Genomic DNA, 56,379 nt, shown 5'->3' with positions numbered 1-56,379 from the left:
CGACGTTTCCGGTGGCCGAGTTGGTGATGGTCACGTTCGACAGCGTGGCGCTGCCCCGCGCCCCGTTCATCGCCAGGATCCCGGCCCCGTTGTTCGACCGGTCGATCCGGACGTTGCTGACCACCACCTGCGGCATGTTGCCACCGCCGGACTTGAACTGGATGCCGTCGTACGTCGAGTCGACGATCTCGGTGTCCCGGATGGTGACCCCGACGATGTCCCGGGTGGCCGGGAAGAGCGTGATCGCCCCGAACCTCTGCTGCTCACCCCAGAAGGCGCCGCCGGTACGGTAGAGGCCGTTGTTCGCGATGAGCGTCTGCCCGGAGAACGGCAACGGGTCGTGGTCGGTGGCCAGCATGATCCCCGGGTAGTTCATCGTGTCGTAGACCAGGTTGTTCTCGATCCGGTTGCCGTGACCGCCGTAGACGGCGATGCCGTTGGCCCGCCACGGAAGCTGGATCGTGTTGTTGACGAAGGCGTTGGAGTGGCCGATGTCGACCGAGGGGTCCCGGACGTAGCGGCTCGCCCAGACCGCCAGCGCGTCGTCACCGGTGTTCCGGAACGAGGAGTTGAAGACCCGCGAGTTCCGGGTGCCGTTGGCGAAGTTGATCCCGTCGGCGTACGTGTTGCGGATCCGCATCCCGGTGAAGTCCAGCCCGTCCCCCGGACCCCAGAGCGCCGGGATGTTGTCGTAGTCCCGGCCGACCCAGACGCCGACGTTTGCGTGTTCGATCCAGACGTTGCTGATCCGGGTGCCCTGGCCGAACCGGCCGTTGAGCCCCACGCCGCCCTCGGCACCGCCCGGCCCGCCCCGGATCCGGCCCGAACCGAAGATGGCGAGGTCGGAGATCTGGGTGTTGTCGTCGATGTCGAAGCCGAAGTTGCCCTCGTGCGGATGGTTGATCCCACCGACCCGCAGATGCGGCTCGGTGAGCGTGTAGAGCTGCGAGTGCCACATCCCGGCACCCCGGATCGTCACGTCGCTGATCCCGACCTGGTTCCACTGCCCCCGGTCCAGCGGGTCGTCGGTGAGGATCTTCTGTTCCTGCCGCCACTGCCCCGGCGGAATCCAGACGCAGCCGATCACCCCGTTCTGGTCGTCGGTCACCGCCCGCTGGATCGCGGCGGTGTCGTCGAGCCCGTCGTTCGGCACCGCGCCGTACTGCGTGATCGAGGTGCAGCCGGCCGGTTGGCTCGCGGCCGGGTCGACCTGCTCCAGGTCGACCAGGTCGATGACGTAGAAGGCTGCCGTGTCGCCGCTGTCCCGCTGGAGCCGGAACCGGGTGCCGGCCGGGTACGACTGGCTCAGCAGCGCGTTCGACTCGTCGAAGAGCCGCCGGGCGTCGCCACCGGGGGTGTTCGACAGCCCCTCCGGGTCGTCGGTGTTGCCGTACAGCCAGCTGTGCCGGGAGGAGAGGGTCAGCTTGCGCAGGAAGGTGTCGTTGACGTACAGGCTGATGGTGGCCTCGATGCCACCGCCGCCCGGCGCGTCCGGGATCGAGTTGCGCACCACGATCGAGTTGGCCGCGTTGGTCGAGGTGAACTCGACGTACTGGCCGGTGCTGTTCAGCCGCACCGACCGGCGACCGGAGGACTCGGTGCCGAAGTTGGTGTGCCCGAAGGTGCGCAGCGGATCGGTTTCCAGCAGGGTGCCCTGGTAGCGGCCGGCTTCCGCCTCGTACGACACGTACGGCACCGCCGCGCCGCGCCCGACGACGATCGACTGGGTGCGTACGTTGTTCCCCTCGTTCGTCTCCGCGACGGTGCCGGTGGCGTCCGCGGTGGCGGTGACGGTGGCACCGCCGCTGGTGGCCGTCCAGCTGCCGCCGATCGCCACGTTGCTTGTCGCACCGGCCGCGATCGACGGGGTGTCGGCGTTCAGCGTGGTGCCGCCGACCGTCACCCGGGTGACAGTGGTCGCGCCGGTCGCGGCGGTACCCCGGTTCCGCACCGCCACCGTGAAGCTGACCGCCGCGCCGACCGCCGGGTTCGGCGGGCTGGTGGTGATGCCGACGACCTGTAGGTCCGGGCCGGGAGCCTGGGCGACGACCAGCGGCGACGCTGTGCTGAAGCTGTTGTTGGCGTCGTTCTGCTCGACGATCGTGTTGGTCGGGTCGACCACCGAGGTGACCGGATAGCTGCCCTGCGGCCGGGTGCCGGCGTTCACCGTCACCGTGGCCGAGGCACCCGCGGCGAGCGCCGGCACCGGGGCGCTGCCAACGACCGTACCGCCGAGGCTGACGTCGACGGTGGTCGCGGCGGACGACGCCGACCCGGTGTTGCGGACGGTCGCCGACAGGGTGACCGGGGTGGTCTCGGTCGGCGCGGCCGGCGTCCAGGTGGTCGCGCCGACCACCAGGTCCGGGTTGGGCGCGGGTGTTCCGCAGACCTCCAGCTCGGCGACCTGGCCGGACGGGGCGCCGGTGTTGGCGGTGAACCGGAGCTGCACGTCCGCCGTGGTCGCGGCGACCGGGATCGTCACCGCGTTGTCGCCCTGCACGAACTGGTGGTTCGCCGCCGGCACCAGGCCGGTGTACGCCGTCGCCGCCTGGTCCCGGCCGAGCACCTGGATCTGCTGGGTACGGGTGCCCCAGCTCGGGTCCGGGTTCAGTTTCACCCGTACCGCCGTGATCGCGTGGTTGGCGCCGAGCGCCACGGTCAGGGTCTGCGGATAGCCCGGCGCACCCTCCCAGTACGTGCCGAGCGACCCGTCCACGGCGTTGGCGGGTACGAAGGTGAAGGTCGAGCCGCTCGCGGTGGCCGGCCTGCCCCGGGCGACGTTCGTGCAGCCGGGCGGCTGGCTACCGGTCCGGGTTACGGTGTTGCTGTTGCCGGAGAGGTTGCCCGCCACGTCCCGGGCCCGGACGTGGTACGACACGGTGGTGTCGGTCGGCTGGGTGTCGGTGTAGCTGGTGACGGTGCCGAGCGAGGCCACCTGGGCACCGTTGCGGTAGACGTGGTAGCCGGCCAGGCCGCTGCCGCCGGCGTTGTCGGTCGAGGCGCCCCAGTTCAGCGTGATCGTCGTACCGGACTGGGTGTAGCGGAGCGTGCCGGGCGTGCTCGGCGGGGTGGTGTCGGTGCCGCCGCCGGCCGGGCCGTAGACCTCCAGTTCGGCGAGTTGCCCGGCCGGCCAGCCGCTGTTCGCGGTGACGGTGACCCGGAGGTAGCGGATGCTGGCTTCGGTGAAGGTGATCGTCACCGCGTTGCCGTCGACCGCCGGGTCGAAGGTGTACGTCCGGGACGCCGCCAGGTCGGTGAAGGACGACCCGTCGGTGCTGCCCCGCACGCTCAGCGTCTGGGTCCGGGTGCCCCAGCCGCCGGTCGGCAGCTTCAGGACGACCCGGTGGACCGGTACGGCCGGGCCGAGGTCGACCTGGAGCCAGCCCGGAAAGGCGTGGTTGACGCTCTCCCAGTAGCTGCCCTGGTTGCCGTCGACCGCCCGGGACGGGTCGTAGACGTCGGCGTGGCCACTCGCCCGGGTGGGGCGGCCACGGGCGAGGTTGACCTCGGCCAGGGCGGTCGGCAGGTCGGGCCGGGTCGCCGGTTGGGCCGCGACCGCCTGCTGCTGGGCGAACGGCGGTGCGCCGGCCGCGTGTGCGGCGGGCGTCGACAGGCCCAGGGTGGCGATCATGACGGCGGCGACCGTCGCCGCCGTCGCAGGGACCAGATGGGAGCGTCTCATCACTGTCCTTCTTGGTGCGGGACGGTTGCGCGGGTGGCCGGGCCATCCGCGCGGCGGCGGGGGCGGGGCGGGGGTGTGGGTGTGGGCCGGTTCCCTGGAGGTGAGCGCCGATCGGTTCACCAGCTGGCGGGATCGAGTCGCTCCGCCCAGCGGAGCTGAGTCGGACCGCCGTACGGAAGTTCCGTCTGCTAGTAACAAATAGAGCAGTAGACTGTTCTGTTCTTTCAGGAGGTTGGCCAAAGGTTACCGGCGCGCTTCCGGGCCGTCAACGCTTCCACCCCGATCGATGCAACTGCCCGTACACAAGTTCTGGGAGGCGGGGAGCACACCCCGTAAGGCGTCCTAGGAGGCTAGGTGTCGAAGTTCGGAACTGTCGGGAGGCGCTCCCGCCAGCATCTGTACCAACATTCGCGGAGTGCGGAGGGCTGCGTATCCAGTACGCCCGGGGCACACTGCGTGCATGAGTCACCACGGTGGGCGGGTGCCGGATCACCTGCTGATCCGGATCACCCAGCGGACCGACCCGGTGTCGGCGGTCTCCGAGGACGACGCCCGGCGTCGGTCACTCGCCTACCCGAAACTGATGTGGGGCGCCCCGGTCTTCGGTTACGCGGTGGAGGAGACCGTCGGCCGGTGGCGGATCCTCAACCTCGGCGGCGACCGGCCCCAGGGCAGTCGGGACGGTCTCGGCTCGTACTTCCGGCGGCTGCGCGGCGAGACACCCGAGGCCGCCGAACACGCGGTCGAGCGGCGGGAGTACCAGGAGGCGATCCGGCTGCTCGACTGGGAGGCGGTCGACGACCTCACCGTGCACGGCCGGCGTTACCGGATCATCCGCGCCCAGCCGTTCGTCCGGATGGGACCGGACGGGCCCGAACCGCCCCGCCCCACCGACCCCGACCCGTATCCGTCCGGCAGCACCCGCGAGGTCCCGGCCCAGGAGGAGGGATTCGTCGTCGACCCGGCCGCCAGCACCGGCCTCTCCGACGGGCTGCTGCGGATCGAGATGGTCCCCGCGTTCCACAAGGCCGGCATCGTGCCCGACGAGGTACGGACCGACTCCCGCCGGGCGCTGGCCAGCCACCCGAACGTGGTGCTGCTGCCGGTCTGCTTCACCATCGGCGAGTACGTCGACGGCGCCTGGCAGCCCCGCTCCTTCAGCACCTATCCCACGCCGCAGGCGGCCCGCGACTCCGCGTTCCTGCGGTTCAGCGACATCGTGCCGCACGAGGACGCCTCGCTGGAGGAGATCCGGGCCGCCTACGCCCGGGCGTTGGAGGAGTTCGAGTCACCGGTCACGGACGAGTTCGAGATCCGGGGTGTGCGCTGCCGGATAACCCGGGTGGAACGGTTCGTCCGGGTCGGAGCCGACGGCCCGGAGGGCCCCCGACCGTCCGACTGGGACCCGGAGCCGCCACCGGAGCTGCACTGCCAGCAACTGCGCGAGCAGGGCCTGCTGCCCGACCCGGACTGAACCGGCGATCAGTGCCGGCGTGGCGCTGGGCCGGTGGAACAGTCTGGTGCTGTCGCCGGGGTCGATGGAAGCCTCGGCCGGTGCTCGGCCGGATGGCAGCGCCAGGCGCTGGTGTTCGGCCGGATGGCAGAGAGTGTCAGGTGGTGCTGGGCCGGCCGGTGCGGCGCAGCCGGCGGCGACCGGCGGCGATCCCGAGGCCGACAAGCGCCACGGCGAGCAGGGTGCCGGCGACCACCAGCGCCCGCCGCGAGGTGGCCCGCTCCGATCCGGCCGGGGGGACCGCCCCGGCGCTCGCCTCGGCGGCTGCCGGGGCGACCTCGCTCCCCTGCGCCGGCACCGGGTCCAGCGCGAACGGGTTGCGCTCGGGGTCGACCGGAAGCTCCGGCGGTCGGATCGCACCCGGCCAGTGTTTCGCGGTCTCGGCCGGCTGGAGCGGGGCCGGAACGCGGAACACCTCCAGCGCGCCGGGGACGGTGAGGGTGCCGATCCGGTAGTCGGCGAACTCGCCCTGCACGGCGGTCACCTCCCAGGTTCCGGCCCGCGGCACGGCGACCGCCGCCGCGTAGTGCGCCGGCTCCGGCAACGCCGACGCGGGAAACGACACCGAGGTGCCGCTTCCGTCGGTCAGCCGTAGCGCCACCGGGCCGAGCTCGCCCTCGTAGGGGTGGAAGCCGTGCTGGAGCACCCAGAGCCCGACGGTGTAGGCCCGGCCGGGTTCCAGCCGCTCCGGCAGCGGATCCAGCAGCGTCGCGGCCCAGTTGCCGGCCCGGGCCGGCGCCGGGGCGAGCAGCAGGGTGCCGGCCAGCCCGACAAGCGTCGCGGCGAGCGCGGCGAGCATCCGACGGGTACGCATCGTCGACCACCTCCACCGGGGACGAGCCACACGCCGGCCGTCCGGTTCCCGCCGGACGTACCCGTGTTGCGCAGCCGGGACGCCGGAACCCGGCGCTCCCACCGGAGCGCCGGGTCCCGACCGGGTCGGGCCGCTCCCGGCCGCTGGTCAGCGGCCCGGTAGCGGCACCCGGGACCAGTCGAGGTCCGAGCCGAGATAGAAGCTCGGGTACGACGGCTGGTTGTACGTCGTCTGCTGCCGCGCCACCTCGACCCGGTACTGCGGATCGTGCATGAGCGTGTAGAGCTTGCGGTCGGTCAGCTCGGTACTCAGGTAGATCCGGACCGCCGAACTGTCCACGGTGCGGACCAGCATCTCCTCGCGCCAGTCGCCGAGCACGTCGGCGACCAGGCCCGGGTTGCCCTTCGTCCCGTTGTTGGTCCGGGTGCCCTCGGCGGTCAGCAGCCGGCCCCGCTGCCAGTCGTCGATCGTCGGGGTCACCTCTCCGGCACCGTTCACGATCTGGGTGGTCATGTCGGCCGCCCACCGGATGCTCTGGTTGGTGCCCGGGATGACGGTACCGAGCAGCTCGCCGTCCGCGGTGCGCAGCCCGGGACCGTCCGGCTGGCCGCCGACCACCGTCGCCCAGGTCTCCAGCCCCGGCTCGGCCGGCACCACGTCGCCGACCATGCCACGCCCGGTGTCCACCCCGGTGTATCCGCCGTAGACCACCTCACCGGTGCGGGCGTCCCGCAGCGCGTAACCGTACGGCGCGCCGGAGGCGCCCTCGTGCACCATGAAGATCTCCAGCCCGGGACGGGCCGGGTCGATGTCGGTGACGTGCAGGGCGTCGCCGTGTCCCACCTTCGCCCGGGCACCCGGGTTGGCGCTGCCCGGCGGCAGGATGCCGTAGGAGCTGTAGAGCAGGCTGCCGTCGTGGTCGATGGTGGCGCCGCCGTAGACGATCTCCTGCCTACCGTCGGCGTCCACGTCGGCGACGGAGAGCGAGTGCGCGCCCTGGGTGGTCAGGGTGCCGTACTCCGGGTCGGTTCCCTCCCGGCCGTGCGGGCCGTCGTTGAACGGGTTCGACATCGGCACCCAGCCGCTGTCGACGTACCAGTCCTCGCGCAGTCGCCGGCCGTCCCAGCGGTACGCCACAAGGGTCGCCCGGGTGTAGTAGCCCCGGGCGAAGACCGCCGACGGGTGCCTGCCGTCCAGATAGGCCACCCCGGCCAGGAAACGGTCGACCCGGTTGCCCGGCTCGATCCGGCTCATCGCGTAGTCGCCCCACATCAGCCCGTCGTCGTGCCGGCCGGGCTTGTAGCGGACCGTCTGCAACTCGCGGCCGGTCGCCCCGTCGAAGACGGTCAGGTACTCCGGCCCGTCCACTACGAAACCCTGGAACGACCGCAGCACGTTGCGGGTGCTGCGGGCCGGGGCATAGACGTCGAGGAAGTGGTCGACGAGCGCCTCGGCGTCGGGGCGGGACAGCGGGTAGCTGTAGGTCGGGGCGATCCCGAAGGCCTGTTCCAGGGTCGCCGGCCAGCGCCCGGCCACCACCTCCGGGTGCCGGTGCCAGCCGAGGAAGAGGTCGACGAGCTTCTGCCGGTACTCCTCCGGGCTGAGCCGGTAGTCGTCGGTGTGCGCGTACCCGGCCCGGACGTCCTCGCGGGGCATCGTCACGTACCGCTCGGAGACCACCCGGCCGTGCCTGTCGTACCGGGTGACCTTGCTGCCGGGAGCGGTCTTCAGCATCATCTCGGCGCGGTTGTCGCCGTCGAAGTCGTAGACCAGGAACTGCGTGTAGTGCGCCCCGGCCCGGATGTTGACCCCGAGCGAGACACGGTGCAGCAGGGTGCCGTCGAGTTCGTAGGTGTCGAGGTAAACCTCGCCGGTGTAGCCGACCTGGGAGACGTCCTTGGAGTTCGACGGGTCCCACTTGACGACGTACTCGTACTGCCCGTCGCCGTCGACGTCGCCGACGCTCATGTCGTTCGCCGAATAGGTGTACGCCTCGCCGGTCGGGGTCACCCCGTCGGCCGGCTTGCGCAGCGGCAGGTCGCGGTGGCCCTCGGCCCACGGCCTGACGGCGGCACTCCGGGCACCCGTCCGGCCCCGGACGACCGGCGCGACCTGGTAGCCGGCGGTGGCGGTGCCGGCCCGGTCGAGGTAGTTGGTGCTGTCGGTGACGGTGCCGATCCGCCGCCCGTCCCGGTAGACCGCGAAGTCGGTGCCGGTCAGGCCGGCAGCGCCGTGCCCGGTCGCCTCGGCGCCGAGCAGCCGCCAGCTGAGGAAGACTCCGTCGGTGGTGGGGACCGCGACGAGGCCGCGGTCGAGCCGTTCGAGGCGGGGTCCGGTGCCGGGCTGCCCGCCGCCCGGCCGGGCGGAGACCGCCGCCGGACTGCCGACCAGCAGGACGGTCACCGAGATGCCCGCGACGAGTGCCCGGGACAGCACGGCGATCGGCCGGCCTCCCCTGGTTCGAGATGTCATGGGTCTCCAATGTGGGGTTCGACCCGATCCTGCGGGTGGGGCGGCGTGCGACCGGGCTGAAACGATACAACTCCCCGAGAATTCTCGATGTCCGGCGAACTTGTCAAGGTGGGACGACGGTCGGGATGCCGGGTACGGCCACCGGGGTACCGCCTGGCGCCTCGTCTTCGGAGGTGGACTGGGGGTAACCCTCTGGTGTGGCCTGATCACGGTTCGAGGCGCTGTGACATGGCACCGGCATCGTTGGGCGGACGGCCGGCCAACCACGTGAGCGACCCGGCGGCCGAGCGGGGGTGGTCGGCGCGGAGACTGTCGAGCTGGGTGCACAGGCGGGGCAGCTCGACAGTCTCCCCGGCGAGTCTCCCGGCTCCGCACCCGACGCCGGGAGATCGCCGGCGCAGATACCTGGAAGTACCGGTTACCCGATCAACCTTCGAAGTCAGTGCACTAGCGCGGTACGCCGCGGACGGCGAGTTCGAACTCGGGGCGGCGCAACGAGGCACCGAAGACCGGACCACCCGGTTCGAGCAGCCGGCCCGCACCGAGGCTGTCCAGCAGGACGGCGTCGTACCCGATCCGCTCGACGACCTCGGCGACCAGGTCCGCCGCACCCTTGTCGTCGGCGGCCACCCCGAGTGCGCGCCGCTCCGGGTGCCCCGCCGGTCGGCGCTCCTCCTCGAGTTGGTGGTAGCCGGCGTGGTTGAAGGTCTTCACCACCGTCGACCGGTCCAGCCGGTGCGCCACGATCTCGCTGCTGCCGTACCGGGGATCCTCGAAGAGCGCCTGTACGCCGTCGGTCGGCGGCCAGTAGTTCATCGTGTCGACGACCAGCTTGCCGGCGACCAGTCCCGGGTCGAAGTCCGCGAACCGGTGCAACGGGATCGCCAGCACCACGAGGTCGGCATCCCGTACCGCGTCGGCGGCCCAGCGCGGCTCGGCGCCCGGCACCAGGATCTGGGTGATCAGGGCGATCCGCTCCGGGTCACCGGAGGCGGCGATGGTCACCGGATGACCGGCGGCGACGGCGACCCGGGCGATCACCGGCCCGACGTGTCCGGCGCCGAGTACGGCGATCCGGGGCAGCTGCGATCCGGTCATGACCGGGGAGTTCCCACCGCGCGGGTGGGGGCGTGGTGGCGGCGCGGGCCGTCTCGCAGTTCCCGCACGGCCGCCCCCCATCTCGTTGACGCGTCAATAATAACGGCGCTCCCGGGCCGGTCCGCCGCTATCCCGGGTCCGGCCGCTCGGCGAGGTCCGGGTCCGGCCGCTCGGCGAGGGCCGGCGCGGTGAACCGGAGCAGCCACTCCGGGCCGCGCCCGGTCAGCCGGACCACCGCCAGCGGCGCCACCTCCAGTCGCCAGAACACCGCGACAGGCAGCCGCAGGGCGCGGACCAGCGCCGCCCTGACCACCACCGGATGCGTGACGGCGACGATCCGCCCGCCCCGGTCGCGCTGCCCGGTGAGCCAGCGGCCGACCCGGTCGAGCAGCGACTCGACCGACTCGCCGCCGTGTGGAGCCGCGTGCGGCGTACCGAGCCAGTCCCGCACGGCGTCCGGCTCCCGGGCCACCACCTCGGCCAGCGGCAACCCGGTCCACCGGCCGTAGTCGCAGTCCGCCAGTCCGGGCTCGGCGGTCGGGCGCAGGCCCAGCGCGTACGCGGTCTGCCGGCCGGCCTCGGCCGGAGTGCTGAGGCAGGCGTCGATCCGGTCGCCGAACGGCCCGCGCCGCCCCGGCCCGGTGCCGGCCAGCGCGCGGGCCGCCGCCAGGCCGCCCCGATCCAGGCCCTCGCCGCCGCCGCCGAAGACCGCGCGGCGCAGCGCGGCGGTGTGGGCGTGGGCGACCAGGTGCAGGTCGGTCGGGCTCACCGCCCGGCCGGGGCCCGCACATCCTCCGGCAGGCCCGCGGAGCGCACCGGTCCATCGGGTGCCGGCCGGCGATCCCGGTCCCGCCGCCATCCGAGTGAGATGGCGAAGAGCAGGCCGATCCCGGTCCAGAGCACCAGCTGGGTGCCGAGGGAGGCGAGCCGGAACTCCCAGAGCAGGGTCGCCGGGAAACCGTCCGGCACCTCCGCGAAGGACGGCAGCACGGTGTAGCCGACCGCCGTGACCAGCAGGAAGCCGCCGACCGCCGCGGCGGCCCGGATCGGGTACGAGGCGCGTCCGGGGACCGAGCGGTGGGCGAGGGCGCCGGCCCAGACCGCCACCAGGCCGAGCAGCACCAGCAGCAGGTAGCTGCCGGTCCGCTGGTCGATGGTGTCCGGGTTGCCGACCGCCGGCGGGTTCGGCGGGTACTTGACGAACGGCACGACGACCACGCCGAGCAGCGCCGCACCGGCCAGCAGCAGGGCCGCCCGGCCGTCGTCGGCGGTGCGGAGTCGACGGCGCAGCAGGACGTACCCGGTGGCGAGCAGGCCGCCCATCGCGACACCGAACAGCCCGGTCGCCAGAAAGAGACCGGCGCGCTGGCCGTCCCGGCCGACCAGTTCCTCGGCGTGGTGGTCGGCCTCGACCCCGGGTGCGGAATGGGTCGCCTGTTCCTCGATCGCGATCGCGGCATCGATCCGCGGCTCGCCGACGAGGTAGGCGAAGGTGCCGGCGATCAGACCGGCGACCAGGCCTGCGAGCAGGCCACGCAGCAGTACGGACAGGAACGTCGGCACGGCGGGCAGCCGGTCAGTGGCAGGGTACGCCGAGCAGGTGCCGACCGTCGTGCGTCAGCTCGTGCAGGAACATGCCGCTGCGCGAGACCGCGCCCTGGTCGAACGCGACCAGGTAGGCCAGCAGGGCGAGTACGGCGACGACGGCGAGGGCGGTCCACAGTAGCCGGGCGGAGCCGGCCGGCTGGACGAGCGGGCGGGCGGGGGCAGGACTGGACATGCGCGAAGTACCTCCTCGGGGATGACGCGTCCCCGTCGACAGGCTGCGACGACCGAGCGTCCTGGCTCGCGGCACCCCGACCGGGGTCGGGACCGCTCACAGTGGCGCGACCGCACCGGATTCCCACCGGCTTCCCTCATGTCGCCGCAGATGGCGAGTCGACGGTAGCCGGACGACGTCAGGCCGGTCAACCGGCCCACGACCACGACCGGGCCCGGCACCGGACCGGTGTCGGCGGTCACGGCCCGGCGGGCGCGGGGTTGTCCCGGCCGGAGGGTGCCGATACCGTCGCGCCGTGACGAACCGGGTGCTGCTGCTCGGCGGCACCGCCGAGGCGCGGGAACTGGCCGCCGCGCTGGTCGGTCGGCCCGACACCATGGTGGTCTCCTCGCTGGCCGGGCGGGTCGCCGACCCCCGGCTGCCGCTCGGCGAGGTCCGGATCGGCGGGTTCGGCGGGCCGGAGGGGCTCGCCCGCTGGCTGGTCGAGCACGCCGTCGACGCACTCGTCGACGGCACCCACCCGTACGCCGCCCGGATCCGCTCCTCGGCGGTGCTGGCTGCCGGGTCGACCGGGGTCCCGTACCTGCGGTTGGAGCGTCCCGGTTGGACGGCGGGCCCCGGGGACCGGTGGCACCGGGTACCGGATCTCGCCGCCGCCGCCGACCTGGTGCCCCGGCTCGGTCGCCGGGCCTTCGTCACCACCGGGCGGCAGGGGCTGGCCGCCTTCCTGCACCTGACCGGCGTCGAGCTGCTGGTCCGGGTGGTGGACGAGCCGACCGTCCCGTTGCCGGGCAACGTCACGCTGCTGCGCGACCGCGGTCCCTACCAGCTGGCGGCGGAACGGGAACTGCTGCTCGCGCACCGGATCGACGTGCTGGTCAGCAAGGACAGCGGCGGGACGTACACGATGGCGAAGCTGGCCGCCGCCCGCGAGCTGGGGCTGCCGGTGGTGCTGGTGGACCGGCCGGCGCCGATCGCCCTGCCGGCCGTGGCCGCCGAGGTGGCCGCCGCACTGGCCTGGCTGGAGACGGTACTGGCGCCGGCCCGCCCCGACGCGCCGCCGACCGCCCCGGCCGACGGTGGTGCGACCGTCGGCGTCCCGGCCGACGGCGGTCAGCCGGGATAGCTGCGGGGGGTCCAGACCACCGTCGAGCCGTCCGCCCGCCGGTCGGTGCGGGTGGTGGAGGAGCCGACTATCAGCAGGCATCGCATGTCCACGTCAGCCGGATCGAGTTCGGCGAGCGCGACGACGGTGATCCGCTCCCCCGGCCGGCCCACGTCCCGGGCTATCACCACCGGCGTCTCGGCTGCGCGGTGCCGGAGCAACACGTGCCGGGCCGCCTCGACCTGCCAACGCCGGCTGGCCGAGGCCGGGTTGTAGAGCGCCAGCACCAGATCGGCGGCAGCCGCCCCGGCCAGCCGCTGCTCGATCACCGCCCACGGCTTGAGCCGGTCCGAGAGCGAGAGCACCGCGAAGTCGTGACCGAGCGGGGCACCGATCCGGCTGGCCGCCGCCTGCGCGGCGGTCAGTCCGGGTAGCACCCGCACCGGGACGGCACCGAACCGCTCGTCCGAGGTGGCCACCTCGAGCACCGCGGTGGCCATCGCGAAGACTCCCGGATCGCCGGAGGAGACCACGGCCACCCGGGCACCGGCCAGGGCGAGTTCCAGGGCGTGCCTGGCCCGGTCGAGTTCGACCTGGTTGCCGGAGGTGTGCCGGTGCTGTCCGGGGCGGTGCGGCACCCGCTCGACGTACGGGCCGTAGCCGACCAGGTGCTCCGCCTCGCGCAACGCCTGACGGGTCTCCGGGGTCAGCCAGCCGCTGCCGGCGGGGCCGAGGCCGACCACGGTCACCGCGCCGACCGGCGGCCCGACACCAGCGGCCGGCACCCCGACACCGCTGTCCGGATCGGCGCCACCCTCCCCTTCCGCGCCACCCTTCCCTTCGGACCCGTCAGGGCGGGCGGCCGGACCAGTGCCGGTCTCCGTCCGGGACCCGCCGAGGCGGGCGGCCACGGCGTCACCGGTGGGACTGGTCAGCACGGCGAGCGAGAAGTACGGCACCCCGTCCGGGTCGACCTCGGTCAGCGGCAGTTCCCGGCCGGCCGGGGTGGTGGCCCGCTCGACGTACCAGGCGTCGGCCAGCCGTCCGGCGTCGGCGAACGCCTCCGTCACCTGCGGGAACGTCCGCCCGAGTTTGAGTACCGCGGCGGCGTCGGTGTCGGCCAGCCGGCGGGTCAGCTCGTCGGCCGGCAACGTTCCGGGAAGTACGGTGAGCACCTCGTCCCGCTCGACGAGGGGCCGGCCGAGTACGGCGGTGGCGGCACTGATCGAGGTGACTCCGGGTACCACCTCGGCGGGAAACCGGTGTGCCAGCCGCTCGTGCAGGTACATGTAGGAGCCGTAGAACATCGGGTCGCCCGCGCAGATCACCACCACGTCCCGGCCGGCCGACAGGTGCTCGGCGAGCCGCTCGGCGCTGGCGTCGTAGAACTCGGTGATCGCCGCCTCGTAGCCACCCGGATGGTCTGTCGTCTCGGTGGTCACCGGGTAGACGAGCGGTTCGGTCAGCTGGCCGTCCCGCAGGTAGGGTTCGGCGGTGGAGCGGGCGATGCTCCGGCCGTGCCGCGCCGAGTAGTACGCGACCACGTCGGCTGCGCCGATCAGCCGGGCGGCCTTCACCGTCACCAGTTCGGGGTCACCCGGACCGACACCGACACCGCGCAGCGTGCCCGGTCGCCGCCCGCCACCGCCGGCACCCGGCAGCTCGCCCTCGATGACACCCGGCCGGTCGCTGTCGTCGGCATCCGTGCCGCCGCCCGATGTCCCGGTGCTCATTCGACCTCGCTCGCGATCGCGTTGACCGCGGCGGCGGTGACCGCGCTGCCGCCCCGTCGACCGTGCACCACCAGGTACGGGATGCCGGCGCCATGCTCGGCGAGCGCCCGTTTCGACTCGGCGGCCCCGATGAACCCCACCGGTACGCCGACGATCGCCGCCGGCCGCCCGGCGCCCTCGTCGATCATCTCCAGCAGCCGGAACAGCGCGGTGGGGGCGTTGCCGATCGCGACCACGGCCCCGTCGAGCCGGTCGCGCCAGAGTTCGAGGGCGGCCGCGCTGCGGGTGGTGCCGAGCTGCCGGGCGAGGTCGGGGACCTCCGGGTGGCGCAGCGTGCAACGCACCTCGTTGTCCCGGGGCAGTCGGGCCCGGGTGACCCCGGCGGCGACCATCACCGCGTCACAGAGAATCGGTGCACCGGCCCGCAGCGCGTCCCGGCCGGCGCGGACCAGGTCCGGGGCGGCCTCGACGTCCCCGACCAGGTCGACGCTTCCGCTGGCGTGGATCATCCGGACCACCACCGGGACGATCTCCGGCGGCAGGGCGGAGAGGTCGGCCTCGGCCCGGATGGTCGCGAACGACCGCCGGTAGATCTCCGCACCGTCGCGGATGTACTCGTAGCTCACGTCTGCCTTCCTGCCCGTGCGGCCAGGGCGGCCGCCGGGGTGCCGGGCCGGCTGGTCCCGCCGGCCTCGATCCGGTATCCGCTGCCGGTGGCGACCGCCAGCACTGCCGGTCCGGCCGGACGCCCACAGTGGCGCTCGCAGCCCACCACGTGCACCGGAAGGAGCCTGCCCCGTACCGGGCCGGTCGCGGTCACTGCCTCGGTGACGTCCCGCCGGACGTCGGCGAGGGCGCTGGCGCAGCCGGGCCGGCCGGTGCAGGCGGTCACCCCGAGCCACGGCGAGGCCGGGTCGAGCAGCAGACCGGCCGTGACCAGCCGGCCGACGATATCGGGTCCGGCGGTGTCGAGCACCAGGCTGCGCCAGGGGGTGACGATGATCTCGTCCGAGTCGGCCAGGTCGGCGAGCAGCTGGGCCTGCTCGGTGGTGAGCCGGCCGAGCCGGACCCCGGCCACCACCACGCCGTCCCGCCGGGCGCCGACCACCGGCGCCGGATCGGTGCCGTCCGGCGGCGCCGCCGTCGCTGTCGCCGAGGTGCACGGGGACGGGTCCGGCGCGGCGGTGCGGGCGGACGGGGCGAGTGCGGCGGTGACCAGGGCCGGGCCGTCCGGGAGGTCCGCCAGCCGCCACAGGTCCCGGCGGTCGCCGCGCAGACGCAGGAAGGCTCGGGCGGCCGCGATCAGCAGCGGCACGGCGCCGTCCGGGCCGGCGCGTAGCCCGGTGTCGGTGCCGGCCAGCCGGAGGATCCCCGAGCCACCGGTCCAGCACAGGTCGGCGCCGAGCGTGCTGACGTCGTGCCGGCCGTCGTCGAGGGCGAACAGGAACCGGCCGCTGAGCGAGGCCAGGTCCGCCGCACCGCGCAGCGCCGCGTCCAGGTCCCGCACCATCGGGCGTACGTCTAACCGCCCGGCCGGGTCCCGTCCGCTGAGCGGGGAGGCGAGCAGGTTGCGTACCCGCTCGTGGGTGGCGGTGGGCAGCAGACCGGCCCCGGCGACCCGGTCGGCGACCCGGCGTACCGAGGAGTCGTCGGCGAGGCGGCGCAGTTGCAGGTTGCCCCGGGAGGTCAGCTCCACCGCGCCGTCCGCCTCGTCCCGGGCCAGGCCGGCGAGTACCCGCAGCTGGCTCGGGGACAGTTGCCCGCCGGGCAGCCGTACCCGGACCAGCAGCCCGTCCGCGGCCTGGTGTGCCCGCAGCGCCCCGGGGCAGCGATCCTCCGGCGGCCGGTCGGACGGGGTGGTGGAAGCGGGCACGGGCTCATCGTAGAGTCGGAGTCCTCGGCGCCGGCCGGCGGCGAGAAGTGCATCACGCGGTGGACCCGGAGGAACCCGGTGCGAGTCCGGGGCGGTCCCGCCACTGTCACCGACCCGAGGGTCGGGAGCCAGACACTCCGGACCGCCGTCGACGGACCACTGACCACGGGCGCGGACCCGGGGAGGAGCCACCCATGCCTGCGGCGAACGCTGCCACCATCCTCTTGTTGTCCACCTCGGACACCGACCTGCTCTCCGCGCGGGCCAGCGGCGCGGCGTACCGGCTGGCCAACCCGGCCCGGATCGACCTGGCCGCGCTGCCCGAGCTGGTCGACGGTGTCGACCTGGTGGTGGTACGAATCCTCGGCGGTGCCCGGATGTGGGCCGAGGGCCTGGCGGCGCTGCGGGCCGGCAACCGGCCGGTGGTGGCACTCGGCGGTGAGCAGACCCCGGACGCCGACCTGATGGCCCGGTCCACCGTGCCGGCCGGCACCGCCGCCGAGGCGCACGCCTACCTGGCGCAGGGCGGGCCGGAGAACCTGCGTGAACTGCACGCCTTCCTCTCCGACACGGTGCTGCTCACCGGGCACGGCTTCGCACCGCCGGTGGCGCAGCCGAACTGGGGCGTCCGGCCCCGCCCGGACAGCACCGCCAGCACTGCCGGCCCGGACAGCACCGCCAGCACTGCCGGCCCGGACAACACCGCCAGCACTGCCGGCCCGGACAGCACCGCCCGAGCCGGCCGCTCCGGTGCCGGCGGGCCGGTGGTCGGCATCCTCTACTACCGGGCGCACCAGCTCAGCGGTAACACCGGTTTCGTCGACGCGCTCGCCGAGGCGGTCGAGGCGGCCGGCGGGCAGGCGCTGCCGGTCTTCTGCGCGAGTCTGCGTACCCCGGAACCGGAGCTGCTGGCGACGCTCGGTGCGGCCGACGCGTTGCTGGTCACGGTGCTGGCGGCCGGCGGCACCCGACCGGCGGACGCGGCGGCCGGCGGCACCGAGGACGCCTGGGACGTCGGTGCGCTGGCCGCGCTGGACGTGCCGATCCTCCAGGGGCTCTGCCTCACCTCGACCCGGCAGAGCTGGGCGGACAGCGACGACGGGCTCTCCCCGCTGGACGCGGCGACCCAGGTCGCGGTGCCGGAGTTCGACGGCCGGTTGGTCACCGTGCCGTTCTCGTTCAAGGAGACCGACGCCGACGGGCTGCCGCGCTACGTGGCCGACCCGGAGCGGGCCGCCAGGGTCGCCGGGATCGCGGTCCGACTCGGCCGGCTACGGCACACACCGATCCGGGAGCGTCGGATCGCCCTGGTGCTGTCGGCCTATCCGACCCGGCACGCCCGGGTCGGCAACGCCGTCGGGCTGGACACCCCGGCCAGCGCGGTACGCCTGCTCCGGGCGATGCGCGACCTCGGCTACGACGTCGGCCCGGTCGACGGCCCGAACGCGCTGCCGGGACTCGTCCCGGTGCCCGACCGCTCCGGAGCCGGCACGGAACTGCCCGACGGAGCCGGCACGGAACTGCCCGACGGCGACCGGCTGATCCACGCGCTGATCGCGGCCGGCGGCCACGACCAGGAGTTCCTGACCGAGGAGCAGCTCGCCGCCAACCCGGTGCGGATTCCGCTGTCCCGCTACCGGCGCTGGTTCGACGGGCTGCCGGCACGGCTGCGCGAGGCGATGACCGAACACTGGGGACCGCCGCCCGGCCAGCTCTACGTCGACACGTCACAGCACCCGGACGGCGAGATCGTGCTCGCCTGCCTGCGCGCCGGCAACGTGGTGATCATGATTCAGCCGCCACGCGGGTTCGGCGAGAACCCGGTCGCCATCTACCACGACCCGGACCTGCCGCCGACCCACCACTACCTGGCCGCATACCGGTGGCTGGACGAGGAGTTCGGCGCGGACGCGGTGGTGCACCTGGGCAAGCACGGCTCGCTGGAGTGGCTGCCCGGCAAGACCGTCGGGCTCTCCGCCGGCTGCGCCCCGGACGCCGTGCTCGGCTCGCTGCCGCTGGTCTATCCCTTCCTGGTCAACGATCCCGGCGAGGGTGCCCAGGCGAAGCGGCGGGCGCACGCGGTGATCGTCGACCACCTGGTGCCGCCGATGGCCCGGGCGGAGAGCTACGGCGACATCGCGCGACTGGAGCAACTGCTCGACGAGTACGCCAACATCGCCGCGATGGATCCGGCCAAACTGCCGGCGATCCGGGGGCAGATCTGGACGCTGATCCAGGCCGCCCGGCTCGACCACGACCTCGGCCTGGAGCAGCGCCCGCACGACGCCGAGTTCGACGAGTTCCTGCTGCACGTGGACGGCTGGCTCTGCGAGGTGAAGGACGCGCAGATCCGGGACGGCCTGCACGTGCTCGGCGAGCCGCCGGCCGGCGAGGCCCGGGTCAACCTGGTGCTGTCGATCCTGCGCGCCCGGCAGGTCTGGGGCGGGCAGGCCGGCGCGGTCGCCGGGCTGCGGGCCGCGCTCGGCCTGCCGGAGGGCGGGGACGGGCCGGGCACCGGCGAGGTCGACCGGATCGAGGCGGTGGCCCGGAAGCTGGTCGAGGGGCTCGAATCCCGGGACTGGTCGGTCGGGGCCGTGCCGGAGGTGCTGCGCGACGTGCTCGGCGCCGGCGACCCGCGTGCGGCGGCGGTACGCCCGGTGCTGGACTTCGCCGCCACCGAGGTGGTGCCCCGACTGGCCCGGACCACCGACGAGCTGACGAACCTGCTGCACGCCCTCGACGGCGGGTACGTGCCGGCCGGCCCGAGCGGCTCCCCGCTGCGCGGCCTGGTGAACGTGCTGCCGACCGGGCGGAACTTCTACACGGTGGACCCGAAGGCGATCCCGAGCCGGTTGGCGTACGCGACCGGGCAGGCGATGGCGACCTCGCTCGTCGAGCGGTACCGGAGGGACACCGGCGAGTGGCCCCGCTCGGTCGGGCTCTCCGCCTGGGGCACCTCGGCGATGCGCACCGCCGGGGACGACGTGGCCGAGGTGCTGGCGCTGATCGGCGTGACGCCGACCTGGGACGAGGCGTCCCGCCGGGTGGACGGCTTCGAGGTGATCCCGCTGGCCGAGCTGGGCCGGCCGCGCATCGACGTGACGGTGCGGATCAGCGGCTTCTTCCGGGACGCCTTCCCGCACGTCGTGCTGCTGCTCGACGACGCCGTCCGGGCGGTGGCCGGGCTGGACGAGCCGGAGGACCAGAACTTCCTGCGGGCACACGTCCGGGCCGACGTCGCCCGGCACGGCGACGAGCGGCGGGCCACCAGCCGGATCTTCGGCTCCAAGCCGGGGGCCTACGGCGCCGGGCTGCTCCCGCTCATCGACAGCGGGAACTGGCGGGACGACGCCGACCTGGCCGAGGTCTACACGGTCTGGGGCGGCTTCGCCTACGGGCGCGGGCTGGACGGGCGACCGGCCCGGGAGGAGATGGAGGACGCGTACCGGCGGATCGCGGTGGCGGCGAAGAACACCGACACCCGGGAACACGACATCGCCGACTCGGACGACTACTTCCAGTACCACGGCGGGATGATTGCCACGGTGCGGGCGCTGACCGGGCAGGCGCCGCGGGCGTACGTCGGGGACAGCACCACCCCGGACGCGGTGCGGACCCGGTCGCTGGCCGAGGAGACCGCCCGGGTGTTCCGGGCCCGGGTGGTCAACCCGCGCTGGCTCGCGGCGATGCGCCGGCACGGCTACAAGGGCGCGTTCGAGCTGGCCGCCACCGTCGACTACCTCTTCGGGTACGACGCCACGGCCGGCGTCGTCGCCGACTGGATGTACGAGGACCTGGCGAAGACGTACGCGCTCGACGCCGAGAACCAGGAGTTCCTGCGCCGGTCCAACCCGTGGGCGCTGCGCAACATCGTCGAGCGGCTCGCCGAGGCGGCCGACCGGGGCCTGTGGGCGAAGCCCGACCCGGCGACCCTGGCGGCGCTGCGCGAGACGTACCTCCAGCTCGAAGGGGACCTGGAGGGCGCCGGGTAGCTCCTCGACCGTCAGCGCGCGGCGCCGTACGCCCGCAGGAAGGCCCGGACACCCGTGGCCGTGATCCGGTCGGTCTCCTCCCGTGGCAGCGGGATGACGCCCCAGTAGGACCGGTGCACGATATCCGTCGAGATCAGGGCCATGAAGTGGGAGACCGCCTGGGCCGGGTCGCCGTGCACATCCAGCAGGCCGTGCTCGGCGAGCGCCGCCATGACCAGGGCCAACTCGCGGCCGACCGCGCGGGGTCCGGCCTCCTGCCAGGCGTCCAGGACCTCGGCCGGGACGTGCCCGGCCTCCCCCTGGATGTGCCGGACCAGCGAGAAGTGGTCCCGGAAGTCCGTCATCAGGGCGACCCAGGCGCGGGCCAGGGCCAGTAGGTCCCGTTCGAGGTCCTCGGGCCGTGGTGGGCGCTGCGGGTCCAGGTGTTTCCGCAGCCGGACGAGTTGCTCGTCCCTGACCTGCCCGGCGCTCCACCGCATGACCGCGCGGAACAGCTCCGCCTTCCCGCCGGGGAAATGGTTGTAGAGCGTACGGGTGGAGGCGCCGGCCTCGGCGGCGATCGTGTCGATGCTGGCCCGGGTGTAGCCGTCCCGCCCGAAGACCCCGCACGCGGCGTGCGCGATCGCCGCCGCCTTGTCTCCGCGTCCCCGGCGCGGCCGGGTCGACCAGGTGTCGTCCCCGGCGTCCGTGCTGTTCATCGCCACTTCTCCCGTGTTCCGCCGAACGCATTACAACGGTCATTGTACTTCCTACAACGATCGTTGTACTTTAGCGTACGCAGCACGAACCGCGCGGAAGCAGTGCAGGAATCGAGGGGGACAGCCATGTCCGACACCATCCGTACCGTCGACCCGGCAACGGCCGAGGAGGCCGCGCTCCGGGTCGTCGTCATCGTCGGCAGCGCCCGCGGCGGCCGCGTCGGCCCGTCCGTCGCCGACTGGTTCACCCGGCACGCCGCTCGCCGCGCCGACATCGCGCTCGACGTCGTCGACGTCGCCGACCTGGACCTCCCCGTCGCCATGCCCGGCTGGGACGGCCTGCCCGCGCCCGCCCCGGCGATCGAGGTCGCCGTCGCCGACGTCGGCTCCCGGCTGGCCGCCGCGGAAGCCTTCGTCGTCGTCACCCCCGAGTACAACCACAGCTTCCCGGCCGCCCTGAAGAACCTCATCGACTGGCACTACGACCAGTGGCGGGCGAAGCCGATCGGCTTCGTCTCGTACGGCGGGCTGGGCGGCGGCCTGCGAGCGGTCGAACAGCTCCGGCAGGTCTTCGCGGAGTTGCATGCCATGACCGTGCGCGACTCCGTCAGCCTGCACGGCCCCTGGTCGGGGCTGGGCGAGGACGGCGCGCCACTCGACGCGGCGGTCTGCGAGGGAGCCGCCAACGGCATGATCGACCAGCTTGTGTGGTGGGGCCGCGCACTGCGCGCCGCTCGTGCCACCCGGCCGTACGGTAAGTGACGGCTGTGCGCAGCGTCGCAAGCCTCGCCGGAAAGGGCGGTGTCACCGAGGAGAGCGGCTCGCCCGGGACCGACGGTTCCGCCGCCGACCGGGCCACCGGGGCCTCCCGACGCCTGGCCGGGGTGATCACCGTCGTCGTGATCGGTTCGATCATGTCCGTACTGGACGTCACGATCGTCAACGTCGCCCTGCATCCGCTGGCGGTGGTGTTCGACGCGCCACTCGTCGCCGTCCAGTGGGTCGTCACCGGGTACACCCTGGCCCTCGCCGCGGTGATCCCGACGACCGCCTGGGCCATGTCGCGCTTCGGCGCGAAACGGACCTACCTGACCGCGACAGCCCTGTTCACCGCCGGCTCCGGGCTGGCCGCGCTGTCCTGGAACATCGAGACGCTCGTGCTGTTCCGGATCGTGCAGGGGCTCGGCGGCGGCCTGTTGGTGCCGGTCGGCATGGCGATGGTCATCCGGGCCGCCGACCGGGAACGGATGGGCAGGGCGATGGCCCTGCTCGGCATTCCGGTGCTGATCGGCCCGGTCAGCGGGCCGGTCCTGGGCGGCTGGTTGATCGACACCGTCTCCTGGCACTGGATCTTCCTGGTCAACCTGCCCGTCGGCGCGCTGGCGCTGGTGCTCGCGGCGCGGTTGCTGCGGCACGACGAGCCACAGCCGGCACGCCGGTTGGACCTGCTGGGCCTGCTGACGCTCTCCCCCGGACTGGCCCTGCTGATCTACGGGCTCTCCACCGGCGGCGACCGCGGTGACCTCAGCACACCACGGGCGTTGCTGCCCACCGTCGCCGGGCTGCTGCTGACCGTCGGCTTCGTCGCTCGTGGCCTGACCGCCCGCGCCCCGCTGTTGCGGCTGCGTCTGCTGCGCGACCGGAGCTTCGCGGCCGGCTGGGCCGCCATGGTGCTGTTCCCCGCCGGCTACTTCGGCTGCATGCTGCTGACGCCGATGTACTACCAGACGGCGCGCGGGCTCGGTGCGGCCGAGTCGGGCGTGCTCGGCGTTCCCCTGGCCGTCGCCGTCTTCGTGTCGATGCAGATCGCCACCCGCCGGGTCGACCGGGTGTCCCCGCGACTGATGATCCTCTCCGGCATCGTGGTCGCCGCGTGCGGTCTGGCGCTCTTCGCCGTGCAGGTCGGGCCGGAGACGCCGTACTGGCGGTTGGTGGCGGCGCTGGCGGTGCTGGGAGTGGGCGTCGGCATGGTGCTCATGCCGGCGCTCACGACGGCGACCCGGGGGCTGGCCGCCGAGGATGTCCCGTCGGGCAGCACCTTACTGAACATCGGCTCCCAGGTCGGCGTCTCGATGGGGACGGCGCTGTTGTCGGTGGTGCTGGCGTCGAACGCGACGCGTACCGGGGACGGGGCGCAATCGGCGGCTGCGTTCGCGCACACCTACTGGTGGGCGGTGGCGCTGCTGGCCCTGGCGGCACCACCGGCGGCGCTACTGCCCCGGTGGGCTGGCCGCCCACCGGCGTCGGTCCCGGCGGCCGGCGCGGCGACCGCCGCCCGCCGCCCCGATCCCGGCTGACCAGCCAGCTTTCCCAGGAAGGCATTTCGTCGTACCAATGCACCTCGTCGTACCAACGCACCTCGTCGTAGCGCCGAGGTCTCGAACCGGTGAAGTAGAGTGTGCCGGCGGCGGCGACGGGGAGGGACGGCATGGAGACGGGGGCGGCGGACCCGGTCCGGGCCTATCTGGACGGCACGGCGCGGCGCCTCCAGGCCGACGGCTGCGAGGTGCGGACCGAGGACTGGAACGGCCTACCGGTGCTGGTCGGCTACCGCGCCGACTTCCGGATGCAGTGGATGGCCACCAAGCTGCACCTCTTCACCCTCGCCGCTCCGGCGCCGCTGGTCACGGCGGGCGCCATCCAGGACTTCACCAGCTCGGCGCTGGACTACGTGGTGGCCCGCAAGGGGCAGCTGCGCGGCATGCAGAGCGGCGTCGCGGTCTTTCCCGCGCTGGTGGGCACCAACGTCGAGCCGGAGGCGGCGGCCTGGGCGCAGCGGGGGCAGTCGGTCCGGTTCGCCGCGATGGCCCGCCCGGTGGTGGTGGACGCCGGCACGGGAACCGCCGCCTGCTTCCGGGGCTATGCGGCGCTGGGGCTCTTCTACTCGGCGCACTTCCGCCGCAAGCTGGCCGCCTACTTCCCGGCCTGAGACCGTCCGGATGCGACCCGGCCGGCGTACCGGGCGGACGCGGCGCCGAACCGGGCGGCCAGCCCGCGGGCGACGGCGTCCCGCAGCGGGGGTTGGCTGCCAGCTCCGCCGCGTACACCTCGGGAAAGCCGCCGAGGTGGAGCCCGCGCAGCTTCGATGACGAGATCCGGATCGCTGATCGACATGGCCCGCACGATATCCGCCCGGCGGCCGGGTCTGCGGTGAACGGAGCCGAGGCAGTAGGGCCGGCGCCTGCCGACACCGCGTCATGGATCGTTGACACGTCACCGGAGTTCGGCCGACACTTGACCTCTATTCATCGACAGACATCAATCAAAGTGCTCGGTATCCGCGTCGCACGTCCGGACGGGTCACCGGACTACCACCAGGAGGTCCGCGCATGAACGGAAAATTCGGCACCAGCTCCGAGACCGGCCGACGCCGCAGCATCAGGATGATGCTCGGCGCCGCCTGCGCCACGGTACTGGCGATCACCGGGGCGACGCCGGCCGCCCAGGCCCAGGCCCACGCCCACGCCCACGCCCACGCCCACGCCCACGCCCACGCCGACACGTTGCCGACCTGGCCGGTCATCACCACCAACCAGACCGGCACCCACGACGGCTACTTCTACGCGTTCTGGCAGGACACCGGCGACGCCGCCCTGACCCTGGGCCCACGCGGCCACTACCGCACCCGGTGGACCAGCACCAACAACTGGTTCGGCGGCAAGGGCTGGGCGACCGGCGGGCCCCGGACCTTCAACTACTGCGCCGCCTTCCACCCGGGCGGCAACTCGTATCTGGCCCTCTACGGGTACGCGACGAACCCCGTCACCGAGTACTACATCATGGAGAACTGGGGCACCTATCGACCGGATGGTACGCGGATGGGCACCGTCGTCAGCGAGGGGAGCACCTATGACATCTACCGGACACTGCGCGGTATCGGCATCACGCCGTACTACCAGTACTACAGCATCCGACAGGAGAGGCGGTCCAGCGGGACGATCAACACCGGCGACCACTTCGACGCGTGGGCCCGCCTGGGCATGAACCTCGGCGCCACGATGGGCTACATGATCATGGCAACCGAGGGCTACCTCAGCAGCGGGTCGTCCAGCGTCACGGTGGACAGCGCCGCCACCCACTCGTCGCGGTGCGCCGCCGGCCCGCCCTCGACGCCGTAACGGACGTCAGGTCCATCCGGCCGTAACGGACGTCAGGTCCATCCGGCCGTAACGGACGTCAGGTCCATCCGACAGCCGGCTCCCGGACGGCGAGGCAGCTCAGCCGGACGTGGGCCGGACCGCGCTCCGGGTCGACCGGTCGACCGACCGAACCGGGCCGGGCAGCCCGGCGTACCGGGCCGCCGCCGCGACGAACCGGGCGGCGAGGGCCGGATGCCCGGCCCAGTGCACGTGCAGGTAGGACGCGTGCAGACTGCCGTCGGCCACGCCCTCCTCGACCGCCGTACCCAGCCCGTGCGGGCGGGACGGCCGGGGCCGGAACCGCCACGCGGGCACCCGGTCGGGGGCGTACCCGACCTGGGTGCGGTGGAACTCGTGACCGGTCACCGGCGTTCCGGGCTCGGCCAGCAGGCTGGCGCCGACCGCGACGCCCTCCCGGTAGCCGAGGGTGAGCTTTCCGGTCATCCGGGCCGAGGCGGCCAGCACCCCGGTCATCGGATGGCCGTCGAGGTCGCGGCACAGGTAGAGCAGCCCGGCGCACTCGGCCACCACCGGCAGGCCGCCCCGGACCGTCCGACCGACCGCCGCGCGCAGCCGGTCGTTGGCGGACAGTTCGGCCGCGTACACCTCGGGGAAGCCGCCGCCGAGGTAGAGGCCGGCACAGCCGGCCGGCAGCTCCTCGTCGCGCAGCGGATCGACCGGTACGACCCGCAGCCCGGCGGCGCCGAGCAGTTCCTCGGTCTCCGGATAGCGGAACGTGAACGCCGAGCCTCCGGCGACCGCGACGGTGACCGGCTCCCCCGCAGCCAGGGCCGGCACCTGTTCCTCCGGGGTCCACGGCCGGTCGGGCAGCTCGGGTGCCCGGCGGGCGATGGCCAGCACGGCGTCCAGGTCGACCGCGTCGGCGAGGTGGCCGGCGAGCGCCTCGACGGTACGGTGGGCCTCGGCGCCACGCTCGACGGCCGGAACGAGCCCGAGGTGCCGGCTCGGGGTATCGAGCGAGGCGTCCCGGCGCAGCGCGCCGAGCACCGGTACGCCGGTCCGGACGACCGCCTGCCGCACCTCCGCCTCGTGGGTCGGCGACCCGACCTTGTTCAGGATCACCCCGGCGATGGTCAGCTCCGGGTCGTACGTGGCGAAGCCGTGCACCAGCGCGCCGATGCTGCGGGAGGCGCCGGAGACGTCGACCACCAGCAGTACCGGGCTCCGGGTCAGCCGGGCGACGTGCGCGGTGGAGGCGAAGCCCTCCCGGCCGATGGCACCGTCGTGCAGCCCCATCACGCCCTCGATCACCGCGATGTCGGCCGGCACGGGCACGTTCGCGCCGTGCCGCAGCAGCGGGACGATCCGCTCCTCGCCCTGTAGGTGCGGATCCAGGTTGCGGCCCGGCCGACCGGTCGCCACCGCGTGGTAGCCGGGATCGATGTAGTCCGGCCCGACCTTGTGTCCGCTGACCACCAGGCCGCGGCCGCGCAGCGCCGCCATCAGTCCGGTGGCCACCGTGGTCTTGCCCTGCCCGGAGGCGGGCGCGGCGATCACCATCCGGGGCAGCCGGGTCACCACTCGATCCCCCGCTGTCCCTTCTGGCCCGCGTCCATCGGATGTTTCACCTTGGTCATCTCGACCACCAGGTCGGCGGCCTCGACCAGCCGGGGGTCGGCGTCCCGGCCGGTGACGACCACGTGCTGGTGACCGGGGCGGTTCCGCAGCGTGTCGACCACCTCGGCCACGTCCACCCAGCCCCACTTCATCGGATAGGTGAACTCGTCGAGCACGTAGAGCTGGTGCCGTTCCTCGGCGATCCGGCGCCGGATCTCACGCCAGCCCTCCAGGGCGTCGGCGGCGTGGTCGGCCTCGCTGCCCGGCCTGCGGCTCCAACTCCAGCCGGCGCCCATCTTGTGCCACTGCACCGGGCCACCCTCGCCGGTCTGCTCGTGCAGCCGGCCGAGCGCGAGCAGTGCGGACTCCTCGCCGACCCGCCAGCGGGCCGACTTGACGAACTGGAAGACCGCGATCGACCAGCCCTGGTGCCAGCCCCGCATCGCCAGCCCGAAGGCGGCCGTCGACTTACCCTTCATCGCGCCGGTGTGCACCATCAGCAGTGGGCGGTTGCGGCGCTGCCGGGTGGTCAGCCCGTCGGCGGGTACCGTCTCCGGTTGTCCCTGCGGCATCAGGCGGCCCTCCCCCACCGGCTTCCGACGCCGCCGGAGCCGTCCCGGGCATTGTCGTTTCGGGTACGCGTACCGGTGCGGTCGCGTACCGCACCGGTCAGGGTGGCGGCGGCGACCCGCTCCAGCGGCAGGTGTTCGGCACCGAGCGCGTCGGCGAGTTCGACGGCCAGGCCGAGCCGGATCCGTCCCGCCTCGCAGTCGACCAGCACCGAGCGGACGCCGCTGCCGGCAAGCAGCCGGGCGGCGTACCGGGAGCGGGCCACCGCGTCCGGGCCGGCGGTGGCCCGACCGTCGGTCAGCAGCACCAGCAGTGGGCGGCGGCGCGGGTCCCGGATCCGTTCCACCCGCAGCACCGCACCGGCCCGGAGCAGTCCCTCGGCCAGCGGGGTACGGCCACCGGTCGGCAGCCCGGCCAGCCGGGTGGCGGCGACGTCCACGCTGGAGGTCGGTGGCAGCGCGAGTTCTGCGGCGTTGCCCCGGAAGGTGACCAGGCCCACCTTGTCCCGCCGCTGGTAGGCGTCGAGCAGCAGCGAGAGTACGGCGGTCTTCACCTCCCGCATCCGCTGCCGTGCCGCCATCGAGCCGGAGGCGTCGACGCAGAAGAGGATCAGGTTCCCCTCCCGGCCCTGCCGTACCGGCACCCGGAGGTCCTGCGGCCGCAGCTCCAGCCCCGGACCGCGCCGCCCGCGCATCCGTTGGTGTGGGGCTGCCGCCCAGAGCGTGGCGACCAGGTGTGGCCGATTGCCGGCAGCCGCCCCGGCCGGCGTCGTCCGGATCGTCTGCCCGACGGTGGTGACCGCCGGTGACCGGCGCCCGGCGACGCCCGCCCCGACGCCCGGTACGACCAGCAGCCGGGCCCGGTACGGCCGCCCGGCGGCGAGTGTCCGGCTGCCATCCGGCCCCTCGCCCGCCGGCCCGTCCGGTCCGTCCGGTTCCGCCGAGCCGTGTGGTGCGGCCGGCACCCGGACCCGGTCCGGCCCTTCGGATCCGGTGCCGTCCCCGGCCGCTCCGTCCGGCACGGCGTCGACCTCCGGGGCGGGTCCGGTGGTCCTCGGGCTCCCCGGCGTAGCGCCGGTGTCGTCCGGTGGCGGTGCACCGCCCGGCCCACCCGGGTCGGGTTCGTCCGGGCCGGAGCCCTGCGGCGGCGGGCCACCGTCCGGAGGCGGCTCGGCCGGCCGGTCGAGCCCGGCGTCGGCGAGCGCCTGGTCGAGCCGCTCCTGTTCGATGCCGGGCGGGTCGAACGGGTCCCGCCGACGCCGGTGCGGCAGCGCCAGCCGGGCGGCGGCCCGGATGTCCACCCCGGTGACCGTGGTACGCCCGCACCACGCGGCGTGCGCCATCGCGGTCCGCGCGGTGACCAGGTCCGCGCGCATCCCGTCCACCTCGAACGAGGCGCAGACCGTCGCGATCCGGTACAGGGTGTCGTCGTCGAGTCGCACCTCGGGGAGGAGTCGACGGGCTCGGGCGATCCGGGCGGCGCGCTCGGCGTCCGCCGCCGCGTACCGGCCGGCGAACCCGTCGGGGTCCGCCTCGTAGCCGAGTCGTCGCCGGGTCACCTCGGCGCGTACCGCCGGGTCGCGGCTGGCCGCCACCTCGACGGTCAGGCCGAACCGGTCCAGCAGTTGCGGGCGGAGTTCCCCCTCCTCCGGGTTCATCGTGCCGACCAGCACGAACCGGGCGGCGTGAGCGACGGAGACACCCTCCCGCTCCACAGTGGCCCGTCCCATCGCCGCCGCGTCCAGCAGCACGTCGACCAGGTGGTCGTGCAGCAGGTTCACCTCGTCGACGTAGAGCAGTCCACGGTGCGCCGAGGCGAGCAACCCCGGCTCGTACGCGGTGACGCCGTCCCGCAGCGCCTGCTCCAGCTGCAGGGCGCCGAGTACCCGGTCCTCGGTGGCACCGACCGGCAGCTCGACCAGCCGGGCCGGGCGGGTCGTCGACGCCGCCGACGGCTGGTGCGGCCCGTCCGGGCACTCCGGGTCAGGTGCGGCCGGGTCGCAGGAGAACCGGCAGCCGAGCACGACCGTCACCGGTGGCAGCAGCGCGGTGAGCGCCCGGACGATCGTGGACTTCGCGGTGCCCTTCTCGCCCCGGATCAGCACCCCGCCGACGGCCGGCGAGACGGCGCTGAGGGTGAGCGCGAGGGCCATGTCGTCCATCCCGACGACGGCGGAGAACGGGTACGACCGCACGGGGGCAACCTCCTGCCTCGCGGGTGTCCACGCCCGCGACCGGTCCGGTGCCGGGCCGCCCGGAGGGCCGGCCCGGGACGGGGGCGGAGTGTCTGGCTCCCGGCGCGCGGCCGGTCACAGTGGCGGGACCGCCCCGGAGTCGCCGGCCCTCGCGGGCCGACCCACCGGTGTTCCTCGCCGCACCGTCGCCGCCGATGATGACACAATCCGCCCGTCCCGGCATCGGTGCCGGCATCGGTGCCGGTGCCGGTGGCGGTGCCGGTGGCGGTGGCGGCGGCGGCAACCCGGGATGACCCGGCTCACCCGGCGGGGCAGCGGCGGCGGCGGTTCGGCTAACGTTCCGGCTCGTGACCACGACGAGTGCCGGAGCCGGGCTGACAGTGGTCGGCATCGGCGCGGACGGCTGGTCCGGGCTGGCCGACGCCGGCCGCCGGGCGCTGCGCGCGGCCGAGGTGGTGCTCGGCGGGCGCCGGCAGCTCGACCTGCTTCCCGACGAGCTGTCGGCCCGTCGGGAGAGCTGGCCCAGCCCGCTGCTGCCGGCGTTGCCCGGCCTGCTCGACGCGCACGCCGGCCGGCGGCTCTGCGTGCTGGCCAGCGGTGATCCGATGTGGTTCGGGATCGGGGCACGGATCGTCGAACTGGTCGGTCCGGATCGGGTGACCGTGCTGCCGCACCCGTCCTCGATCAGCCTGGCCTGCGCCCGGCTCGGCTGGCCGGTCGAGCGGGTGTCGGTGGTCAGCGCGGTCGGCCGCGACCTGGCCCGGGTACGCCGGCTGCTCGCTCCCGGCCGGCGCATCCTGGTGCTCAGCGCCGACGCGTCGACACCGGCCGCGCTGGCCGCCCTGCTCACCGACGCCGGCTACGGCCCGAGCGCCATGACCGTGCTCGATTCGCTCGGCAGCGCACCGGGCGACCGGTCCGGCCAGGCACACGGGTTCGGCCAGGCACACGGGATCGGCCAGGCGCATGGGATCGACCAGGCGCACGGGCCCGAGCGGCGGTGGGACGGGACCGCCGAGGACTGGGCACATCCGCCGGGGGCGTCGTTGAACGTCGTGGCGGTGCGCGCGGTGGCCGGCCCGGTGGCGGTACTCCGGTCCACGGTGCCGGGCCTGCCGGACGACGCGTACGAACACGACGGCGCGCTCACCAAGCGGGAGGCGCGGGCGCTGGCGCTGGCCCGGCTCGCCCCGGCTCCCGACGAACTGCTCTGGGATGTCGGCGCGGGTTCGGGCAGCATCGGTATCGAGTGGCTGCGGGCCGAGCCGACCTGTCGGGCGGTGGCGGTCGAGGCGCGTACCGACCGGGCCGGGCGGATCGTCGCGAACGCGTCCGCGCTCGGCGTGCCGGAGCTTCGGGTGGTGGTCGGCCGGGCTCCGGAGGCGCTGGCCGGGTTGCCGGCCCCGAACGCGGTCTTCGTCGGTGGCGGGCTGGCCACCGAGGGCCTGCTTGACGCGTGCTGGGCGGCGCTGGCCCCGGGCGGCCGGCTGGTCGCGCACGCGGTGACGATCGAGGGGGAACACGAGTTGACCATCCGTGCCGCGCGTCTCGGCGGCGACCTGACCCGGCTCGGTGTGGAGCGGGCCGCGCCGCTGGGCGGCTTCACCGCCTGGCAGCCGGCTCGGGCGCTCGTGCAGTGGGCGGTGACGAAGCCGTGCCGGTGACCTTTGTCGGCGCCGGGCCGGGCGCCGCCGACCTGATCACGGTACGCGGCCAGCGGGTGCTGGCCCGTGCCCGGCTCTGCCTCTACGCCGGCAGCCTGGTCCCGCCGGAGCTGCTGGAATGCTGCCCGCCCGAGGCGGAACTGGTGGACACCGCCGACCTGACCCTGGACGAAATCGTGGCCCGGATGGTCGACGGGCACCGGGCCGGTCACGAGGTGGCCCGGCTCTGCTCCGGCGACCCGTCGATCTACAGTACGGTGGCCGAGCAGTTGCGCCGGCTGGACGAGGCCGGCGTGCCGTACCAGATCGTGCCGGGCGTCCCGGCGTTCGCCGCCGCCGCCGCGACGCTGGGCCGGGAGCTGACCGTGCCGACGGTCGGGCAGACGGTGATCCTGACCCGGGCGCGGGCCCGGTCCACGGCGATGCCGGCCACCGAGGAGCTGGCCGTGCTCGGGGCGAGCCGGGCGACCCTGGTGCTGCACCTGGCGGTCGGCCGGACCCGCGAGCTGGTCGGGCAGCTCGTCCCGCACTACGGCGAGGACTGCCCGGTGGCGGTGGTCGCCCGGGCCAGCCGCCCCGACGAGCTGGTGCTGCGCGGCACCCTGGCCGACATCGCCGACCAGGTCGAGCAGGCCGGCGTACGCCGGACAGCGGTGATCGTCGTCGGCCGGGTGCTGGCGGCCGAGGGTTTTCCGGACAGCTACCTCTACTCCCCCGGCCGGGACCGGTCGGCGAAACACTAGGGACGGACGGCCATGCGGAAGATCCTGGTCATCGGCATCGGCGCGGGCGACCCCGCGCAACTGACCCTGGAGGCGGTCCGGGCGATCGCCGAGGTCGACGTCTTCTTCATGCTGGAGAAGGGCAGCGTGAAGCAGGATCTGCTGGCGTTGCGGCAGGAGATCCTGCGCCGGCATCCGACGAAGCCGGGTCACCGGGTGGTCGAGCTGCGCGACCCGGACCGGGACCGGACGACACCGGCCTATGTGGACGCGGTGGACGAGTGGCGGCGTCGCCGGGCGGAGCTGCTGCGCACGCTGATCCGGGACGAACTGCCGGAGGACGGCTGTGGCGCCTTCCTGGCCTGGGGAGATCCGGCGCTCTACGACAGCACGCTCGGGGTCATCGAGGAGATGCTGGCGGACGGGACCGTCGACTTCGACTACTCGGTGGTGCCCGGAGTGAGCAGCGTGTCGACGCTCGCCGCCCGGCACCGGATCGGGCTGAACCGGGTGGGCCGCGCGTTCCAGGTCACCACCGGGCGGCTGCTCGCGCAGGGCTGGCCGGCCGGGGTGGACGACCTGGTGGTGATGCTCGACGCGCACTGCACCTTCACCGAGGTCACCGAGCCGGACGTGCGGATCTACTGGGGCGCCTACCTCGGTACGCCGGACGAGATCCTGGTCGCCGGCCCGCTCGCCGAGGTCGGTCCGAAGATCGTCGAGGTACGCCGGGCCGCCCGCGAGCGCAAGGGCTGGATCATGGACACCTACCTGCTCCGCCGCAGTCTCCCGCAGCAGGACTGACCACCCGCAGGGTTTGCCGCGCGGACGCGGCGCGCGGAGAAGACAAACTTCGGTATATCGCGTGACCCAATAGCGCGCTATTATGTTCCGCATGATAGCGGCGGAGCACCAGCCGGCCGACGACAACGACCGGCACACCCAACTGCTACGCGGCGTGCTGGACATGTGCCTGCTCGCCCTGCTGGCCCGCCGGCCCGCGCACGGCTACGAGTTGGTCCGGCGCATGGAGGATGCGGACTTCGGCACCATCAGCTACGGCACGATCTATCCCCTGCTGACCCGGATGCGTCGGCTCGGTCTCGTCGCCGACGAGCAGCAGGCGAGCCCGAACGGCCCACCCCGCAAGGTCTACGCGCTCACCGACCTCGGCCGGGTCCAGTTGGACGCCTGGCAGAAACAGTGGGACCGTTTCGCCGGCACGGTCGGCACCGTCCTCACCGCTTCCGACCACGACCCCAGCAGGAGTTGACCGTGGACACCATCGACAACGTTCTGGCCGAAGCCGACCGGGCCTGGCGGGCGTACGGGATCGGCCGGACCGATCGGGCGGCCCTCGCCGCCGACCTCCGGCTCGACCTGGAGGCAGCGGCGGCGGACGGCGGCGACCCGGCGCAGTTGGTCGGCGCTGACGTGGCCGGCTTCGCCCGCCGGCTCGCCGAGGAGGCCGGGGTCCGACGGGTACGCCGAGAGTACGGCCGGCTGGTCCGCACCGCCCTGGCCGGCGCGGCCCTCGGTGGCGTGGCCGGATACGCCGTGCTGGCCGCCCTGTATCCGCTGTTCGTGCGCGCGGTGGACATTCCCCGTTCGATCGAGATACCCGTCCAACTCGCCGTCGTCGGCTACTACGGCGTGCCAGCCGCCATCGTCGTCGCCGGTGCCGTCACGGCGGTCCGGCTCCGGCTGGGCGACCTCCCGCAGATCAGGAGAACCGCCTGGCTGATGGGGGCGCTGCTGCCGGTTGCCGGCATCCTGGTCACCCCGTTGACCATGGCCTTCGCCTGGTCCACCGGCTACAGCAACGCGCCGGAGGTGGTCCTTGCGGAGGTCGCGATGGTGCTGGGCGCGCTGGCCGGCGCGACGATGCTGGCCCGTCGGCTGTCGCTGCTCGACCGACGGGCAACGCCGGACGCCACTCCCCCGGAGTCCCGGCAGATCAGAGCAGCCTGACGGTTCACCGGGACCGCTGCCGGCGGCACGCCTTCCGATCTTGCCGTTCGCCTCGCACGCGCTCGGCCGGCCCACAGATGGCAGGATCCACGACATGGAGTTCGCCGAGGTCATCCGCCGCCGCCGGATGGTGCGCCACTATTCCGACCGCCCCCTGAGCCCAGAGGTCGTCGAAAAGATCCTGGCCAGTGCGGTGCGCGCACCGTCGGCCGGCTTCAGCCAGGGCTGGGCCTTCCTCGCCCTCACCGATCCGACCGATCGGGCACGCTTCTGGCCGTTCGTCCCGACCCGCGTCAAGCAGACCCCGACCATGCAGGATGCCCCGCTTGTGGTGGTGCCGCTGGCGCACAAGGCGGCGTACCTGGCCCGCTATGCCGAGGTCGACAAGGGCTGGACCGACCGCTCCGAAGCCCGCTGGCCCGTGCCGTACTGGTACGTCGACACCGGCATGGCCGCGCTGATGATGCTGCTGGCCGCCGTCGACGAGGGTCTGGGCGCCTGTTTCTTCGGCATCACGCCCACCGCGGATGACGACTTCGATCCCGTGGTCGACGTCCCCGCGCACACCGCCAGGTTCAAGGCCGAGTTCGGCATCCCCGAGGAGTACTCACCGATCGGCGGCATCTGTATCGGCTACCGGGCCGACGACCTGCCGGCACAGAACCCCGCCGTCGCGGGACGCCGTCGTGCCCCCGCCACAGTCATCCACCGTGGACAGTGGGGTAATCAGTAGCGCTCTCTGATCCGAGTCGCCCGACCAGTCTGCCGAGCTGTCCTGACAGGCCCGTGTGCGTTGCGACGCAACCTCAGGAACGGCGCCCGGCCACGTCGTCGACGAACGATCGCCAGGCGACCTCGCCGAAGGCGAGAGTGCCGCCGTCGCGGTTCTTGCTGTCACGGACCAGCACTCGGCCCCGAAAGTTGTCGGCAACCTCGACACAGGCACCGCCGTTGTTACCGCTGCGGGTGCTCGTGCGCCAGTAGGCGCAGGCCAGATCATCCATGCTGGACTGCTTTCTCGATCAGTGCCAGTCTCTAAAGATCAAGTACGTCATTCTCATTCACTATGGCTGGCAGGGTCATCTTCTCGGAACCGGTCCTCTGCAAGACGGTCCCCGTTCGGGCTTGACTACAGACGCCGAACCACACCGTTGACGAACCGCTGCCACGCCGCCGGCTGCAAGGCGAGAATGCCACCCTCACGATCCTTGCTGTCGCGGACCATGACGATCCCGGGAAGGTTGTCGGCAACCTCCACACAGGAACCGCCGTTGTTGCCGCTGCGTGTGCTCTTGCGCCACCGCGCCCCGGTCACGTCCACGATGTTGCCACCTCCCTGAGCAGGTCCAGGGACTGCTCCTCCGAAAGCGCCTTCCCCCGAATGCGTTCCCACCGATGTCCCAGGGTAGCAATGTCCGCCGCGCCGTCCACGATCTGCGCACGGACCTGGCTGTCGACATGGGCGGCGCGGACACCGTCGGGAAGGTCGGCCAGGATGAACGGTCCCCCGAGCCCGGGGTACATCCCCACGCCGGCCGGCACGACGTGGACCTGGACGGTCGGCAGGTCAGCGAAGGCGATGATCCGTTCAATCTGCTCACGCATCAACCTGCCGTTGCCGTTGACGTGCCGATGCAGGACCGACTCGTCCATGACCGCGACGAAGAGCGGCGGCCGGTCGCGATGGAGAACGGCCTGCCGACCGATCCGGGAGGCCACAAGCCGGTTGATCTCCTCGGTTGTCAGCGGCTCGCCCGCCAGGGTCGCCCGTGCGTACTCCTCGGTCTGGAGCAGGCCGGGCACCCAGGCCAGTTCGTACCACCGCAGTGCGGTTGCCTCGCGCTCCCACCCGATCCATCCGCGAAGCCATACGGGCTCGCGCCTCTTCAGAACGTCCGGCCGAAGGTCCACTACGTCCCTGCCCACCAGCGCAGCGACCTTGGACCTGTGCCGAGTCTGCGGTATCCGTCCATGCGTCACCCACCGGGCCGCCGTCTTCGGATCGACACCGATTTGACCTGCCAGCGACTCGGCCGTGTGGCCGCCCTCGATCATGGCCCGCCGAAGCTCCCGGTTCATACCGCCTCCGAAATGGACGCGTTAAACGTCGGAGTTACGAACTAGTGCGCGGTGTGATTATCCGGCTACCCAGCGCACGATCTCAATGAAGCGTCGTCCCGCCACCGTTCATGCCGTAGCGGAGGCGCGTTACGAGGGGCGGCCGACAACCGGCGCCGCCTCTGTCCCGGCCAATGGAGGGCACCGACATGAGACTCTGGCGCAGGCTGAAGCCCTATCACCGCCGCGACTGGCGGCGCCTCTGGCGGTACTGCCGCTGCGGTTTCCGCGGGCGCTGTCCGGACTCGGTGGAACTGGTACCGATGCCCTATCAGCCGCCACCCGTACCGCCGCTGGCCCGTCGGCATCGTCGGGCGCCCAGCAATCCGAGACCGTCGGTCGAGCTGACCGAGCAGGAGCGGACCGAGATTTGCGCTCTGAACCCGCAGGCCTCTCCCCCGCCCGGCCGGACTCGAGCAACCAATCGCCGATCAGCCTGGGTGGCACCCGTCCGCTCGCCTTCGCCGAACGGCAGCGCCCGGACCCGCACCCCGGAGCAGCAGGCCCGGCGCGGTGAACGGGTGTGACCGTTGATCGGGCCGCAGGAGCGTTGGCACCGGCACGTACGGCGGAAACAGGCCCGGACCGGCGGGCACCTTCCGCTGGCGTCGTACCAATGTCGAGTCTGTGGCGATCCCTGGCCGTGCCGGCCGGCGCGGCTGGCGCTGCTGATCTCGTTCCGGGGTGACCGGATCGGGCTGATGGTCTACCTCGGCGCGCACCTGGCCCGCGCCCTGCAACAGCTTCCCGACACCCATCCCGCGCTTGTCGCCGGCCAGATCCTCTACTGGCTCCCCCGCCGCCGTTGAGCCGCCCGACCACGCTCCGACCCCGGACCGAAATGATGGGTCCGGGGCCGGAGACCTACGGTCGCCGCACTATCGCTGGGCGGTCTCCGTCACCCGTCCCGCACCCGGCTGCGGCACCACGTCCTGCCGATCCACCAGCTCCTGCTGATCCGCCATCCGCCGTTGACGCGAGCGGTCGGTGAACCACGACAGCGATCCCGGTCGGCGGGCTTCCTTGACCAGTGCGGAGACGGTCTGCTTGCACACGGTCTCCTTCACCACCGCCGAGAGGCGACCGCCGACGTAGAACCCGCGTGCGACGTCGTCCTTGCCGGCGAGCTGGACGAGGCCGGAGCGGCGGCCGAGGCTGAGGCACTGGCCGACGAATCCGAGACTGACGGGCTTGGGCTCGGCGGCGGCGAGCCGGCTCAGTACCGTTTCGGCCGCCTGCGCGCCGAGCGGGAGGGCGGCCTGGCAGCTCATCCGCATCGGCTGGTCCGATGGCGCCGCTGCGTCGCCCGCCGCGACGATCCGCTCGTCGTCGACGCTGGTGAGCGTCTCGTCGGTGAGCAGCCGGCCGGCGGCGTCGGTGGCGAGACCGCTGCGCCTGGCCAGGTCCGGCACACCGAACCCGGCGGCCCAGATGGTGACCGCGCTGGGCAGTTCGCGGCCGTCGGCGAGGGTCACGGTGTCGGACGTCACCGCCGCCACCGTGGCGCCGGCTCCCTCCAGCACCGTCACGCCGAGCCTGGCCAGCCGCTTCGCGACCGCCCGGCGGCCCTTGCCGTGCAGGTACGGGCCGAGCACCCCGCCGCAGACCAGGGTCACCCGGCGGCCGGCTTCGCCGAGTTCGGCGGCGGTCTCGATGCCGGTCGGCCCGCCGCCGACGACGGTGACCGGGGCCGAGCGGTCGGTGGCGTCGAGGACCGCACGCAGCCGGTGTGCCTGTTCCAGGCTGTCGACCGGGTAACCGAACTCGGCCACTCCCGGCACCCGGGACTCGGGACTGCGGCTACCGACGGCGTAGATCAGGTAGTCGTAGTGCAGCCGGTCCCCGGAGGCCAGTTCCACGCTGCGGCCGGCGGCGTCGATCCGGGCCACGGTGTCGACAACCAGGCGTACGCCGGTGCCGAGTACGTCGGCGTAGTCGACCACCGCGTCGTCCGTACCGGCGGCGAGCTGGTGCAGCCGGATGCGCTCGACGAACGTACCGCGCGGGTTGACCAGGGTCACCGTCACGTCGTCGCGCTTGCGCAGGCGGTTCGCCGCGACCACTCCGGCGTAACCGCCACCGATCACGACCACCTCGGTGCTCATCGTGATCATTCCCCTCTGTCCGGGCGTCGGGCGCCTGTCGCGCCCCTCACCACCTCGGACGGGGCGGCGACGGCGGATGTGACAGCCCGGCGGAGCCGGCCGGCTCGGTGGCTCAGCCTGGCGGCGGCACGAAGGGACCGGGTGCGCCGTCGGCGAACGGCCAGGTGATCCGCTCCGCCCGCAGGTCGTCCACCAGGCCGCGTACGTAGCGCAGCTCGGCGTCCACCACCTGCCGCTGGTATTCCGCCTCGATGGCGAACAGCCGGGGCAGGAACCTGCCGACCTCGGCGATCTCCCGGTCCAGGGCGTCGAGCCGCTCCGCCAGCCGGGCCATCCGCAGCGTCAGCGCCTCGACCGCGTCCGCCGGGGAGAGGTTCGGCAGGAAGGAGAGCGCGGCCGGGAACTCGGGATACTCCGCCGTCGGGGTGGCGAGCATCACGCGGAGCCAGGCGGCGAGCGTCGCCCGCCCGGTGTCGGTGATCCGGTACGTCGTGCGTTCCGGCCGGTTCTCGGCCCGCTCGGTGGCGGCGACGGCGACCAGCCCGTCCCGGACCAGCCGCTGGATCGTCTGGTAGACGCTGTTGCGCTGGCTGACGTTCACCACGTCGTCCTTGCGCCGCTCCTTGATCAACTGCTGCATCCGGTACGCGTGCATCGGCTCCTCGGTGAGCATCGAGAGCACGGCGAGCGCGAGGACGGAACGGCGCGGTTCGGACACCGGTCGAGCGTAGCCGTTGACGTTTCGCTAGTCATAACATGTATAGTCATTTCATGAGTAGCCCCTCTCCTCTTCCCGTCGTACCGCGCTCCACGGCCCGACGTCTCGCCCTCGGTGCCGTGGTCGGGCCGGTGCTGTTCACACTCACCTGGCTCGTCCTCGGCGCCGTGAGCGACGGATACACCCTCTTCGGGCACCGGTTCACCGACTACTCGCCGGTCAGCCAGCCGATCAGCGGGCTCGGCATGGGGTCGACGGCGGCGTACATGAACACCGCCTTCGTCGTCACCGGCCTGATCCTGATCGTCGGGGTGGTCGCGGTGTTCCGGGCCGTACCCGACGGCCGTACCGGGTTGCGCCGCTGGGCGGTGGTGCTGCTCGGATGCAGCGGGATCGGCCAAGCTGTGTGCGGGCTCTACGACCTCGAAGCGGTACTGCCACACACCGTCGGCTTCGTCCTCGCCATCGGCGTTCCGATCGCCGGCTTCCTGGTCGCCGGCACATACTTCCGCGGCGTCCCCGGCTGGCGGCGGTTCGGGAGTTGGCTGCTGCTCGGCAGCCCGCTGACGCTGATCCTGCTGGTCGCCTTCTTCGCCACGTTCCAGCCGACCGCCGACGGCGCCGAGACCGGTGTCGCCGGGCTCGTGCAGCGGCTCGGCATCCTCGAACTGCACGCCTGGTTCGTGGTGATGGGCTGGCTGGCGTACCGGCGTACCCGGCCGCCCTTCCGGCTGCACCACCGGACCCTCGCCGAGCAGGCACGTGCGACCGACCACGGCGAGCACGGGGAGAGCAGGATCGCGATCCAGGCGGGCAACACAGCCGCTCCGGACCATCCCCGAGTGCGCGGGGAGCAAACAACAGGAGGCGGACGCGGAGCGACCGTCTAGGGATCACCCCCGCGTGCACGGGAAGCCGATGCGCTCGTGCTCGCTCGGAGCGGCGACTACCGGTCAGTCGCCGGCCGCGAGGGCACGTCGGCGGCGCAGCAGCGGCGGTACGCTGCCGAGCAGCCCGACGCCCAGCGCCAGCGTCCCCCAGCCGTAGCCGGCGAACCCGTCCAGTCCGAGCACGTGGTCCAGCGACCAGGCGCCGGGCCCGGTGTACGCCAGCACCACGGCGAGCGCCGCGTAGACGAAGGCGACTTCGTACCCGCCGAGGTGCGCCCAGAGTCCGTTGGGGACGTTGACGGAGGCGGCCACCACCATCGTGCCGAGTACGACGGCCGCGCCGAGCGGGGTGGCCAGGCCGAGTGCGATGAGCACCGCGCCGAACAGCTCGGCGGCCCCGGCCAGCAGCGCCATCGCCCGGCCGGGCCGGAAGCCCCAGGTGTGGAAGGTGGCGCCGGTCCCGTCGGGCCCCTGGCCACGAAACCAGCCGAACAGCTTCTGGCTGGCGTGGCCGAAGAGCAGCGCCGCGAGCAGGAGCCGGAGCAGCAGCAGGCCGAGGCTCATGCCGTACCCGCCGAGCCTGGTCCGGCGCCGTAACCGGCGGCGGCCGGTCGGCCTGCGGTGGACCGACGGCCGGGGGTGGACCCGGCGATGGGTGCGGGACGCGCGAGCGCGGTCGACGGTGCCATGACTCCCTCCTCCGGAGCTAACTGCTGCGCACCTAGTTGACGGACGAGTGTCCGTCAAACGGACACTTGTACGTCACAATCTCCGCCGCCTCCTGTAGGATGTCAAGACTCTTATCGGAACCATCCCGATGGGCGCGGACCAGTGTTCGCTTGACGGTCAGAAGCGGAGCGTCAGTGGGTCCCGGGATGCCGCTCGGCACTTCCGGCGGGCCCGTGGTGAACTGGTGGGCGCCCGACTCGGTGCACCGGTGGACGCCCGCTCGCCTGCCCGAGCAGGGTGCGGCACCGCAACGGCGACGATCGGATAGAGGCGGACGATGGCACAACGCGGCGAAGGACCGGACTTCATCGAGGCCCTGGCCCGAGGGCTCAAGGTGATCACCGTCTTCCACGCCGACCAGCCCCGGCTGAGCCTCAGCGAGGTGGCCGCCGCCGCCGGCCTGGCCCGGCCGACCGCCCGGCGCTTCCTGCTCACCCTGGAGGAACTCGGCTACGTCCGGGCCGACTCCGGCGGCTACGAACTCACTCCCCGGGTACTCGAACTCGGCATGGCGTACGTCGGCGCGCTCTCGCTCTGGGACATCGCCCGCCCGCACATGCAGGATCTGGTCGCCGCCACCGGGGAGTCCAGTTCGATGGCCCAGCTCGACGGCTCGGACATCGTCTACATGGCCCGGGTCGCCGTACCGAAGATCATCGCGCTGCGGGTGCAGATCGGCACCCGCTTCCCGGCGAGCGTGACCTCGCAGGGCAAGGTCCTGCTCGCCGCGCTCGACCCGGAGACGCTGACCGCGACACTGGCCCAGCCCAGCCGCTCGGGCGTCGAGCCACGGATCCGGCACACCCGTGCGGCCCTGGACGCCGCGCTCCGGGAGGTGCGGGCCCGGGGCTGGGCGCTCGCCGACGACGAGCTGGCCTCCGGCATCCGCTCGATCGCGGTGCCGATCCGGGACGGCCACGGAACGGTGCGGGCCGCGATGAACGTGACGGTCAACTCCGCCGAGACCAGCGTTAAGGTTCTGGTCGAGCAGCACCTGCCGCACCTGATCAGGGCGGCCAGCGCGATAAGCGCGGACTGGGCCCGCTGGCAGTCCCGGCCGCAGGTCGAGGTGCCCGGCACGATCGACGCCGCCGCCACCGCCGCCCGGCGCTGACCCGGGACGGCGGTGCCGGCACCGCGCCGCCTCAGGTGGCGATGTCCGGGTACGGCAACGAGAAGTGCGCCAGCCGGGCCGCGTAGTGCTTCTGGAAGCCGAGCGGTTCGTCGTGGTCCCGTTCGAACATCGCGATGAACAGGGTCAGCGTCAGGAACGGGTGCGCGCCCAACTCGAACAGCCGCACGTGATCGTGGCCGACCAGCGCCGCCCGCTCGGCGTCGGTGAAGCGCAGCCAGGTGCTCGCCTCGCCGGTGTGGCAGTTCAGCACCGCGTTCGCGCGTTCCGCCTCCCACCACGCGACCATGCCGTGCGGATCCTCGCGGTAGCGCTCGACCAGCTCCGGATCCCGGTCGACGGTGTAGAGGAACTTGTTCAGCAGATACTTGCTCATCGCCCCGCCACCCCCGCCGGCACGCCGTTCGGATACCAGGTGAAGTACGCCTCCATGGTGTGGAACAGGTCGAGGGTGTCGACGTGGTCCGCTCTGGCGCCCGCCCCGGCCACCCCCATCATCAGCATGAAGTCCATGAAGCCGTGGGTGGCGTTCCCCGGCGAGTGCAGGCTCTCCAGGGTCACCTCGGCGAGGCAGCGCTCCAGGTCGCCGGTGGCGATCCACTCCACCGCCTTCCGGTCGAACTCCGGGTCGGGGCCGTGCGGGCCGAACTGGCGCGGGCCGCCGAGTTCCAGCGACAGGTGACCGGTGCCGACGATCGCCACCCGCAGGTGGCTCGGCCACGACTCGACAAGCTCCCGGATGGTCTGCCCGAGCTGCACGAACCGTTTCGGCTGCGGCAGCGGCGGGGCGAAGATGTTGGTGTAGATGGGCACGATCGGCAGGTCCGCCTCGGGCCGCAGCGTGATGATCGGGCAGGTGATGCTGTGGTCGATCCGCAGCTCGTTGCTGAACGCCAGGTCGAAACCGGCGTCCAGGCCCTCGCGGAGCAGGTGTGCGGAGAGGTCCTCCTGGCCGCGCAACAGCATCCGGGGCAGCCCGAACTCGCGCTCCTCGTTGTACCAGTTGGCGTCGTAGAACGGCGCCTTGCCGACCAGGAACTGCGGCATGTTGTCCAGCCAGAGCTGGTGGAAGTGGTCGGAGCCGACCATCACCAGCACGTCGGGGGCGGCCCGGGTGAGCGTCTCCCGGAAGGCCAGGATCTTGCGTACCCACTCGTCCGCGAACGGCGGCCGCTCCTCGCCCTGCGCGGTGCTGGCCCGGTAGTAGAACGGATGGTGGGTGGAGGCGATCACCGCGGCGATGGTGGCCATCGCGGCTCCTTTCAGGCGGGGTCGGGGGGTACGTAGCGGGCGTTGCGGTCGACGGTGCGGTAGATCTCCATCCCGAGGCCGGTGCGGCGCTCCTCGGCGAGGTGGCCGAGCAGCCCGGCGGCGCGGGCCAGCAGCGCGAACCCACGCAGCAGCTCCGGCGGCAGCCCGAGGTCGGCCAGCGCGGCGCCGCACACCCCGGCGCCGTTCAACGGCAGGGTACGGCCGAGCACCCGCGGATGGACCCGGCCGATCGCCTCGAAGAGCCGCAGGTGCGGGCCACGCTGGCCCTCCCGCTCGGCGAGCGCGATGAGCACCGGGGTACGCGGGTCCCGCACCTTGTGCACCGGGTGCCCGAGTCCGGGCACCAGCCGGCGCTCGGCCCGGGCCCGGGTCACGGCGGCGAGGGCCACCTCGTCCCAGCCGGCGTCGTCGGTCGGCTCCCTGGTCAGCTCGCCGAGTGTCTCGGCGAGGAACCGTCCGCTGTCCTCGGTGACGCCCAGGAACCGGGAGCCACCGCCGAGCAGTCCGGCGGCGAGCGCCCCCTGCAACGCCTCCGGGGCGGACTGGTACGTCACCCGGGCGGCGATCGCGGTCGGAGTGAAGCCGTGGTCGGCGAGGGCGACGAGGACCGCTTCGAAGACGCGTACCTGGGCCGGGCTCGGACGGCGGCCGGCGACCAGCCAGAAGGCCAGCTCGCCGAAGCCCACCTTGCCGATCAGGTCGGCGGCGAGGTCCTGGCCGAGCAGCCGGATCCGGTCGGCGTCCGAGGTACCGATCGAGGTGGGAAAGCTCGGTCCCGGCCCGCCCGGCTCCGGGGCGGTCAGTTCTCGGTCAGCCACGCGCGGATCTCCTCGCCGTGTTCGTCGAGCCCCGGCGGGGGCCTGTCGTATCGGGGACGGGTGGCCGAGAGGGTGATCGGGTTGCGCACCATCGGCACCGCGCCGGCCCCCTCCCCCACCGTCACCACCGGGTCGAGGCCGACCTGTTCGGCGAAGGCCACCCCCCGGTCGATGGTGTTGATCGGCGCGCACGGCACGCCGGCGGCGATCAGGTCGGCGAACCACTCGTCCCGGGTCCGGGTGCGCAACCGCTCGACCAGCAGCGGGCGCAGCTCGTCCCGGTTGGCGGTGCGGTCCTGGTTGCGCCCGAACCGGGGGTCGTCGACCAGCTCCGGCAGCCCGAGTACCTCGCAGAGTTTGCGGAACTGCCCGTCGTTGCCGGCGATGACGATGAGTTCGCCGTCGGCGACCGGCAACGGCTCGTACGGGAAGAGGCTCGGGTGCGCGTTCCCCATCCGGTACGGCACCACCCCGCCGGCGACGTACCCGCTGCTGTGGTTGACCAGTCCGGACAGTGCCGAGGAGAGCAGGTTCACCTCGACGTGCTGGCCCCGGCCGCTGGTGCCGCGGTGGTGCAGGGCGGCCAGGATGCCGATGTTGGCGTGCATCCCGGCCATCACGTCGAAGACCGAGATGCCGGCCCGGTACGGCGAGCCGTCCGGGTCACCGGTCAGGCTCATCAGCCCGGAGATCGCCTGCACCATCAGGTCGTAGCCGGGCAGCGAGGCACCTGCGCCGGTGCCGAAACCGCTGATCGAGGCGTAGACGACGCCCGGGTTCCCGGCCGCCACCGAGTCGTAGTCGAGGCCGAACCGGCGCATGCCACCGGGCTTGAAGTTCTCGATCAGGACGTCGGCGCGGGCGGCCAGGGCGCGGGCCACGGCGAGGTCCTCCGGCATGCGCAGGTCGAGGGCGATGGAGCGCTTGTTCCGGTTGATCCCGAGGTAGTAGGTGGCCACCCCGTCCCGGACCGGGGGCATCCAGGTCCGGGTGTCGTCCCCGGCCGGCCCCTCGACCTTGATCACGTTGGCGCCGAGGTCCGCCAGCAGCATCGTGGCGTACGGGCCGGCGAGGATCCGGGAGAAGTCCGCCACCAGCAGTCCGGCCAGCGGTCCGGGCGCGTCACCGGTCCCGGGCTGATCCGCCATGCTTCCGCCTCCGTCCGTCTCGCGGACGTTTGTCCGTCGCCGACAGTCTGTTCTCGTCCGCCACCGCTGTCAACCGCCCACAGGGCGGCGGGGCGAGTCGGCGGGCCCGGGTGCCGACGCCCTCTCGATCGAGCCGTCGGAGCCGCTCAGACCAGCGGCCCGAGCCGGAACACTGTGCGTTGACAGGCATGAAACACCGGGACAATAATTGCGCCACTTCTCTGCGCCCGCTATACGGACGATCGTCCGCGTAGATCACTCCGTCGATAGGAGTTGACGATGGCCACCACCGAATCCGACCGCCCGGTGCTGCTGCGCAACGGGCTGGTGCTCACCATGGACGACGCACACACCGTGCTGCCCGGCGGCGACGTACTCGTCGTCGGCGACCGCATCGCCGAGGTCGGTGTCGGGCTGACCGCCCCCGAGGGCGCACGGGAGATCGACGCCAGCGGCGGCATCGTCATGCCCGGGATGATCGACACGCACCGGCACATGTGGCAGACCGCGATGCGCGGCTACGGCGCCGACTGGACCCTCACCCAGTACTTCGTCTGGTACTACCTGGAGTCCGGCAAGCTCTTCCGGCCCGAGGACATCTACGCCGGCAACCTGCTCGCCGCCATCGAGGCGATCGACGCCGGAGTCACCACCACCGTCGACTGGTCGCACGGGCTGCGGACCCCACAGCACGCCGACGCCGCCGTCGACGCCCTGGAGGCGGTCCCCGGCCGTTTCGTGCTGGCGTACGGGAACATCCAGCAGGGGCCGTGGGAGTGGGCGACCAGCCCGGAGTTCCGCGACTTCGTGCAGCGCCGGATCGCGGGCAGGGGCGACATGCTCGGCTTCCAGATGGCCTTCGACGTCACAGGTGATCCCGCCTTCCCGGAGCGGGCCGCCTTCGAGGTAGCCCGCGAACTCGGCGTGCCGGTCACCACCCATGCCGGTGTCTGGGGCGCCACCAACGACGACGGCATCCGGCTGATGCACGAGAACGGGTTCATGACCCCGGCCACCGTCTACGTGCACGCGGCCACCCTGACCCGGGACTCGTACAACCGGATCGCCGCCACCGGCGGATCGGTCTCGGTCTCCACGGAGAGCGAGCAGAGCGCCGGCCAGGGCTACCCGCCCACCTGGCAACTGCGGCACCACGACATCCCGGTCTCGCTCTCCATGGACACCAGCGTCTGGTGGAGCGGCGACCTGTTCACCGCGATGCGGGCCACGCTCGGCGCGGACCGTTCCCGGGAGCACCTGGAGGCACACGCCCGGCAGGACACGATCACGCACTGCCACCTGCGCGCCGAACAGGTGGTCGAGTGGGCCACCCGGGGCGGCAGCCGGGCTCTCGGCCTGGACGACCGGGTGGGCAGCCTGGAGCCGGGGAAGAAGGCGGACGTCGTACTCGTCAAGAACGACGACTCGCCGGTGATGTTCCCGATCCTCAACCCGTACGGCCACGTCGCCTTCCAGGCACAGCGCGGTGACGTGCACACCGTGCTCGTCGACGGCCGGCTGGTCAAGCACGAGCACCGGCTGGTCGGCGTCGACCTCGGCCGGGCGCGGCAGGAGGTGGAGCGGACCGTCGAGTACCTGGTCGGGTCGATGGGCCGGGAGGCCTGGGAGAAGGGCATGAACCCGGACGTGCCGGAGACCAAGGTGTTGGACAACCCGTACACCTACACCGAGTGGGACGCAGGCTCGGCCCAGTGGAAGCGCTGAGCGCGACCGCCGCCGGTCCGGCCACACCGGGCCGGACCGGCGGACCAACTCGGTTCCGGTGATCGCCTCGGGTCAGGGCGCCGGTCGACGCAACGGTGCGAGGGCGTCCGCCCAGGCGACCACCTCGGTGAAGAGCTGGCCCAACGTCGCCTCGTGCCCCGGCGCGGGTGAGAAGGTGGTGAACGCCTCGAAGTCGGTGGCGAGCGAGAGGTTCAACTGCGTCCGTACGGTGGCCATCTGCACCGCGGCGGCGATCAGCCGCAGGTGCTCCACCGCTCGGGCGCCGCTCACGGTGCTGCCGTAGCCGACGAAACCGGCCGCCTTGTTGTTCCACTCCCGGTAGAGGTAGTCAATGGCGTTCTTCAGCGCCGAGGGGATCGACCGGTTGTATTCGGGAGTGACGATCACGTATCCGTCGAACCCGGCGATCCGGCCGCTCCAGGCACGGCTGTGCTCGTGCTCGTAACCGCCGAGCAGCGGCGAGCGAGGCTCGTCGTACAACGGTAGTGCGTAGTCCGCGATGTCGACGACCTCGACGTCGACGTCGTCCCGCTTGCCACCGTGTCCGGCCACCCAGTCGGCGACCTGCCGGCCGACCCGGCCGGGACGGGTGCTTCCGACGATGACGGCGATTCTTGTCATGTGCGTTCCTCTGCTGTCCGCGGCGGCCCCCGGCCGCCCGACTGTCGGCTATCGCCAATGAGGAACGTGCGGCCGTCCGGGATAGTCCCGTCCGGGCACACGCACTTTCACCGCCGCTGCTGACTCGAAGGTAGGAATTGCGCTCAGGGCGCCGCTGCCCGATCGAATTTCTTCGGGCTCGACCCGCCGGCCGACGCGTCCGCCGGCCGGACCGTCCGAATGCCGTCCCGCGCCGGGGCCAGCATGCCTGTCGTACTCGGGCCGGCATGCCGTGTCGTACCGCCGCCCCGGCGACGTTCGATGGCTACCATCGGAAACGGCCGGCGACCGGGGTTGCGGCGGGCGGCCCGGACGGTCGGTTCCCTACCGGAGAGGACGAATAGCGTGGGCGCGGCACTGCGGTCCGAACTGACGGCGCGCGGCGTGTCCCCGGAATGCGTGGAGACGATCGTTCTCGTCCGTGACCTCCTCGCCCGGGTCGGCGACCGGTGGACCATCCTGATCGTCAGGTGCCTGGCTCCGGGACCGTTGCGCTTCACCGCCCTGCACGAACAGGTCGCCGGAATCTCGCAGCGCATGTTGAGCCATACCCTGCGTGCGCTGACCCGGGACGGCCTGGTCAGCCGGACCGCCCACGCCGAGGTCCCACCCCGGGTCGAGTACGCGTTGACCCCGCTGGGTCGGTCGCTCGACCAGGCCGTCGGCGATCTCGTGCACTGGGTACGGGACCACCAGGGCGACATCACTCGGCACCGTGACGAGTACGACCGGGGCTGACGATCGCATCACTCGGCTGGCCTCCGACCTGCCCGTCCGGACGGTGCCGTCGCGGCCGTGGAGTGGACCGACGCCGCCCACACCATTGGCGTAGCCGCCCGGCGATCACCAGTCGCGGCTCGCGGCCCGACGGTGCCGTCGGCAGCTGCCGGTTGTGGCGTCGAACTCGGTAGCGCGGGTTCGCGCTGGTCATCGCCGAATCTTCCGGGTGGGTGAACCGAATTTCCCCTGGGTAGAGTAGTCGTCGCGTCGGTCGAAGGCGGGCGTCGACCATGAACCAGAAGGGATGATGCATTGGCACCGCCAGCGGGCAGCGCGTCACGTACGTCCGTCAACCGCCTGGCCTTCGCCATACCGCTGCTCTCGGTAGCGACCCTGGTCGCGGTCTGGGGACGGAGCCTCCCCACCCCGGTCGAGGCGGTCGTGGTGCTCCTGCTGGCCGGCTCGGTACTCGCCGCCGTGCACCACGCGGAGGTGGTCGCCCACCGGGTCGGCGAGCCGTTCGGTTCGCTGATCCTCGCGGTTGCCGTGACCGTCATCGAGGTGGGCCTGATCATCACGCTGATGGTCTCCGGCGGCCCCGGCACGGCCTCGCTGGCCCGGGACACCGTTTTCGCGGCCGTGATGATCACCTGCAACGGCATCGTCGGGCTGTCCCTACTGGTGGCCACCACGCGTCGCCGGGTGACCTCGTTCAACGCCGAGGGCACCGGCGCCGCCCTGGCCACCGTCGTCACGCTCGCCGCGCTCAGCCTGGTGCTGCCCACCTTCACCCTCGGTACGTCGGGACCGGAGTTCACCGGTGCCCAGCTGGCGTTCGCCGCGGTCGCGTCGCTGGTCCTCTACGCCCTCTTCGTGGTGGTGCAGAGCGTCCGGCACCGCGACTACTTCCTGCCGGTCGAGGACGGCAGCACCCAGCGGCGCGCCAAGCCCAGGCCCAGGTCCGAGCCGGCACCGAAGCGGAAACCGGCGCGGGTCGGCGACAACGCCACGGTGGACGACGATGCCACGTCGAGCGACGACGTCGCAGTGGACGACGGCGACGCGCACGCGGCGGCGCCTTCCACGTCGACCACGCTGATCAGCCTCGGCATGCTCGTCGCCGCCCTCGTCGCGGTGGTCGGCCTGGCCAAGGTGGAGTCCAAGACCATCGAGGACGTGGTCACCGACGCCGGCCTGCCGCACGCGGTCGTCGGTGTGGTCATCGCGCTGCTGATCCTGCTGCCGGAGACCATCGCGGCGGTCCGCCACGCCCGCCGCCAGCGGGTGCAGATCAGCCTCAACCTCGCCCTCGGGTCCGCCATGGCCAGCATCGGTCTCACCATCCCGGCCATCGCGATCGCCTCGCTCTGGCTGGACGGACCACTGCTGCTCGGTCTCGGTTCGACCCAGATCGTCCTGTTGGCGCTGACCGCCGGGGTCGGCATCCTGACCGTGATGCCCGGCCGGGCCACCGTGTTGCAGGGCGCCGTACACCTCTCCGTCTGCGCCGCGTTCCTGTTCCTGGCCGCCAACCCCTGACCCCTCGACGGCACCGTCGAGGTGGAGGCCGGGGGGCCGGGGGTCAGCCTGGCGGTGTGGCACCGGCCGGGCCGGGCTTGACCGCACGGGTCGCGAAGTAGCCGGGCAGCCAGCCGGCGGTGGCGTCGGAGTGGTGCGGCGCCTCGGTGAATCCGACGAGGACGAACCCGGCGGCGAGCTGACCGCCGATCTGCTCGGCCAGGCTGTGACTGTGTTCCAGTGGTGCGTCCGGCCCCCACAGTCGCTCGCGCTCCTCCGCCGGCACGTGCGTGAGATCGCTGTACGGCAGTCGGTGCCGCACCACCAGCTCGCCACGCCCGTCCAACGCCTCGTGGTCGAAGAGGTAGACGTCGGGGTTGACGAAGCCACAGAGCAGCGCGCCACCCGGCCGCAGCACCCGGAAACACTCCCGCCACACCGGGGCGAGCTCGGGGACGAAGAGGTTCGAGACCGGGTTGAAGACCAGGTCGAAGGAGGCATCGGCGAAGACCGACAGGTCCCGCATGTCGCCGAGTACCGTCCGCAGCGCCAGGCCGTCCCGCCGGGCCACCAGCTCGTCCTGGTCGAGCTGCCGTGGCGAGTTGTCGAAGACGGTGACGCGGGCACCGGCGGCGGCGAGCGTCGGGCCCTGCTGCCCACCGCCGGAGGCCAGGCAGAGTACGTCCGCGTCCGCCAGGTCGGCCGGAAACCAGGCGCGGTCCACGGGCTGATGACCGATGAGTACGACGGACCAGTCGCCGGCCCGGGCCCTGGCGACCGTCTCCGCCGGGACCGGCCGGGACCACTCGTTGCCCTTGTCGACCTGCCGGTCCCAGGCCGTCCGGTTGTGCAGCACCGGATCGAGGTTCATCGGCCCACGTTAGCGGCCGGCCCACTGACCGCCGGACGAATATCCCATCTCGCTCTGGTGCTGGCCGTGCTGGTGCTGGCCGTGCTGCTGCTGGCCGCTCTCGTGCTGGCCGTGCCGGTGCTGGGCGGGTGTCGGCTGGCGGTGCTCGACCGGACCCCGGTGCGCCGACGCCAGCCAGCCCGGCAGGCTCTCCGGGCTCACCGGCTCGCCGAATAGGCCACCCTGTGCGCCGGAACAACCGGACCGGGCGACCGCGTCGAGCAGGGCCGGCGAGGCGATCCCCGCCACGACGGTGGGCATGCCCAGGGACCGGGCCAGCTCCACGGTCGAGCGGACCACGACGGCGTCCTGCGGGCTGTCGAGCATCGGCTCGACGAACGACGGGTCCAGTTTCAGCTCGTCGACCGGCATGCTCCGCAGCCGGGTCAGGGACGGTGCCGACCGGCCGTAGTGGTCGAGGCAGAGCCGGACCCCGAAGTGCCGGAACTGGCCCAGCGCCGTCGCCGTCCGACGGGCGTCGACAAGCAGCACCTCCTCGGCGATCTCCAGGGTCAGCGCCGCCGAGGGCATGCCCACCTTGTTGATCATCTTCGCCACGTCGTACGGCAGGTGGGAGTCGAGCACGTCGGCCACCGAGATGTCCGCGGCCACCCCCAGGTCGTAGCCCCTGCCACGCCAGGCCGCGCAGCTCTCCGTCGCCGACCGCAACAGGAGCCGGGTGAGTTGCCGGGTCAGCCCGACCTGTGCCGCCAGTCGTTGCAACCGCTCCGGCTCGATCCAGCCGTAGACCGGGTGACGCCAGCGCAGCAGCGCCTCCAGCGCCACCGGGCGGCGCGTCGCCAACTCGACCTTCGGCTGGTAGTACACGAACAGTTGCTCGTTCTCGACGGCGCGCAACAGGTCCGGCAGCAGGTGCGAACTCAGGTCGCCGCGCAGGCTCGGATCGTAGATCTCGACCTCCGAGCGGTTCGCCTTCGCCGCGTGCAACGCGTCGGCGGCACAGTGGATCAGTTCGGCGGCGGTGGTCGCGTGTCCGGGCGCGATGGACACCCCGGCGCTCAGCTCGATCCGCACCGGGACCGGGCCGGCGTTGACCGGACTGCCCAGGCTGCGCAGCAGGTGAGCGGTGTCCCTGGCGATGCTCTCCGGGGTGCCGGCCGCCACCGTACGCAGGATGGCGATCTCCGCGCCGCCGAGCCGCACCGCGACCGCGTCGCCCGGCAGCGCCGCACGCAACCGGGAGCCGACGGTGTGCAGGATCGTGTCGCCGGCCGTGTACCCGAGGGTGCGGTTCATCTCCCGCAGGTGGTCCACGCTCACGATGGTGAGCGGCAGCGCCGCGCCCGGCGGCAGGCCGCCGAGCATGCCGGGCAGCGCCGAGTCGAGCACCCGCCGGTTACCCAGACCGCTCAGCTCGTCCGTCGTCGCCTCGACCCGGGTACGGGTCAACTCGCGGGTCTGCTCGAAGGTGAGCGCCGTCCGGACGCCCGCCGCGACCAGGCACCCGCCGGCCAGGACGATCGAGACCGGGTGCAGCCGCACGAGCGTGCCGACGATCAGCACCCCGAGCGCGCAGAGCGAGAAGAGGATCGGCACCAGCAGTGCGACGAAGCCCTCCACCTCGTCCACCCGGCGGCGGCGGCGCAGCGAGCCGGCCAGCGCCATCAGGCCGAGGCCGACCATCCACACGCCGTCGATCCAGGTACCGTCCTGGTAGGTGTCGCCGGCCAGGCCGAACAGGTACGCCGTGTCGGCCACCGCGAAGGCCCCGGCGCCCACGCCCAGCAGCCACCACACCGGATCGGTGCGCCACCGCACCATGGCCAGTGCCGCCACCGCGACGACCATCAGCACCAGGTCGCCGATCGGATAGCTCAGGTTGGTGACCGTCTCCCCGAACGCCGCACCGGCATCGGTCGGCAGCACGTCGGTGAGCGTCACTGCCGAGAAGACCGCCCCGGCGGCCAGTGAGGTGACCACACCGTCCAGCCACACCGAGGCGGGCAGGCGGCGTACGGTGGCTCGGGCCAGGGCGATGAAGCCGACGTACGCCAGCGGGTAGAGGCCCACGTAGAAGACGTCCGCGAGAGAGGGCACCGGGATGTCGCCGGCCTCGGCACCGGCGAAGTTGGCCGCCCAGTAGATGTCGCCGGCCGACCACGAGGCGATCCCGGCCCCCACACACCCCCAGGCGAGCCGGTTGTGCCGGACCAGGATCGGCCGGGCCAGCGCCAGCAGTGCGGTGGCGACCAGCACCGCGGAATAGCACCAGGTGTCCAGGAAGGCGGGTCGCTGGCCGCCGAACGGAATCAGGGTGCTGGCCGCGTACGCCACGGCGAGGGTCCCGACCAGCCCTTTGGCCGCCCGGTACAGGGGCGAGTCCAGTACGGCCAGGTCGGGGTCCGGGGCGGGGCCGGCCGTGCGGAGACTGCTCACTGCTGTCCTTCTTCCGATCCGGGTGCGAAGCGTCGTCGGGCAGGGCGGTGGGCGCCGACCGATTCGCCGACTCTGCGGGCCCGGGGCGGTCTGCCGACCGGGCGTGGTCCTGCCGCGGCATCACCCGCCGACAGTCCGGGAACACCGGCGCCGGAAAGGCGGCCGGAAATGCCTTCGGGCCAGCGGCTGACTTTGCCGGTGGACGCCGGTGCGCCCGGCTGCCCGCATCCGCGGCCCCATTGGTCGCCGCACCTGGCAGCGTCGGTCGCCATTGCTCTGCTCGCCCCGTCTGAGCACCGACTTCAATACCCGAAATCACGCACTCGTCGGTGCGAGCCGCGGGTCCTGCGCTGTGCCGGACCGTAAGCTATCACGGCCGCTTTCCGTCCACAATCAACACCGGCAGCGCGCTTCACGGCGCGTGGCACAGCACAGGAGCGGCGGACCAGTCCGATCATCGCGGCAAATATGATCATGCTATTCCCGCCGCCCCGCCACCTTCGCCGGCGACACCGGCTCGACAATCCCGACGACCCGGGCTCTGGGCAGGAAGTTCAGCATGTCGTCCGGACCGGCGACACCCGGCAACCGCATTTGCGCAGGCTGCGGCACGGTCGCTCGTACCGTTTGCGGAACTGACTACCCGGTCAGTTTTTTCCGCCTGGTGCGAACACTCGCTTGGTTCTATGCAGGCGGTGCGGGGTAAAGTCCGGCACAGAGACCAGCCAACGGGAGGAGTCGGGGCGTGGCCAAGCAAGTAATCCACAAGTTGGTCGATGACCTGGACGGCGGCGACGCCGACGAAACCGTCAGGTTTTCCCTCGACGGTGTGCAGTACGAAATCGACCTTTCCGCGAAGAACGCTGGCAAGTTGCGGGACGCCTTCGCGCCCTACACGGCATCCGGCCAGCGCCTCGGTCGGGGCGGGGCGGCGGTCGGCGGCCGCCCGGCCCGGAGCAGGGGCGGTGCGACCGGAAACCGGGAGCAGAACAAGGCCATCCGGGCCTGGGCCAAGGAGTCCGGCCGGGGAATATCGGACCGTGGACGTATTCCGCAGGAGATAGTCGACGAGTACCACGCGACGACCGGTCGGTGAGTCCGGTTCCGACGGGTGGAGGCGGCGCGAGAAACGATGCGCTCAGCCGGGTGGCGGCAGCCCGGCGGTCAGGTCCAGCGCGGTCGCGATGAGTGCGTGCGCCCGGGTGGTGATCGCGGTGAGCAGCCCGTTGGCGTGCTCGTCGCTGTGCCGGGCGGCCGCCTGGAGAGCGTGCAGGGCGTTGTCGAGCTGGTCGAGCCGGGCGTCGAGGTCGTCGGCTACCGGTCGGCGCAGGGCCGCCGCGATCTCCTGCAACGACACACCGTGCGCCTCCAGCGCCCGGATCGTCGCGATCCGCTCGACCACCTCGGGCGGGTAGAGCCGGTAGTTTCCGCCGGAGCGGGCGGCCGGGGCGATGAGATCGAGGCTGGTGTAGAAGTCGACGGTACGCGGGGAGACACCGGCCTGAGCCGCCACCTCACCGATCCGCAACAGAGTCTGGTCGACGGTCCACCTCCGTGCCTCGTCCCCTTCCGCCGGAACTTTACAGCGGCCGGACGGTACGGCCGCGGGCGTGTGCCGCCGGTCGGATGACCGACCGGCGGCACGGGCACGCCGCTCAGTCGGCCGGGGTGCCGGACTTCCCGGTCGCGGCCTCGGCCCGGGCACCTGCCTCGGCCGGGGCACCTGCCTCCGTCCGGGTCCGCGTATCGGTCCCGGTCTGGGCATCTGCCTCGGTCGAGGGTGACTTCACGTAGGTGGGGTGCAGGTGCACGGGCTGCGTCGCGCCGCGCTGTGCCGCGCTGCGCTGCTGGCGGGCCCGGACCCGCAGGTTGAGGAACTCCACGAAGATGGAGAACGCGATCGGGCCGTACACGTAGCCCTTCGGGATGTGCTGGTCGAAGCCCTCGGCGATCAGGCTGGCGCCGATGAGCAGCAGGAACGACAGGGCCAGCATCTTCACCGTCGGGTGGGTGTTGACGAAGCGGCTCACGGCACCCGCCGAGACCAGCATGATCACCATCGCCACCACGACCGCCGCCACCATGATGAACAACTGGTCCACCATGCCGACCGCGGTGATCACGGAATCCAGCGAGAAGACGATGTCGAGGACGAGGATCTGCGCGATCACCGCCGCGAACGACGACGTGGCCCGGGCCGACTTGCCGTGCTCGGCGCCTTCCAGATGCTCGTGTATCTCGTAGGTCGCCTTGCCCAGCAGGAACAACCCGCCCAGTAGCAGGATCAGGTCGCGACCGGAGATCTCCTGACCGACGACCGTGAACAGCGGCGCGGTCAGGCCGATCACCCAGGAGAGCGACGCCAGCAGCAACAGCCGGGTCACCAGGGCCAGCGACAACCCGATGGTGCGGGCCCGCGCCTGCTGATGCTCCGGCAGCCGGCCGGCCAAGATCGAGATGAACACCACGTTGTCGATGCCCAGCACGACCTCCAGCAGCAGCAGCGTCGCGAACGCCACCCACAGCTCGGGACTGCTCAAGAACTCCATGTCACCCTCGACGTCTCGGCGGGCCGGCGGGGCCCGCCAGCCAGATCCGAGAACCATACAGCCTCACGTGATGGTGAGGGCGGGCCGGCCACGACCGGATGCCGGCACACCGGGGTACGTCGGGCGTGGCCTGAGAGGGCCCCGCCGGACCGCCGGCGACCACCGTTGCCGCCGAGCCGGCGCCGGACCTCGGCACGGCGCCGCCGGGTCAGGGGGCCACGGCGGGGCCGTTGCCGGTCGGCAGTGCGCTCAGCGAGAAGCGCTGACGGAGGCTGGTCACCATCGGGTGCAGCGCCTTCACGGTCTCCCGCCGGTCGCCGCCGGCGTCGTGCAGCAGCACGATCGAGCCGGGCCGCACACCGGAGGTCACGACCCGGCTGATGGTGCCGCTGGCGGGCCGGGTCCAGTCCCGCGGATCCACCGCCCAGTGCAGTGACGTCATGCCGAGCCGCCCGGCCACCGTGACCACCGCCCGGGTCCACGCACCGCCCGGCTGTCGGAAGTACCCGATCTCGGCCCCCGGTACGGCGGCCTGGATAGCCCGGTTCGTACGCGTCAGGTCCGCCATGATGGCGGCCGGGGACCGACGGCCGAGGCGTACGTCGTGCGACCAGGAGTGGTTGCAGAGGGTGTGGCCGTCGTCGGCGATCGCCCGGACCAGTTCCGGATGAGCCCGGACGTTGACCCCGACCACGCAGAAGGTGGCCCTGACCTGTTGCCGTCGCAGCAGCGCGAGAACCTGCGGCGTGTAGCGGGGGTCCGGACCGTCGTCGAAGGTGAGTGCCACCTGGGCCGACCCACTGGTGATCCTCGCTCCGAACGGTCCACCGCGCTCGGGCCCGAGCCGCCGGACGAGCTCCGATGCCGCACGGTCGCCCGGATCGCCGGCCCGGACGGTCGGGGTGGGTCCGGGCGGAGCGGATCCGGTCGCGGTCGGGGCGACGACCGCTGTCGACTGCCGCAGGGCGCGCGACTCCGTGACGGTGTCGACGAGCAGGTAGGAGCCGGCGACGATTCCGCCCACACCCAGTACGGCGACGATCGTGATCCAGGGTCTCGACATGCCGGCGATTTTATGTATGTTTGATAACTAAAGGGTCGATTATCGGATTTGACCAGATACCGAGATCGTCGCCCGCCGCCAAGACGAGCAAAGATCGCTAACGCAGCGTCATCTTGCAAATACTTTCCGTGTAGATTCGCGTAACCTGTCCTAGTTTGGGTCGTTCTGCGGATGGAAGGACGCGTGTGCCCAGCCGCCTTCCGCCCACTGCCGCCTGAAACTTCCACGGGGGAAACGTGACATCCATTCGGAGAAAGCTGTCCATCCTGGCGGTGACGCTGGTCGCCG

The 56,379-nt window shown here is 72.6% G+C and carries 51 protein-coding genes and 2 riboswitches (2 of these 53 running past the window's edge); of the genes, 21 read left to right on the top strand and 30 right to left on the bottom strand.

All coding sequences use genetic code 11. The features are described from left to right. On the bottom strand, window positions 1-3,682 hold the 5' portion of the coding sequence (locus ACN28A_RS28595) for a CARDB domain-containing protein (RefSeq protein WP_421400208.1). The gene continues 80 nt to the left of window position 1, outside the view; the window shows 3,682 of its 3,762 coding nt (coding positions 1-3,682); its start codon is at window positions 3,680-3,682; its stop codon lies beyond the left edge, outside the window. Between the two features lie 460 nt (window positions 3,683-4,142). Between ACN28A_RS28595 and ACN28A_RS28590 the strand changes: the two genes are divergently transcribed. Continuing rightward, complete coding sequence (locus ACN28A_RS28590; RefSeq protein ID WP_421400205.1) at window positions 4,143-5,156, top strand: DUF5954 family protein; 1,014 nt, start codon at window positions 4,143-4,145, stop codon at window positions 5,154-5,156. 136 nt (window positions 5,157-5,292) lie between these two features. On the opposite strand, the gene ACN28A_RS28585 is transcribed toward ACN28A_RS28590, so the two are convergent. The 6 genes from ACN28A_RS28585 to ACN28A_RS28560 form a co-directional block, all read right to left on the bottom strand. After that, complete coding sequence (locus tag ACN28A_RS28585; protein ID WP_421400202.1) at window positions 5,293-6,009, bottom strand: hypothetical protein; 717 nt, start codon at window positions 6,007-6,009, stop codon at window positions 5,293-5,295. Window positions 6,010-6,156: 147 nt separating this feature from the next. Beyond that, a complete protein-coding gene (locus ACN28A_RS28580) occupies window positions 6,157-8,481 on the bottom strand; it encodes a rhamnogalacturonan lyase (protein WP_421400199.1) in 2,325 nt (774 codons plus the stop codon). A 447-nt stretch (window positions 8,482-8,928) separates the two neighbouring features. Next, window positions 8,929-9,579, bottom strand: coding sequence for an NADPH-dependent F420 reductase (locus tag ACN28A_RS28575; RefSeq protein WP_421400196.1), 651 nt, complete (start codon window positions 9,577-9,579; stop codon window positions 8,929-8,931). Window positions 9,580-9,706: 127 nt separating this feature from the next. Next, the gene (locus ACN28A_RS28570; protein WP_421400193.1) at window positions 9,707-10,348 is read right to left on the bottom strand and encodes a histidine phosphatase family protein; all 642 of its coding nucleotides are present in this window, start codon (window positions 10,346-10,348) and stop codon (window positions 9,707-9,709) included. Then, entirely contained in the window at window positions 10,345-11,142 is a 798-nt protein-coding gene (locus tag ACN28A_RS28565) for a CbtA family protein (RefSeq protein WP_421400190.1), read from the bottom strand. Before ACN28A_RS28565 ends, ACN28A_RS28570 begins: the two co-directional genes overlap by 4 nt. Before the next feature lie 13 nt (window positions 11,143-11,155). Next, entirely contained in the window at window positions 11,156-11,359 is a 204-nt protein-coding gene (locus tag ACN28A_RS28560) for a CbtB domain-containing protein (RefSeq protein WP_421400188.1), read from the bottom strand. A gap of 34 nt (window positions 11,360-11,393) precedes the next feature. Beyond that, a riboswitch (cobalamin riboswitch) is annotated at window positions 11,394-11,536 on the bottom strand. Window positions 11,537-11,654: 118 nt separating this feature from the next. On the opposite strand from ACN28A_RS28560, the gene ACN28A_RS28555 reads away from it, so the two are divergent. Next, the gene (locus ACN28A_RS28555; RefSeq protein ID WP_421400185.1) at window positions 11,655-12,485 is read left to right on the top strand and encodes a cobalt-precorrin-6A reductase; all 831 of its coding nucleotides are present in this window, start codon (window positions 11,655-11,657) and stop codon (window positions 12,483-12,485) included. Here the strand turns inward: ACN28A_RS28555 and ACN28A_RS28550 are convergent. The 3 genes from ACN28A_RS28550 to ACN28A_RS28540 are packed head-to-tail and all read right to left on the bottom strand — an operon-like array spanning window position 12,473 to window position 16,070. Next, entirely contained in the window at window positions 12,473-14,197 is a 1,725-nt protein-coding gene (locus ACN28A_RS28550) for a precorrin-2 C(20)-methyltransferase (protein WP_421400183.1), read from the bottom strand. The genes ACN28A_RS28555 and ACN28A_RS28550 overlap by 13 nt on opposite strands. Beyond that, entirely contained in the window at window positions 14,194-14,823 is a 630-nt protein-coding gene (locus tag ACN28A_RS28545) for a precorrin-8X methylmutase (RefSeq protein ID WP_421400180.1), read from the bottom strand. Before ACN28A_RS28545 ends, ACN28A_RS28550 begins: the two co-directional genes overlap by 4 nt. Beyond that, window positions 14,820-16,070, bottom strand: a complete 1,251-nt coding sequence (locus tag ACN28A_RS28540) for a precorrin-3B synthase (protein ID WP_421400178.1) — start codon at window positions 16,068-16,070, stop codon at window positions 14,820-14,822. Before ACN28A_RS28540 ends, ACN28A_RS28545 begins: the two co-directional genes overlap by 4 nt. Before the next feature lie 68 nt (window positions 16,071-16,138). Beyond that, window positions 16,139-16,208, top strand: a riboswitch (cobalamin riboswitch). A 56-nt stretch (window positions 16,209-16,264) separates the two neighbouring features. On the opposite strand from ACN28A_RS28540, the gene cobN reads away from it, so the two are divergent. Further along, on the top strand, window positions 16,265-20,062 hold the full coding sequence (gene cobN / locus ACN28A_RS28535; RefSeq protein WP_421400175.1) for a cobaltochelatase subunit CobN: 3,798 nt from the start codon (window positions 16,265-16,267) through the stop codon (window positions 20,060-20,062). Window positions 20,063-20,073: 11 nt separating this feature from the next. Here cobN and ACN28A_RS28530 read toward each other — a convergent pair whose 3' ends face one another. Next, on the bottom strand, window positions 20,074-20,760 hold the full coding sequence (locus ACN28A_RS28530) for a TetR/AcrR family transcriptional regulator (RefSeq protein WP_421400173.1): 687 nt from the start codon (window positions 20,758-20,760) through the stop codon (window positions 20,074-20,076). Window positions 20,761-20,886: 126 nt separating this feature from the next. On the opposite strand from ACN28A_RS28530, the gene ACN28A_RS28525 reads away from it, so the two are divergent. From ACN28A_RS28525 to ACN28A_RS28510, 4 genes are all read left to right on the top strand, one after another. Then, window positions 20,887-21,522, top strand: coding sequence for an NADPH-dependent FMN reductase (locus ACN28A_RS28525; RefSeq protein ID WP_421400171.1), 636 nt, complete (start codon window positions 20,887-20,889; stop codon window positions 21,520-21,522). A gap of 5 nt (window positions 21,523-21,527) precedes the next feature. Beyond that, entirely contained in the window at window positions 21,528-23,057 is a 1,530-nt protein-coding gene (locus ACN28A_RS28520; RefSeq protein WP_421400168.1) for a DHA2 family efflux MFS transporter permease subunit, read from the top strand. Between the two features lie 131 nt (window positions 23,058-23,188). Further along, window positions 23,189-23,689, top strand: coding sequence for a levansucrase (locus ACN28A_RS28515; RefSeq protein WP_421400166.1), 501 nt, complete (start codon window positions 23,189-23,191; stop codon window positions 23,687-23,689). Between the two features lie 400 nt (window positions 23,690-24,089). Further along, on the top strand, window positions 24,090-24,878 hold the full coding sequence (locus tag ACN28A_RS28510) for a glycoside hydrolase family 11 protein (RefSeq protein WP_421400163.1): 789 nt from the start codon (window positions 24,090-24,092) through the stop codon (window positions 24,876-24,878). Window positions 24,879-24,977: 99 nt separating this feature from the next. Here the strand turns inward: ACN28A_RS28510 and ACN28A_RS28505 are convergent, their stop codons facing one another. The 3 genes from ACN28A_RS28505 to ACN28A_RS28495 are packed head-to-tail and all read right to left on the bottom strand — an operon-like array spanning window position 24,978 to window position 29,208. Then, window positions 24,978-26,420 carry a cobyrinate a,c-diamide synthase gene (locus ACN28A_RS28505; RefSeq protein ID WP_421404690.1) on the bottom strand — a complete coding sequence of 481 codons (1,443 nt, stop codon included), beginning with the start codon at window positions 26,418-26,420 and terminating at the stop codon, window positions 24,978-24,980. Window positions 26,421-26,434: 14 nt separating this feature from the next. Continuing rightward, a complete protein-coding gene (gene cobO / locus ACN28A_RS28500; protein WP_421400161.1) occupies window positions 26,435-27,049 on the bottom strand; it encodes a cob(I)yrinic acid a,c-diamide adenosyltransferase in 615 nt (204 codons plus the stop codon). After that, the gene (locus ACN28A_RS28495; protein ID WP_421404688.1) at window positions 27,049-29,208 is read right to left on the bottom strand and encodes a magnesium chelatase subunit D family protein; all 2,160 of its coding nucleotides are present in this window, start codon (window positions 29,206-29,208) and stop codon (window positions 27,049-27,051) included. Before ACN28A_RS28495 ends, cobO begins: the two co-directional genes overlap by 1 nt. Window positions 29,209-29,588: 380 nt before the next feature. Here ACN28A_RS28495 and cbiE point away from each other — a divergent pair, with 380 nt between their 5' ends. The 6 genes from cbiE to ACN28A_RS28465 all read left to right on the top strand — a co-directional run bounded on the left by cbiE (window position 29,589) and on the right by ACN28A_RS28465 (window position 34,331). Further along, window positions 29,589-30,905, top strand: a complete 1,317-nt coding sequence (gene cbiE, locus ACN28A_RS28490) for a precorrin-6y C5,15-methyltransferase (decarboxylating) subunit CbiE (protein WP_421400160.1) — start codon at window positions 29,589-29,591, stop codon at window positions 30,903-30,905. Next, on the top strand, window positions 30,902-31,648 hold the full coding sequence (gene cobM / locus ACN28A_RS28485) for a precorrin-4 C(11)-methyltransferase (RefSeq protein ID WP_421400157.1): 747 nt from the start codon (window positions 30,902-30,904) through the stop codon (window positions 31,646-31,648). The genes cbiE and cobM overlap by 4 nt, the downstream gene beginning before the upstream one ends. Before the next feature lie 12 nt (window positions 31,649-31,660). Then, window positions 31,661-32,431 (top strand): precorrin-6A synthase (deacetylating), encoded by a 771-nt coding sequence (gene cobF, locus ACN28A_RS28480; protein ID WP_421400155.1) that lies wholly within the window; start codon window positions 31,661-31,663, stop codon window positions 32,429-32,431. Window positions 32,432-32,522: 91 nt separating this feature from the next. Next, window positions 32,523-32,900: a PadR family transcriptional regulator gene (locus ACN28A_RS28475; RefSeq protein ID WP_421400153.1), complete on the top strand. Its 378-nt coding sequence runs from the start codon at window positions 32,523-32,525 to the stop codon at window positions 32,898-32,900. A 2-nt stretch (window positions 32,901-32,902) separates the two neighbouring features. Continuing rightward, complete coding sequence (locus ACN28A_RS28470; protein ID WP_421400151.1) at window positions 32,903-33,598, top strand: hypothetical protein; 696 nt, start codon at window positions 32,903-32,905, stop codon at window positions 33,596-33,598. Window positions 33,599-33,692: 94 nt separating this feature from the next. Next, window positions 33,693-34,331, top strand: a complete 639-nt coding sequence (locus ACN28A_RS28465) for a nitroreductase family protein (RefSeq protein ID WP_421400149.1) — start codon at window positions 33,693-33,695, stop codon at window positions 34,329-34,331. A gap of 73 nt (window positions 34,332-34,404) precedes the next feature. On the opposite strand, the gene ACN28A_RS28460 is transcribed toward ACN28A_RS28465, so the two are convergent. From ACN28A_RS28460 to ACN28A_RS28450, 3 genes are all read right to left on the bottom strand, one after another. After that, a complete protein-coding gene (locus tag ACN28A_RS28460; protein WP_421400147.1) occupies window positions 34,405-34,602 on the bottom strand; it encodes a DUF397 domain-containing protein in 198 nt (65 codons plus the stop codon). A gap of 125 nt (window positions 34,603-34,727) precedes the next feature. After that, the gene (locus ACN28A_RS28455; protein WP_421400145.1) at window positions 34,728-34,919 is read right to left on the bottom strand and encodes a DUF397 domain-containing protein; all 192 of its coding nucleotides are present in this window, start codon (window positions 34,917-34,919) and stop codon (window positions 34,728-34,730) included. Beyond that, window positions 34,910-35,677, bottom strand: coding sequence for a DUF5753 domain-containing protein (locus tag ACN28A_RS28450; RefSeq protein WP_421400143.1), 768 nt, complete (start codon window positions 35,675-35,677; stop codon window positions 34,910-34,912). The genes ACN28A_RS28455 and ACN28A_RS28450 overlap by 10 nt, the downstream gene beginning before the upstream one ends. A 569-nt stretch (window positions 35,678-36,246) precedes the next feature. Here ACN28A_RS28450 and ACN28A_RS28445 point away from each other — a divergent pair. After that, complete coding sequence (locus tag ACN28A_RS28445; protein WP_421400141.1) at window positions 36,247-36,525, top strand: flavin reductase; 279 nt, start codon at window positions 36,247-36,249, stop codon at window positions 36,523-36,525. Between the two features lie 69 nt (window positions 36,526-36,594). Here ACN28A_RS28445 and ACN28A_RS28440 read toward each other — a convergent pair whose 3' ends face one another. Both ACN28A_RS28440 and ACN28A_RS28435 read right to left on the bottom strand, forming a co-directional pair. Beyond that, window positions 36,595-37,821: an NAD(P)/FAD-dependent oxidoreductase gene (locus ACN28A_RS28440; RefSeq protein WP_421400139.1), complete on the bottom strand. Its 1,227-nt coding sequence runs from the start codon at window positions 37,819-37,821 to the stop codon at window positions 36,595-36,597. Between the two features lie 112 nt (window positions 37,822-37,933). After that, window positions 37,934-38,539, bottom strand: a complete 606-nt coding sequence (locus ACN28A_RS28435) for a PadR family transcriptional regulator (RefSeq protein WP_421400137.1) — start codon at window positions 38,537-38,539, stop codon at window positions 37,934-37,936. A gap of 53 nt (window positions 38,540-38,592) precedes the next feature. On the opposite strand from ACN28A_RS28435, the gene ACN28A_RS28430 reads away from it, so the two are divergent. Beyond that, on the top strand, window positions 38,593-39,429 hold the full coding sequence (locus ACN28A_RS28430; protein WP_421400135.1) for a DUF998 domain-containing protein: 837 nt from the start codon (window positions 38,593-38,595) through the stop codon (window positions 39,427-39,429). A 63-nt stretch (window positions 39,430-39,492) separates the two neighbouring features. On the opposite strand, the gene ACN28A_RS28425 is transcribed toward ACN28A_RS28430, so the two are convergent. Next, complete coding sequence (locus ACN28A_RS28425; RefSeq protein WP_421400133.1) at window positions 39,493-39,993, bottom strand: DoxX family protein; 501 nt, start codon at window positions 39,991-39,993, stop codon at window positions 39,493-39,495. Window positions 39,994-40,435: 442 nt separating this feature from the next. Between ACN28A_RS28425 and ACN28A_RS28420 the strand changes: the two genes are divergently transcribed. Then, window positions 40,436-41,272 (top strand): IclR family transcriptional regulator domain-containing protein, encoded by an 837-nt coding sequence (locus ACN28A_RS28420; protein ID WP_421400131.1) that lies wholly within the window; start codon window positions 40,436-40,438, stop codon window positions 41,270-41,272. Between the two features lie 31 nt (window positions 41,273-41,303). Here ACN28A_RS28420 and ACN28A_RS28415 read toward each other — a convergent pair whose 3' ends face one another. From ACN28A_RS28415 to ACN28A_RS28400, 4 genes are read right to left on the bottom strand one after another with little or no spacing between them, the layout of a single operon-like run. Further along, window positions 41,304-41,666 (bottom strand): hypothetical protein, encoded by a 363-nt coding sequence (locus ACN28A_RS28415; protein ID WP_421400128.1) that lies wholly within the window; start codon window positions 41,664-41,666, stop codon window positions 41,304-41,306. After that, window positions 41,663-42,541: an extradiol ring-cleavage dioxygenase gene (locus ACN28A_RS28410; RefSeq protein ID WP_421400126.1), complete on the bottom strand. Its 879-nt coding sequence runs from the start codon at window positions 42,539-42,541 to the stop codon at window positions 41,663-41,665. Before ACN28A_RS28410 ends, ACN28A_RS28415 begins: the two co-directional genes overlap by 4 nt. Before the next feature lie 11 nt (window positions 42,542-42,552). Continuing rightward, on the bottom strand, window positions 42,553-43,380 hold the full coding sequence (locus tag ACN28A_RS28405) for a citryl-CoA lyase (RefSeq protein ID WP_421400123.1): 828 nt from the start codon (window positions 43,378-43,380) through the stop codon (window positions 42,553-42,555). Continuing rightward, a complete protein-coding gene (locus tag ACN28A_RS28400) occupies window positions 43,362-44,528 on the bottom strand; it encodes a CaiB/BaiF CoA transferase family protein (RefSeq protein ID WP_421400120.1) in 1,167 nt (388 codons plus the stop codon). The genes ACN28A_RS28405 and ACN28A_RS28400 overlap by 19 nt, the downstream gene beginning before the upstream one ends. Before the next feature lie 279 nt (window positions 44,529-44,807). Between ACN28A_RS28400 and ACN28A_RS28395 the strand changes: the two genes are divergently transcribed. After that, the gene (locus ACN28A_RS28395; protein ID WP_421400118.1) at window positions 44,808-46,253 is read left to right on the top strand and encodes an amidohydrolase family protein; all 1,446 of its coding nucleotides are present in this window, start codon (window positions 44,808-44,810) and stop codon (window positions 46,251-46,253) included. Window positions 46,254-46,325: 72 nt separating this feature from the next. Here the strand turns inward: ACN28A_RS28395 and ACN28A_RS28390 are convergent, their stop codons facing one another. Next, entirely contained in the window at window positions 46,326-46,895 is a 570-nt protein-coding gene (locus tag ACN28A_RS28390; protein ID WP_421400115.1) for an NADPH-dependent FMN reductase, read from the bottom strand. Between the two features lie 384 nt (window positions 46,896-47,279). Between ACN28A_RS28390 and ACN28A_RS28385 the strand changes: the two genes are divergently transcribed. Together ACN28A_RS28385 and ACN28A_RS28380 are read left to right on the top strand one after the other, a co-directional pair. Next, on the top strand, window positions 47,280-47,672 hold the full coding sequence (locus ACN28A_RS28385; protein ID WP_421400112.1) for a winged helix-turn-helix transcriptional regulator: 393 nt from the start codon (window positions 47,280-47,282) through the stop codon (window positions 47,670-47,672). Window positions 47,673-47,966: 294 nt separating this feature from the next. Beyond that, window positions 47,967-49,193 carry a calcium:proton antiporter gene (locus tag ACN28A_RS28380; protein ID WP_421400110.1) on the top strand — a complete coding sequence of 409 codons (1,227 nt, stop codon included), beginning with the start codon at window positions 47,967-47,969 and terminating at the stop codon, window positions 49,191-49,193. Window positions 49,194-49,236: 43 nt separating this feature from the next. Here the strand turns inward: ACN28A_RS28380 and ACN28A_RS28375 are convergent, their stop codons facing one another. Both ACN28A_RS28375 and ACN28A_RS28370 read right to left on the bottom strand, forming a co-directional pair. Beyond that, the gene (locus ACN28A_RS28375; protein ID WP_421400108.1) at window positions 49,237-50,043 is read right to left on the bottom strand and encodes a class I SAM-dependent methyltransferase; all 807 of its coding nucleotides are present in this window, start codon (window positions 50,041-50,043) and stop codon (window positions 49,237-49,239) included. Window positions 50,044-50,052: 9 nt separating this feature from the next. Continuing rightward, on the bottom strand, window positions 50,053-52,479 hold the full coding sequence (locus ACN28A_RS28370; protein ID WP_421400105.1) for an EAL domain-containing protein: 2,427 nt from the start codon (window positions 52,477-52,479) through the stop codon (window positions 50,053-50,055). A gap of 745 nt (window positions 52,480-53,224) precedes the next feature. On the opposite strand from ACN28A_RS28370, the gene ACN28A_RS28365 reads away from it, so the two are divergent. Next, window positions 53,225-53,575: a histone-like nucleoid-structuring protein Lsr2 gene (locus ACN28A_RS28365; RefSeq protein ID WP_421400102.1), complete on the top strand. Its 351-nt coding sequence runs from the start codon at window positions 53,225-53,227 to the stop codon at window positions 53,573-53,575. A 42-nt stretch (window positions 53,576-53,617) separates the two neighbouring features. On the opposite strand, the gene ACN28A_RS28360 is transcribed toward ACN28A_RS28365, so the two are convergent. From ACN28A_RS28360 to ACN28A_RS28350, 3 genes are all read right to left on the bottom strand, one after another. Next, complete coding sequence (locus ACN28A_RS28360) at window positions 53,618-53,992, bottom strand: MerR family transcriptional regulator (protein WP_421400100.1); 375 nt, start codon at window positions 53,990-53,992, stop codon at window positions 53,618-53,620. 142 nt (window positions 53,993-54,134) lie between these two features. After that, on the bottom strand, window positions 54,135-55,028 hold the full coding sequence (locus tag ACN28A_RS28355; RefSeq protein ID WP_421400097.1) for a TerC family protein: 894 nt from the start codon (window positions 55,026-55,028) through the stop codon (window positions 54,135-54,137). 208 nt (window positions 55,029-55,236) lie between these two features. Further along, a complete protein-coding gene (locus tag ACN28A_RS28350) occupies window positions 55,237-56,091 on the bottom strand; it encodes a polysaccharide deacetylase family protein (RefSeq protein WP_421400095.1) in 855 nt (284 codons plus the stop codon). A 236-nt stretch (window positions 56,092-56,327) separates the two neighbouring features. On the opposite strand from ACN28A_RS28350, the gene ACN28A_RS28345 reads away from it, so the two are divergent. Next, window positions 56,328-56,379: the 5' portion of a beta strand repeat-containing protein gene (locus tag ACN28A_RS28345; RefSeq protein ID WP_421400093.1), read on the top strand. The gene runs 2,594 nt beyond the window's last position; 52 of the gene's 2,646 nt are visible here — the first part of the coding sequence; it begins with the start codon at window positions 56,328-56,330; its stop codon lies beyond the right edge, outside the window.

Origin of the sequence: Plantactinospora sp. WMMB782 (assembly GCF_049179135.1) — a bacterium.
Taxonomy (GTDB): domain Bacteria; phylum Actinomycetota; class Actinomycetes; order Mycobacteriales; family Micromonosporaceae; genus Plantactinospora.
This window is presented reverse-complemented; position numbering and strand designations above follow the sequence as displayed.

Bases quoted from the DNA above. Each gene is read 5' to 3' on its own strand.
- ACN28A_RS28415 (WP_421400128.1), bottom strand. From the start codon at position 41,666: ATGAGCAAGTATCTGCTGAACAAGTTCCTCTACACCGTCGACCGGGAT.
- ACN28A_RS28475 (WP_421400153.1), top strand. From the start codon at position 32,523: ATGATAGCGGCGGAGCACCAGCCGGCCGACGACAACGACCGGCACACC.
- ACN28A_RS28460 (WP_421400147.1), bottom strand. From the start codon at position 34,602: ATGGATGATCTGGCCTGCGCCTACTGGCGCACGAGCACCCGCAGCGGT.
- ACN28A_RS28550 (WP_421400183.1), bottom strand. From the start codon at position 14,197: ATGAGCACCGGGACATCGGGCGGCGGCACGGATGCCGACGACAGCGAC.
- ACN28A_RS28440 (WP_421400139.1), bottom strand. From the start codon at position 37,821: ATGAGCACCGAGGTGGTCGTGATCGGTGGCGGTTACGCCGGAGTGGTC.
- ACN28A_RS28390 (WP_421400115.1), bottom strand. From the start codon at position 46,895: ATGACAAGAATCGCCGTCATCGTCGGAAGCACCCGTCCCGGCCGGGTC.
- ACN28A_RS28450 (WP_421400143.1), bottom strand. From the start codon at position 35,677: ATGAACCGGGAGCTTCGGCGGGCCATGATCGAGGGCGGCCACACGGCC.
- ACN28A_RS28505 (WP_421404690.1), bottom strand. From the start codon at position 26,420: ATGGTGATCGCCGCGCCCGCCTCCGGGCAGGGCAAGACCACGGTGGCC.
- ACN28A_RS28560 (WP_421400188.1), bottom strand. From the start codon at position 11,359: ATGTCCAGTCCTGCCCCCGCCCGCCCGCTCGTCCAGCCGGCCGGCTCC.
- ACN28A_RS28420 (WP_421400131.1), top strand. From the start codon at position 40,436: ATGGCACAACGCGGCGAAGGACCGGACTTCATCGAGGCCCTGGCCCGA.
- ACN28A_RS28515 (WP_421400166.1), top strand. From the start codon at position 23,189: ATGGAGACGGGGGCGGCGGACCCGGTCCGGGCCTATCTGGACGGCACG.
- ACN28A_RS28580 (WP_421400199.1), bottom strand. From the start codon at position 8,481: ATGACATCTCGAACCAGGGGAGGCCGGCCGATCGCCGTGCTGTCCCGG.
- ACN28A_RS28410 (WP_421400126.1), bottom strand. From the start codon at position 42,541: ATGGCCACCATCGCCGCGGTGATCGCCTCCACCCACCATCCGTTCTAC.
- ACN28A_RS28590 (WP_421400205.1), top strand. From the start codon at position 4,143: ATGAGTCACCACGGTGGGCGGGTGCCGGATCACCTGCTGATCCGGATC.
- ACN28A_RS28400 (WP_421400120.1), bottom strand. From the start codon at position 44,528: ATGGCGGATCAGCCCGGGACCGGTGACGCGCCCGGACCGCTGGCCGGA.
- ACN28A_RS28465 (WP_421400149.1), top strand. From the start codon at position 33,693: ATGGAGTTCGCCGAGGTCATCCGCCGCCGCCGGATGGTGCGCCACTAT.
- ACN28A_RS28375 (WP_421400108.1), bottom strand. From the start codon at position 50,043: ATGAACCTCGATCCGGTGCTGCACAACCGGACGGCCTGGGACCGGCAG.
- ACN28A_RS28525 (WP_421400171.1), top strand. From the start codon at position 20,887: ATGTCCGACACCATCCGTACCGTCGACCCGGCAACGGCCGAGGAGGCC.
- ACN28A_RS28355 (WP_421400097.1), bottom strand. From the start codon at position 55,028: ATGGAGTTCTTGAGCAGTCCCGAGCTGTGGGTGGCGTTCGCGACGCTG.
- ACN28A_RS28395 (WP_421400118.1), top strand. From the start codon at position 44,808: ATGGCCACCACCGAATCCGACCGCCCGGTGCTGCTGCGCAACGGGCTG.
- ACN28A_RS28350 (WP_421400095.1), bottom strand. From the start codon at position 56,091: ATGTCGAGACCCTGGATCACGATCGTCGCCGTACTGGGTGTGGGCGGA.
- ACN28A_RS28495 (WP_421404688.1), bottom strand. From the start codon at position 29,208: ATGGACGACATGGCCCTCGCGCTCACCCTCAGCGCCGTCTCGCCGGCC.
- cobF (WP_421400155.1), top strand. From the start codon at position 31,661: ATGCGGAAGATCCTGGTCATCGGCATCGGCGCGGGCGACCCCGCGCAA.
- ACN28A_RS28585 (WP_421400202.1), bottom strand. From the start codon at position 6,009: ATGCGTACCCGTCGGATGCTCGCCGCGCTCGCCGCGACGCTTGTCGGG.
- ACN28A_RS28425 (WP_421400133.1), bottom strand. From the start codon at position 39,993: ATGAGCCTCGGCCTGCTGCTGCTCCGGCTCCTGCTCGCGGCGCTGCTC.
- ACN28A_RS28430 (WP_421400135.1), top strand. From the start codon at position 38,593: ATGAGTAGCCCCTCTCCTCTTCCCGTCGTACCGCGCTCCACGGCCCGA.
- ACN28A_RS28510 (WP_421400163.1), top strand. From the start codon at position 24,090: ATGAACGGAAAATTCGGCACCAGCTCCGAGACCGGCCGACGCCGCAGC.
- cobO (WP_421400161.1), bottom strand. From the start codon at position 27,049: ATGCCGCAGGGACAACCGGAGACGGTACCCGCCGACGGGCTGACCACC.
- ACN28A_RS28530 (WP_421400173.1), bottom strand. From the start codon at position 20,760: ATGAACAGCACGGACGCCGGGGACGACACCTGGTCGACCCGGCCGCGC.
- cobN (WP_421400175.1), top strand. From the start codon at position 16,265: ATGCCTGCGGCGAACGCTGCCACCATCCTCTTGTTGTCCACCTCGGAC.
- ACN28A_RS28575 (WP_421400196.1), bottom strand. From the start codon at position 9,579: ATGACCGGATCGCAGCTGCCCCGGATCGCCGTACTCGGCGCCGGACAC.